Origin of the sequence: Microbulbifer donghaiensis, assembly GCF_900129095.1 — a bacterium.
Taxonomy (GTDB): domain Bacteria; phylum Pseudomonadota; class Gammaproteobacteria; order Pseudomonadales; family Cellvibrionaceae; genus Microbulbifer; species Microbulbifer donghaiensis.
Map to the genome: position 1 here is coordinate 1 of NZ_FQVA01000002.1, position 57671 is coordinate 57671.

The following is a 57671-nucleotide window of genomic DNA, read 5'->3' on the forward strand; positions in this document are numbered from 1 at the left end:
CACTACCTGGACCAATGGCCGCACGGCAACGGACTGGATGAAAAAACGCGTAGACAGTATCGAGGGCAAGTCGATCTACGCACATCGAATGTCGGTGGTGGAGCCGGTGTTCGGCAATATCGGGACAAATAAGCGACTGAGTCGCTTCTCTTTGCGTGGAAAAAGCAAAGTGCAGGGACAATGGCGGATGTTCTGTTTAGTACATAACATAGAAAAGTTAATGAGGTATGGGGCGATTAACTAATCCACGGGGTTATCCACACTCGCCTGCGAAAAAGGCGGCACTCTTCGCGGAATGAGTGATTATGTAAAACGAATGTGGTTAAATCTCGCTCAGCGCAATAATCGAAAAAGAGCCGTTGCCGATCCGTGTTGAGGATCTATTTTTCTACAGGCTCGTTAGGTGACCGAGTGAAACTTGCAATTAAAATAGCAACACCGTTACTTTATTTTATAGTTTTGTTGATCTCGATGGGGCTGTCGGTTTTTCTGATAGGCCCTGCAGCTCACTTTTGGGGTGGTTATAGTCTATTTGGAAACGGAGATGTCACTCTGGCCGTAAATGGCTTGATTGTAGGCTTCGTATTGATAGCGCTTACTGCAAAAATGGTGAAAGCTCAATGGATAGATCTAGTTGCACCGATTTGGGGCCACCTATGGCGCTGTGGCGCGCTGTATGGTGTAGGTCTTGTAACTCTTGTTGGAATCTATAAATTCGCTTTTCCTGTTTATAAAAACCCAGGAATAGGCGGGGCCTGGATGGTCGCTGCCTGCTTTTCATCTATAGCGGGTATAATCGCAGATAAAGTAATTATTCGCGGGGTTGCGGTTCAGAGCAGCGAACCCACCTAACAAAGCGCAGCAAAGGGACGGCTTACTTTATGCACGTCTTGCGCTGGTCGCTGCGCTCCCATTTTCGCGCAAAACGCGCACAAGGTAAGCTGCCCCTGCTGGCGGCGTGAGGTTTTATCGGATGGCGACGCTTTTAATTGAGTCATGGTCTGAAGATGGTAAATGGGCAGGCGAAAGTGGCTGGCGGTTAAGTACCTTTTGCGATCGATTGCGCATGTGTACTGCTCTTCATGGAACGGAACTAAAGCGAACAGCGCGCAGCTTAATGAAAAAGCAACTTAAAGAACTGGAAGGCGTTAATGCAGAAAATGCAAATGCGCTTATCCACACCCTCGAGTCTTTGGGGGCAAATGTTGTGCTAAAGTAGCGCAACCCTAACCAGGCCAGACTGTACGCTCCGGCTGGCAACATTAGGTTGGAATTTTAAGTGGGAACGAGGCGAGATAAATTATCTTGGCGAGTTTCCCCATATATTCCACAAGTGTTCTTTTTGTCATGCAGTGGGTTTGAAACCAGGTGTTCTTCATACCAAGCATGGGGATTATGGGATAAGGAATCGCTTTGGTAATGAGTGCGAACTTCATCTCAATAGAGAGGGGCTGTGTGAAAAATGTACCAACCAACTGAACCATCAAATCTAATAAGAAAAAGCAGCATAGCTCCTGCGGGACTGGACCTCGCTACGCTCGACCGCTGCTGTTGGCCTTATGTGCCAACGAGTTCGGCAAGTGAGAGAATGAAATGAATGCCTTTGAAGTAGTGATATTGCCCATAATGCTTATTGGGTTTGCGGCGGCCTTCTTTATTCAGTTCCGACTCCATAAGCATGTGTCACGTGAAAAGATACTCCAGATCCAGGATGTTAGAGCGCTCTGGAAGAACTCAATTCCACCGAAAGAGGTACTCAACGACGAGGGGCTCCGTTTGTATCGCTATTTTCAAATCGGAATTGGTGTATTTGTCGTCGGATGTTTCCTCATGGTTGCCGGTGGCTTTGCTGGCGGTCTGTCCACGCTATTTAAGTGATCAGTCGTGGCGCACAACAAGTCAAAACAGCAAGGGCGCCTCGCGCCGCGATGTGCAAACGCGCGCTGAATTGGGCGCTGTAAGGCCGATTTACCCACGAATAGTAGGCACCCAGCATAGCTAGGTTTCGGCCTAACACGGAGGTATATCATGGTTAAAAACAAGATTCGGTGTGTTCTTTATTTCAGTAATCCACTATATTGCGAAACTCAACATAAAAATTACAATGGGGGCAGCAATGACGAATAATTGGAAGAAAATAGTTTTTGGCTTACTTTGCCTGTGTTTCGTATCCGCCTGTGCGGAATTCAAGAGTTCTGGCAGGGCGATCGGTCACGCAGCTAAAGACATCACTAAGTCTGTCGGGCACGGTGTTCGCGACACCGCCAAGGCAGTAGGTAGGGATACAAAGAAGCTGATGGCTGATGACAATGGAAAGGACGGTCAAGGCAATAAATAGCCTTCGTCTATTCCATGTTCACTGCACTCGCCAGAAGGCGAAGTGCAGTGGTGTCCTCCAGTATTACCAATCTTCACCTTAGCCCCGAACTCACATAGAGTTCTTCATATCCTTTCCACGCATGTACCCATTATGAGCTTGGGCATGGCCATAATCTGATGACGCCTTCCCAGTCAATCTTCGATTGGACGGTGGATGTTTGACCCCGGTGGGACTCCCGGTTCTGTGCACATTTTGCTCGAGCTCGGTCGTTTTACTTCGCAGTACCTGTGAGGCGAGTACTCGATCCGAGCAACCGATCATGCGCCCCACAGTGTCATCCTTCGACGCCGATTCTCTCTCCCGCGTATTCCGTCGAGGTGGCCCTGACCACTGGCTGCACCATTAGTGAATTGCCGTGGTATTCAATATGCGGGTGCAGATAGGGCTCGAACTGCGCCGTATCTTCACCACCCGTCAGCCAGCGCTCGACGAAATCCGTATCCGCCGGGGCAATCATCGGCAGGGATTTCTCGTGGTACTTTTTTGTCGCCGGATGGGCATCGAGCGTGATAATGGAACAGCTGAGCAGTTCACCCCAGGTCTTATACAACCCGCAGAAAAAAAACGGCTCGCCGTAACTGAACTCCACCGGGTTCTTGCCACTCTGGCTCTCCACCCAGGCCGTCGCCGGAATCAGGCAGCGGGACTTGCGGTATTCGGGGCGGCTGCCGAGTTTTTTCCAATTGCTGTTGATCGACCAGTATTTGCGGTGCGGCTTCCAGCCGTCGCCATCCCGCTCCATATAGAGATGCCAGGTCGCGTTCTCGATTTCAGGCTCGCCGTGCCGGGCGGTAACGATGGAAACCTGCTGTGTCGGGCGCCGGCGGCGCCCGAAAATCATTCGCTGTGGGTGGTGCACACCGTAGATGTCGAGAAATCGCTCTATTCCCGCGTGATCATCTACATCAAAGACGCTGCACATCAGGGTTGCACTGCGACTGGCTGCGCACTACGCAGAGTCAGTGCGGAAATAGCCAGCGCCGCCAGCGCACAGGTCGCGATGGCAGCCACCAGTGGCAGGGGCGTCCCGTCGAAAACGAGGCTGACAATCACAATGGCCACGGCACCGAGCAACATCTGCAGGGCGCCGCCGAGGGCAGCGGCAGTCCCGGCGATGGGGCCGTGTTCCTCGAGGGACAGCACCATAGAGGTAGGGATCACCAGCCCAAGAAAGACGTTGCACAGCAGCAGCATCGCCACCAGCACGGCAAACTCCGCGAAGCCCGCGGCAATTACGGCCAGCATCAGGGAGGCACTGACAGCAAAACCAGTCACCGCCCATCTCACCACCGCCACGGCACCGAATCGCTCGCCAAGATTCGCGGCAAACTGGCTGGAAGCGAAAAAGCCGAGCGCGTTCAACGCAAACGCCAGGCTGAACTGCGTCGGCGTCAGGCCGTAGTACCCCGTGTACAAAAAGGATGCCGTGGACAGGAAAACAAAAAAACTCGACATGCCGAAGCCACCGATAATCGTTAACCCCATAAAGCCGGGATCGCGCAGCAGTGTGCCGAAAGCACTGGTCATGGCACTGAAGCGGAAAGGCACTCGATTTGCGGGCTGGAGAGTTTCCGGAAGCCCGGTGGCCGCCAGGATCAGGCTGACGACCGTGGCCAGTGCCACCGCAATAAATACTGAAGGCCAGCCGAGAGGTCCGATCAGCGCACTGCCGGCCAGAGGTGCGAGCATCGGCGAGATGGAAATCACCAGCATCACCGTGGTCATCAGGCGGGTCGCCTGGGTACCGGTGTAGCGGTCACGAATCACGGCGCGGGGAATGGACATCACCGAAGCGGCACCGATCCCCTGCACGAAACGCAGTGCAATCAACCATTCGATAGTGGGTGCGAGGGCACAGCCGACTGACGCCACCGCAAAAAGCACAAGCCCGAAATACAGCGGCGGTTTGCGCCCGAACATATCGGAGGCCGGACCGTAGAACAGCTGGCAGATGCCGAACGCCACGAAAAAGGACATCAACGTGTACTGGGTAGCCTCTACCGGCGCCCCCAGGCTGTCGGCGATGGCCGGTAGCGCCGGCAGGTACATATCGATCGCGAAGGGGCCGACACAGCTCAGTAACCCGAGAATCAGCGCCATCCTGACCAGATCCGATTGCATAATTCGCTTCCAATAATTCTGCTGAGAACCGCCCGCCCAATGCTATCCCATGGACAGCCGCTCAGGGGTGACCTCCCGATTCTAGCAGGATAAACAGTGGGTTCTAGGGAGAATCCTGGTCACATATCCGCAATAAACCTGTTCTTTAGGGCAGTTTTGCAAAAATTGAACCACTCCCGGAAACCTCGTCCGCTCCCACATTAAGATTCGGCACCTCGATCAAACTCACTAATCGATCAAGAGATGATTACTGCGGAGCCGCTTTCGCGGACCGCATTATTGTTGGTGCCACTGAGTTACAGGGCCCTCGACAACGCCCCTTGAAAAAGCACCTGACCAAATGGTCAGTCATTAACATCCAGTTTTACAGATACGGAAGTCCGACCTAGTTGTCGTTGCTCGATCACGGAACGCAGTAGCAACCGCTGGATTTGTCGCCCGCCCTAAGCGGCGACAATGTTGCAGATACAGGTGATCGTCATGCTTGGCAGACATGTTGCCGGCCCGAGTACGCTGCTCGATGTCCGCAGTTTCGACTCGTGCGCCGTATGGGGGGAATGCAGATGAACCTCCCCAAACGTTTAAATATCTCGGCGGCACTGGGGCGCTCGATTGAATTGCTCACAGACCTGTCGCACTACCGGGCCTCGAGGGCGTTACTGGGCGGGCCGCAACCCGGCGGGCCGGCAGTTGCCAGCGATACCGAAATTGCCGAAACCGATTCCCGCGCCTCTCACCTTCAGGCCATGGTGGCTAAGCCGAGAGAGGTACCGCGCCCAGCCGCCCCAGCGCAAAGAAAGCGTCTGCGCCGGCGCGAATCTCCCACACTAAAGCGACCCGTCGACAGGCTGGCCCCTGTCACCACTGCCCCCTGCTGGGTGATTACGCTGGATCCGGATGGAGAAAGGGCCAGCTCGCTACTGGCGGCCTTGAAAGAGCAGCGACTGCCAGTACGCACTATCGCCGGCGTCGACGGCCGCAGCGGCATGCCCGCACTGGAAGCAGGCGAACGGATAGCCAGCAGCTGCACCCGCTGGCGCCACCTTTGTGAACTGAAAAGCTCCGAGGTGAGCTGCTATCTCGCCCACCTGCGCGCCATCCGCAGGGCCTATGAGTCCGGGCTGGAGCGGGTCTGCATACTCGAGGACGATGTGCACCTGGAGCCGGACTTCGGCAGGGTACTGGCAGAACTCGAGCAGCTGCCGGCCGAAGTGGAGATGGTCCGCCTGATGGGACTCAAGGTGCGCAAGCGCAGGGCCATACAACCTCTGACAGACGGAAGCCACCAGCTGGTGCGCCCTGAACGCGGCTGGTGCGGTGCCCAGGGTTACCTGATTAATCGTGCCGGCATGAAGAAAATATTGGCTTACGGCAGTCGCATCTTCGAGCCCATCGACAAACTGTTCGATCACTTCTGGGAATTTGACCTGCGGCTGTACGGAGTCGAACCGCACCTGCTGTGGGAGAGCGAACACGAGTCGAGTATCAAGAAATCCAATGTCCACAGAGACAGGGTAGCGCCCTGGCTTTATTGGCTACACCCGCTGGGCAAACTGTGGCGCAGCTTGAAGCGTCATCGTTATTTGCGGCAGCACGCGAGAGAATTTTATCCGGCTCAGAAACCCAATAGCCGCCCCGGGCGCACTACCAGAATGAAACTTTAACCTGCAATTGGGGGCTCTCCGCCCCCTATTCCCAGTATCTCTGCATCTTCAGGAACATGAAGGATGCCGTCCAGGTAATCATCATCAGTCCGGTGAGTGCTTCGAGGCCTGCGGTGAAGCGCAGGTGTCCCATCGGCTCGATGTCGCCAAACCCAAGCGACGTATAGGTCGTGAAGGAAAAGTAGGCGCAGTCGAGCAGGCTGCCGTCGAAGTTGCCCTGCAGCGTTTCGAAGTGCATCGAGTGCACCATAAAGTAATAACCGATGGCAAACAGCCAGATCTCGACAACGTGCGCGAGCAAGCCGCCGAATACACCGATCAGTACCGCCAGGTTGCGCCTTACCGACAGCTTCTGCCCCAGCCGAAACAGACCGTTCAGCGCCTCGTGGTGGATCACCACCGTCATGGCGACCAGCAGACTGTTGAGCAGCCACGCAACGAGCATCTCAGCGCCGCCCCCGGAAAAACTCCCGTACCAGACTGCTGGCCTCTTCCGCCATCACCCCTCCTTCCAGCGCGATTTTGTGATTGAAAAAATCCGCTTCGCCGAGTTTCAGCCGGCTCTCCACCACACCGGCACGGGGTTCCGCGGCACCGTACACCAGCCTCCCGACACGCGCGTGCACCATAGCGCCGAAGCACATGGTGCAGGGCTCTATCGTCACATAGAGAGTGGTCTGCGGCAGGCGGTAGTTCTGCAGCTGTTCCGCGGCGTGGCGCAGCGCGACTATCTCGGCGTGTGCACTGGGATCGCAGTTGCCGATCGGGCGATTACTGCCTTCGCCGATAATTTTTCCTTCACGCACCAGCACGGCGCCCACCGGCACCTCGCCGCGCTCGCCGGCAATTTCCGCCAGCTCCAGCGCGCGACGCATGAATTCGTAATCTCTCGGGGTTGCCATAAAGTCCGTTCTGTTATTTTTTGCAGATCAACCTGCGTACTACAAAGTCAGCTTCCAGCTTTAGGCTCTCCCGCTGCTCCAGTTCACGGCGCACATCACTGCTGCCCTTCCAGGCAAAGGGTGTCATGGCGAGGAAATCTGCTATGGCTTCGCGCCCCTGCAATTTAAAGGGGAAGCAACAGCGCAATTCCGCTTCCGGCCGAAAGCCCTCCACCGGTTTGGGCGGTTCGTGTCGGCGCGGTTCCGCATAGAGTGCAGACTTTAGCGGCCAAAGGTGCTCGGGCCCCGGCGCTACATCGAGCAGCGAACCGCCCGGATTCATCACGCGCAGCATCTCCGCATCCGCTGCCGGAGCAAAGACGCGCAGCAGGTGGTCGACGCTGTCCTGCGCCAGCGGCAGCTCGACGCTACTCGCCACCACAAACTGGATATCCGCATCAGACTTCGCCGCCATACGAACGCCGGCCTTGGAAATATCAACGCCCGCCAGTGCCAGTGCCGGCCAACCGGCAGACTGCAACTGGCGCAGGTAGTAGCCTTCACCGCAGCCGATATCCAGCAACTGGTGGCCCGACACGTAGGGCAGCAACGCCACTATCGCCTCCACCAGCGGCCGGTAATAGCCCGCCTCGAGGAATCGGCGGCGCGCCTGCAACATCTCGAGCGAGTCTCCCGGTTCCTTGCTGCGCTTCTTATTGACGGGCAACAGGTTGACGTAGCCTTCGCGGGCACAATCAAAGCTGTGGCGATTGGCACAGCGCCAGGCGTTATCGCTCAGTTCCAGGGACAAATGACATACGGGACATTGCCAGATCATTCTGCTTCCAGGGATTCCGTTTGCTGGGGTTGTGGGGCCGGCTCTTTGCGCAATATCAAATCCGCGGCTTTTTCTGCAATGGCGATGACCGGAGCATTGGTATTGCCACTGATCAGGGTGGGCATTATGGAGGCGTCCACCACACGCAGTCCATTGACGCCGCGAACTTTTAATTCCCCATCGACCACGGCGTCCTCATCGGAGCCCATTTTGCAGGTACCCACCGGGTGATAAATGGTCTCTGCGTGGCGACGAATAAATCGCTTGATGGAAATCTGACTCATCAGTGCTTTGTGCGGTGACCACCAGCGCTTGTGATAACGCTGCAAATCCGATTTCATCAGAATTTCGCGCGCCATCGCAAAGGCTTCCATCATTACGGCCATATCCTCCACTTCGCTCAGGTAATTGGGCTGGATCAGCGGAAGAGAACGGGGATCGTCGTTGGCCAGAGTAATTTCGCCGCGACTCCTGGGCCGTAGCGCACAGGCATGCAGCGAGTAGCCGAAGCCTCGCGGCTTTTTCATGCCGTGCTCGAACAGCGGTGCAGACGTCAGGTGAAACTGGATATCCGGATTGCCGCCCGCTCGGCTGGAACAGGCAAATCCACCGGCCTCGGCCACATTATTGGTCAAGGGCCCGCGGTTGAGGAAGAGAAACTCCGGCAAGTGCAGCGCCATCTGCAGCTTGGGCTTAAATGACTCGGAAAATGTCACCGGCTGTGAGGCTTCCACGACCTGGGTAATATCGAGATGGTCCTGCAGGTTTTTTCCCACGCCGGGCAAGTGTGCCTGGAGTGTTATGCCGAATTTATTCAGTTCTGCTTGCGGGCCGATACCGGATAGCAGCAACAACTGTGGCGATTGGATAGCGCCGGCACAGAGCAGCACCTCCTTATTGGCCAAGATCCGCTTTCCATTGAGCAGTTGCACGCCGGTGACCCGATCGCCCTTGAACAGCAGGCGCCCGACTTGGGAGCGGGTGAATACACTCAAATTCGGGCGGTTTTTCACCGGATGCAGATAGGCTGTCGCAGCGGAACAGCGGCGGCCGCGCTTCTGAGTCACCTGGTAGAATCCAACGCCATTCTGCTGACTGCCATTGAAATCGTTGTTGAGGCGGTGGCCCGCTGACTGCGCCGCACGGACAAAGGCGCGTCCGGCCTCGGTCTTCCAGTTCAGATCAGACACCTTCAGCGGCCCGTAGCCACTGTGGTGTGCATCACTGCCGCGCTCGTTGCCCTCCGCCAGCAGGAAGTACGGCAACATATTCCGCCAGCCCCACCCGGGGTTGCCCGCCGTTTCCCAGGCATCGTAATCGGCGCCGTTGCCGCGGATATAAATCATCGCGTTGATAGCGCTGCTGCCCCCCAGCGTCCGCCCGCGCGGCCAGAACAGGCGCCGCCCTTCCAGGTGCTGTTGCGGCTCGGTGTAGTGGTGCAGGTTGTAGCGCTTACCCGGTACCAGGTAGCCGATGCCCGCAGGCATACTGATCAGCAGACTGCGATCCGCGGGGCCGGCCTCGAGCAGGCAGACCCGGTGCTGTTCATCGGCACTCAAGCGGTTGGCCAGCACACATCCGGCGGAACCTCCACCGACAATCACATAGTCGAACACCATCTGGCGAGGCATAGGCTCTCAGCCCTTTTTGTTGTTGGAATTGTCCCGACGGTACACTCGACAACTACAAAATCACAAGACGTCAAGAAATGTACCGATGAGCGATTCCGAATTCAGCGATAAAAAAATCCTGCAAAGCTGGCACAGCAATGCCGCACCCTGGATCCGTGCGATCGATGGCGCCACTATCGCGAGCCGCAAAATGGTTACAGATGGTGCAATTGTAGCTGCCGTGCTGGACCACCAACCCGGCTCGGTGCTCGACGTGGGCTGCGGCGAGGGCTGGCTGTCGCGAGCGCTGGCGGCAAGCGGAGCCGAAGTCTTGGGCATCGACGGAGTGCCCGAACTCATTGAAGCGGCCCGGCGGCGCGCCGGGCCGGGAGAGCGATACCGGCAGCTATCCTACGACGCACTGGCTGCGGGAGAGCTGCGTCAGCAATTCGACCTGTTGGCGTGCAATTTCTCGCTGATTGGCCAGGTATCCGTGGCTAAGCTGTTCGCCGCGGCGCCGGCCCTGCTGAGGCCCGGTGGACACCTGGTCGTGCAAACGCTGCACCCGCTCACCGCCTGCGGCGACAGGGAATATCGCGACGGCTGGCGCCCCGGCAGCTGGGACGGTTTCAGTGAGGATTTCAGCGACCCGGCGCCCTGGTACTTCCGCACGCTGGAGAGCTGGCTGGAGCTGTATCGCGCTAACGGACTGGAAGTGGTCCGCCTGCGGGAACCCCTGCACCCGCAAACCGGCAGACCCGCCTCGCTGATCCTGAGCGGGCGGGCTACCTGACCGCCACATCCGGGGCCAGGTCCGCGCGGCTACTCAGCGCTGCGCCGTACTCGGCCGGGGCCCTTCGAGTTCGACGGCGCGGCCGGCACGCCGCCCATCGGCACTGCGGGCGCGCAGCGCTTGTGCCGCCGCAGCCGGCACCGGGTCGGTGACGGCTTGCCAGCGTTCGCCGTCAAAGTATTCGAGATCCAGGCCCGGATAGGGTAACGCCGTCAACAACTGGCCATTCTCTACCTGTGCGCCGGGTACCGGCACCCGGTATCCCACGCCGCCGAGATCCAGCTTCAACAATTCCTTGTGGCCGAGTGCCGCAGCAAACTCACGCCAGTCTGCGTCCACGGCGCGCTTGTCGACGGCATTGGTCTCCGCGGAAAACTCTTGTCCCTCGATCAAAGGCAGCTCCCAGTCCGCCCGGTGCCAGGCGCGTTCCGCCAGGGCCAGCAGGCGCGGGAAAATCATGTATTCCACCAGGGCATCAGTGCGCACGACTTCGCTCCACAGCTGCCCCTGAATGCCCCGCACCCGTTCGGCGAACGCGGCGCCGGGGGCTGTCGCCGACCAGCCGTAGCCATCGCGGTCGGTGGAGACTTCCGCCAACTGTGCCGTATTCAGCGGAGCATAGCTGAACACCTTCCTGGTATCGGTATGACGCGACGCCCAGTAGTAGCCACTCTCCTTGGGATCCACCTCATAAGGCATATCGAAATAGAGGAAGTCCGAGTGGGACTGAACCACGTCGAATCCTGCTTCCGCCAGATGAGCGCTGTGAGCAGTACCGCCCCACGGCAGCTGCTCCCAGGAGTTCACATAGTTGTCTTCGCTGGCGAGTTCCTTTTCGGCATTGTCGATATGCTTAACCCCGTCGTGCCACGCAGCCATGGTTGCAATGCCCGCCTCAGCCACCAGGCCGCTGACCCGCTTCGCATAAAAGGCACCCAGTTCTTCGATGGACGCTACCGCACCGCTGGCCACCAGCTTCTGGCATTGGGGGGAGTTGCTCCACGGTTGCTGGCGCGCCTCTGCGGCGACATCTCCTTTGTCCGGATCGCTGCCCGGCGCATTTTCGAAGCCGTTGTCAGCGAGGATATTTTTCGCCTCATCACCGCCAAAGTGCCAGCTGCCAAGCGGCTGGCCGGCGGCCTGATGCATTGCCTGAACTTCGCGAATCAGCTTGCCGACAAAGTGGTAGGTGGAATCGATACAGGGGTTGATATAGCTATCATCGTAAAACTGCACCGACAGGAAGCGGGTGTCGTCCTGCGGGTCCAGCAGTCGATACTCGCCGGCCTTCTCCGGCGATTCAGCCTGCAGCCGGCGGTAGCGCGCCTCCATCGCCACGATCGCCGCGCGGGCATGAGCGGGCATGTCGAACTCGGGGACGACTTCTATATGGCGCGCGGCGGCATAGCGGACGATCTCGATATAGTCATCGACGCTGAAATAACCGCTGCCGTTGTTGTCGCTGTGCGGCCCGGAACCGAGCTGCGGCAACAGACAGCGCGTTTCGCTGAGATCGAAACAGCGCTGGCTGCCCACTGCGGTCAGTTCCGGCAGCCCGGGAATCTCTAGGCGCCAGCCCTCGTCGTCAGACAGGTGAAAGTGGAAGCGGTTGAGCTTGTAGGCGGCCATCTGGTCCAGCAGTTTCAGCACCACTTCCTTGCTGTGGAAGTTGCGCCCCACATCCAGAAACATACCGCGGTGCGGAAAGCGCGGCGCGTCCTCTACATCGACCCGCGCCAGGGTGCGGCTTTTGACATCCACCAGTGCCAACAGCGACTGCAGACCGTAGAAAGCACCCGCCTGATCGTAGCCGAGCACCTGAGCACCGCGCTCGCCGACCTTGAGTTGGTAGGCGCCGGTCGTCTTGGCGGCAAATGCACTGCCATCGATATGCACCCGTACCGGGTAGGCGCCGGGACCGGTCGGTGCCAGCTGCAGTTGTTCGAGGCGCTGACGGAAAGCGTGCAGGCTGGGGCTGGCAAGTGACCCTGCGTCCACGGCAATGCCGGTCGCGAGTGCAACCGGCTCACCGGATCGCTCCGTTTTCAGCGGTTGCGGGATTATGCGCTCGCGCCAGCTGTCGTGCGCCTGCGACAGATCGTCGCTGAATTCGGCGTAGCGGCTTCCGGCCGAGGCCAGCACATTGGCGTCGTTCGCGGCTCGCTTCCAGTTTGCCGGGTTGTTCTTGTTGATCGGCAGGACCAGGCCCTCAATGCCGTCACTATCGGTGGACTCGATCACATGGGCGCCACCGGCGCCGTCGACGGTGAACAGCCGCGGCATAAAGTCGGATTCAAACTGCATCCAGAACTCCGCCAGGAAATCCAGTTCGAGGGCTTCCCCGGCGCCGATACCGGCAAACTTGCCGGTCGGTACCAGGCGATGCAGATCCCCTTTGACATGCTCCAGCGCAAAGTCGTCGCGGTTCAACAGGCTCAGCGTGCGGCGCACACTGTGAAAATAGAGACTCCAGTCCCGCTCGTCGGCGCCGACCGCCGGCCCCTCGTTGACCAGCGTGATGCGATATGTGGAGCAGATTGCGCCGCTACCGCCCGCGCGCTTGCAGTCAGCCCGCAGGTCCGCGTCTACCCCCTGAAAGTTGGTCAATACTTCCTGGCTCACGGCGAAATTCCGCGCAATACGTTCCGCGGCACTGTACTCGCCGGGATCCGACGCGCTGCAGGAGGCCAAAAGGCCGGCGAGAGCCAGGGCAAGGAAATGTGGGGCGCGGGTCATGATTTATCTCTTATTCTTTATCGAAACCGCCACCATAGCGAAAAAGACAACGCTGTCAACCAGTACTCGATAAGCGTCGAGCCCAATCGGCACGCCAACTCAACCCCCTATGAATGTCACCGCCCCAGTGGCCCAGCAACGCGACGACGCCAAACAGCCCGCGACATCCATAGGGTCGATCGAATACGCGACCTAGATCAAGTTTTCATTAAACAGGAGGCTGTATCGTGAAAAGCGACAATAAGAAACTTTGGCGTACTGCTTCGCACTGCTTCAGTAATTTGAACAACAATGAGAAAACCCAGTATTGGTGCGGCCTGCAGCTGGATGACCGACTTTCTGGGGAGGTCCACAAACCGAGGTTGCATTAGACGCCGAAGTTGTGAGATACAAACAGTTCATTAAGGGTGAACCATAATAAATTCAGCGACTGACATGCAGTCGTGTGGCTAAGAAGTAAACACCCGGGGTAGACAACATGGAACTCTGCAGTTCTCGATTCCTTCCCAGTAAACACCTGTCCGTCGTGTTTAGCCTCCTTTTGTTTCCCGCTTCCAGTTCCTGCCTCGCCGATGACCTGTTCATCCCCGACTCCAGCAGCGCCCTGAACCTGCAAGCCGACCAGACTTTTTTCATCGACAGCGCCTTTGGCATGGACAACGAGGCGCTCTACCAGTCGGCGGAAAACCTCCGCAACAACTCCATGGGCATAGTGCAGCGACGCCTGAATCACCAGTGGTTGCAAATGCACACCAACCCGGAAAAATTCCAGCCGATAACCGGCGGTAAAGCCCTCAATGAAATCTTGCAGATGGGCTGGCAGACCTATCGCGAAAAGAACAAACGCAAACTCGACAGCGGCCTTATGCGCTACACCAGCGGTCACGGCAAGATCGGCAAGGCCTTCGACTACGATGTGCGCCTGTCCGATGACAAGTTCAAATTCTCGTTCGAGTACGAGTTCTAGAGCCCAACTCCTGCATCGATTGCCGTTTTGTTAGAATCTCCGCCAATTAATCCCTGGCGGAGATTGCCGTGAGCAACCCAAACACCCCCACCTCCTTTGCACAACTGCCCCGCGCAAGCGTCGGCCGGCGCCTGGCCGCACTCCTGTACGATGCACTGATCATTATGGGCCTGTTGATGGTGTACGGCTTCGTGGCGATGCTGATCGCTTCCGCTGTGGTAGGTCTGAACTGCCAGCCAGAGGACCTGGACTACAACCCCTGCGTGAGCGGCCCGCTGTTCCAGTTGGGGGCGCTGGCGGTTATCGTTGCGTATTTCCTATGGTCCTGGCGCGCCGCCGGCCAGACGATCGGCATGCGCGCCTGGCGCCTGCTGCTGGCAAGCCCCGACGGTGTGCAACTGAGCTGGCAGCAGTGTGCTCTGCGGGCCGCGACTGCATCCCTGTCGGTCGCCTGCCTTGGCCTGGGTTATTTCTGGGGATGGACCCGCGCAGACCGGGCCAGCTGGCACGACATCGCGTCCGGATCGGAAGTGCGGTTACTGCCGAAGAAGAAAAAGTAGGGAAGAGAAGAATTTCGCCCGATACGCGGCCGGATCAGCACCCAGCCGCCCGCCCCGCCACGATACTCAGCGGGCCCGCTGGAGCAGCAGCCATCCCACGGCGAAACAAAACAGTATCGGCACCAGTACGGCGATAAACGGCGGAAAGCCGAATACCAGCGAGGATGGCCCGAGCATATCCTGCATGGTCTGAAACACTATGCCCACGATCACACCGGTAAATACCCGCAGACCGGTCGTCACTTCCCGCAACGGGCCGAAAATAAATGAGATGGCCACCATGACGAGACTGGCGATGGTCAGTGGCTGCAACAGCTTTTTCCAGAACTGCAGCCAGTAGCGGCTGGAATCCTCGCCCTTGCGATCGAGGAATGTGCCGTAGGACCACAAGTTTCGCGGCGACAGATCCGACGGCAAGGGTACGACCAGGGCAAAAAGCTCTGGCGAGACATCTGTCGGCCATTCGCTCTCCGAAGTGACTTCGCTTATGGATCGCTCGGTCGTGAACATGGTGGCGCGGCTGTTCTCCAGCATCCACTCGTCGCCGTCAAAGCGGCCGCGCTCGGAGAACTCCACCCGCTGCAGCTCGCGATCTTCACCAAAGCGGTAGCGGGTAACGCCATACAGCACACCATCCGGCAATGCCGCATTGAAATGCACAAACTCGCCACTGTCCTTGAGCCACAGGCCCTGCTCCAGGCCGCTGGCTTCGAGCTCCCCAAGCTCCCTGGCCTTGAGGCTTTCCGCGACCTGGTTGGTCTTGGGAATAACAAATTCAGCCAGCGCCAGCCCCACCAGGATCAGCAGGAGAACTGGCTTCATCACCGCCCAGGCGATGCGGCCGATGGAAACTCCGGCGGCTCGCATGACCGTCAGCTCGCTGGTGCCGGCGAGTGTGCCCAGACCCACCATGCAGCCCACCAGCGCGGAGAAACCGAGCTGGTCGTATATACCATCCGGAATCTTCCAGGCCACGTACTGCAGCACGTCGGCAAACTGGTAGTCGCCCTTCATCTCGCCCAGCTCATCGACCATGGCAAAGATCACATCCAGCCCGACAATCACCAGCAGCACGGCGCCGACGGCCAGCGCGATAGTGCGGCCGATATACAAATCCAGCTTACGCATCTGATGTTCCTCCCGCTGGCTCTGCGGGCGGGCGCTTCGGGCGCCGGCGCCAGTTGCCGCCACCGAGGAGCACCAGCCCCAGGATCAGGAACGGGGGATGCACCAGCCATATTGCAGCCGGATTGCCAATCTTGCCGTCCTCGATGGCTCCGCGCACCCCCTGCAGCATGACCAGATAAGTGATGTACAACAGCACGGCGGGCATCATTTTGGCGTAGCGTCCCTGGCGCGGATTGGTGCGCGACAGCGGCACCGCCAGTACGGCCACCACCATCACCAGCACCGGCAGGCTGAAGCGCCAGTGCAGGAAGGCGCGCTCCTGAGGAGAATCGCTGCGCAACAGATCGAGCGTAGACATGGCTTCCATTCGATCGCCCCAGTTACTGCGCTTTTGCTGAACCTCCAGCTGCACCTCGTAACTGGTGAACTTCATCAAGCGGTAATCCCGCTGCCCCGGTACTCCCTCATAGCGATAGCCGTCGCGCAGCACCAGGTAGCGCAGCCCGGTATCCGGATCGATCTGCTGCACCCCTTCCCGCGCCAGGATCACAATCTGCTGGTCGGCCTCGGTTTCCGCGCCGGCACCACCCAGCTCGGCGAGAAACACGTCGTGCATGGTGGACTTGTCTTTGCTGAGGGAATCCGCGTAATACACCGCCCTGTTGCCTTCAGTGGCGACAAATTTCTTCGGCACCAGGTGATCGAATTCGCTACGCGACTTATCCGCCGTCAGCAGGCCAGAGGAACGCTCCATACCTGTCGGCGAAAAGTAGAGGCTCATCGACGCTACCACCAGCGCCACCATAAAAGCCGGCGCCAATGTGTACGTCAACAGGCGGCGCTCGCTGAAACCACAGGCGTGCAGCACCGTCATTTCACTTTCGATATACAGGCGGCCGTAGGCGAGCAAGATGCCGACAAACAGGCCGAGCGGCAGCACCAGCTCGAGGAAACTGGGGAGTCGATAGCCGATCAGGGAAAACAGGATATTGGCCGAGAGATCGCCGGCAGCCGCCTCCGCCAGGTATTTCACGAAACGGCCACTCATCACCATCAACATCAAAACAGCGCTGACTGCCAGCGTGGCGAAAAGCAGCTCGCGGCAGAGGTAGCGGAAAATAATCACAGGACGAACAGATTCCTTGGCGACAGCGGTGTGATGAATTGTGGATCAAAAATTGAGCAAGTTCCCACCGAATACAGCAATCCAGCAGATGGCAGGTTAAACTTGTGCGGCGCATTATCGCCAAAATAATTTGCAATGTCTCGACCCAGAGACATTGGTTCAGATTTTTCAGGTATTAAGGAAAAGGAATTATGCAGATCTCTGCCAAGGTCTCCGATATCAGCACGCAGCGCAGCGCCTGCGCCATCATTTCAGCAGATGCCAAGAACCGCCTCAGCAGCAGTGGTTCCGCCCTGGACCAGGCAGCCGGTGGATTTATCGGAAAAGTGCTGAAGCGCGGCGACCTGGGCAGCAAGCTGGGCAGCACCCTGCTGCTGAACCTAGTGGACGGTCCGGCGGAGCGTGTATTGCTGGTCCGCAGCGGCGACGGTGTGCTCAGCCAGGCGGACTTCCGCAAGCTGGCTAAAGCCAGTGCCAACGCCGTCAAGGGCTACAAAGATGCCACCAGCTACCTGACTGAACTGGAGGTCGCCGACGCCGATAGCGCCTGGCAGGCCCAGCAACTGGCGCTCGCCGCCGGTCTCGCCGCCTATAAATTCACCCGCTGCCTGAGCGACGCCAAGGGCAATCCACTGGTCAAGTTCACCGTACATGCCCCGGAACGCAAACAACTCAAAGCGGTACAACAGGGCGCAGAATTGGGCGCGGCCCAGGCAAGCGGCAGCAATGTGGCGCGGGAGCTGGGCAACCTGCCCGGCAACATCTGCACCCCGGCCTATCTCGCCACGGAAGCGCGCGCACTGGCTAAAAAACACGCAAAACTGACCACCACCGTGCTCGATGAGAAAAAGATGGAGTCTCTCGGCATGGGCGCCTTCCTGAGTGTCGCCAAGGGCAGCGAGCAGGCGCCGGCGCTGATCGCCATGCAGTACAAGGGCGGCAAGGCCACAGAAAAACCGGTAGTACTCGTCGGCAAAGGCATCACCTTCGATAGCGGTGGCATCAGCATCAAGCCCGGCATGCAGATGGATGAAATGAAGTTCGATATGTGCGGCGCCGCGAGTGTCTTCGGCGTGATGAATGCGCTGTTGGAGCTGCAGCCGGCAATCAACGTGGTGGGACTGGTTGCCGCAGCGGAAAACATGCCCAGCGGCCGCGCCAGTAAGCCCGGCGATATCGTCACCTCTATGTCCGGACAGACCATCGAAATCCTCAATACCGATGCCGAAGGTCGCCTGGTCCTGTGCGACACCCTCACCTACGCCGCCAAGTTCAAGCCTGAAGTGGTCATCGATGTCGCCACCCTCACCGGCGCCTGTGTGATCGCCCTGGGCAATCACGCCACCGGTCTCTATGCGAACAAGGAAGAGCTGGCCAAGGACTTGCTCGCCGCCGGCGAACGCACCGGTGACCGCGCCTGGCAGATGCCACTTTGGGACGAATACCAGTCATCACTGGACTCCAATTTCGCCGACATTCAGAATATCGGCGGTCGTGAAGCCGGCTCCGTCACCGCGGCCTGCTTCCTGGCCCGTTTCGCCGAGGACTACACCTGGGCGCACCTGGATATCGCCGGCAGTGCCTGGAACTCGGGTGCCGCCAAGGGGGCGACCGGCCGCCCGGTGCCGCTGCTGGTGGAATACCTGCTCGGCCAATAGGCACGCACGGCGAGAACCGCGAGCGGTCGGGCCGGTGGCCCGATCGCCTCGAATAGCGGAGTTGCCGGCGAGAGAGCCCGCCGCCAGCTTCGCATCGCCGGACCGCCAGGTCTGTGAATCAGCAACAAACCACCTGTATAAAAAATGACCCGCATTGATTTCTATGTACTCGCCTCCGCACAGCCCCAGGAGGCCGACCTGTTTGCCTGCCGCCTGGCCGAGAAGGCCTACCGCAGCGGCCTGCGGGTGCTGCTGGCGGTGGACGACCGGGAGCGGGCAGAACAGCTGGATCAGCTGCTGTGGACTTTCCGCGAGGACAGCTTCCTGCCCCACGCGCCACAGGGTGCCGAGCAGAATGCCGCGGTGGAAATCAACTGTGGCGAAGACCCAGGCATACATCACGGCCTGCTGATCAACCTGTGCAGTGAAGTACCCGGCTGGTTCAGCCGTTTTGAGCGGCTGGCGGAAATCGTGGTACAGCAGCCGGATTCGCTGGCGCGGTCCCGATCGCGCTTCAGCCACTTCCGCGATCGCGGATATCCGCTACAATCGCATAAAATCAATTAACTCTTGGTAAGCAGCCACTTACACAGCCATGTCCGGTCGAAAAAACAAACACAAGCAGCGCGGACACGAACGGGGTCAGTCCAGTGACCTGCTCGACGAGTTGAATTCCCTGCGCGATCTGCTCGGCAGCGACGACATCGGCGATATTCCCCTGCTCGACCAGGTGGCGGCCCCCGGCAAGCCGCCGGCGCCAGCGACACAGGCGCCCACCCCGCGACCACAGACTTCCCTCGAGGATATCGATCTGCCGATCCTTTTTTCGCCAGTCGACGAGGAGCTGCCCGAGGATTACCGCAGCGAGCTGAACGAATCCGATCTCAAACTGCTGCGCCCGCTGCAGGACCTGCCCGTGACCGACGGCGAGAGAGAAAACCCGGCCGCCAAACCGCAGCCGCAGGCCGCAGGGGAAGCCCCCAGGAAAGGGACGCGACAGGAGCAACAGCAGGAACTGTTCGCGGAGCCAGCCGCGACTCCGGCCACCGAAAACCCCTTCCTACCCGCACATATCCGCGCACGCCTGACCGGCGGCCGCGTGCCCAAATCTGAACCGACACCTATGGAGCCAGTGGCGGCCGAGGTATCGCTGCTTCCCGAAGAAATCACCGCTGCCGAACCCGCAACCGTCCGGACGGAGGCTAGCGCCCCCGCCTCGCCACCACCCACTCCGGAGAAATCGACGCTGCCAGACGCAGAATTGCCCGAACCCGAGCCGCCAGCCGTCGCATCGCGCACTGCTGACGCTTCGGAACGCCAGCAGCTGGTCGATCGCCTGGTAGCCAAGCAGCTGCCGGAACTGGAACGCCAGTTGCGCGCCCGCATCGAGCTGATGCTCGACGAATTGGAGGCGAGAGACTAGGGCCTGTTAAGGCGCAACCCGAAGGGACGCGGCCATCGAATTTAGTGTCAACGGGCCCTAACCCGCCTTTTGCCGCCCCGACCCCGGCGGTATAATTCCCGCCTTTTTGGCGCGGCCAGACTGTTTGCCAGACTATTCTGAGCCCACATTGCGCGCCTGCAGTCAGTTAACACAAGGTTTCCCACCCGCATGGACAAGACATACCAGCCCAACGCCATAGAACAGCAGTGGTACAAGACCTGGGAGGAGAGCGGTTACTTCAAGCCTTCCGGCGATACCGAAGCCAAGCCCTACTGCATCATGATCCCGCCGCCGAACGTCACCGGCAGCCTGCACATGGGCCACGGTTTCCAGGAGTCCATCATGGACGCGCTGATCCGCTACCACCGCATGCAGGGCGACAACACCCTGTGGCAGGTCGGCACCGATCACGCCGGTATTGCCACCCAGATGGTGGTTGAGCGGCTGCTGGCAGCCGAAGGCAAGTCGCGCCACGAACTGGGCCGCGACAAGTTCATCGACAAGGTGTGGGAGTGGAAGGAGGAGTCCGGCGGCACCATCACCCGCCAGCTGCGCCGTCTCGGCGCCAGCCCGGACTGGTCCCGCGAGCGCTTCACGATGGACGACGGCTTCTACAAGGCGGTGCAGGAAGTCTTTATCCGCCTGTACGAGGACGGCCTTATCTACCGCGGCAAGCGCCTGGTGAACTGGGACCCGAAACTGCACACCGCGATTTCCGACCTGGAAGTGCTGAACGAGGAAGAGCAGGGCCACCTGTGGCACTTCCGCTACCCGCTGACAGACGGCAGCGGCCACCTGGTGGTCGCCACCACGCGCCCCGAGACGATGCTCGGCGATACCGCCGTGGCCGTGCACCCGGAAGACGAGCGCTACAAGCACTTAATCGGCAAGACCATCAAGCTGCCGCTGGCCGAGCGTGAGATCCCGATTATCGGCGACGACTATGTCGACCGCGAGTTCGGCACCGGCTGCGTGAAGATCACGCCGGCACACGATTTCAACGACTATGACATGGGTCAGCGCCACAACCTCGAGATCATCAATATTCTCGACGCAGACGCCAACCTGAACGACGAGGTGCCGGCAAAATACCGCGGTATGGAGCGCTTCGCCGCCCGCTCGCAGATCGTCGACGACCTGGACGAACTCGGCCTGCTGGAAAAAATCGAACCGCACACATTGAAGGTGCCCCGCGGCGACCGCTCCGGTGTGGTCATCGAACCCTGGCTCACCGACCAGTGGTATGTGAAGACCCAACCGCTGGCGGAAGAGGCCATCAAGGCGGTGGAAGACGGCAGTGTCAATTTCGTGCCGAAGAATTACGAGAACATGTACTTCTCCTGGATGCGCGACATTCAGGACTGGTGTATTTCCCGCCAGTTGTGGTGGGGCCACCGCATCCCCGCCTGGTACGACAGCGAGGGCAATGTCTACGTCGGCCGCAGCGAACAGGCGGTGCGCGAGAAACACGGCCTCGGCGCCGATGTCGCCCTGCGCCAGGACGACGACGTACTCGACACCTGGTTCTCATCCGGCCTGTGGACCTTCGGCACCCTGGGTTGGCCGGCCGACACCGAAGAGCTGAAAGCCTTCCACCCGACCTCCGTGCTGGTCACCGGCTTCGACATCATCTTCTTCTGGGTCGCGCGCATGATGATGCTGACCCTTTACTTCAAGAAGGAAGTGCCTTTCCACACCGTCTATGTGCACGGTCTGGTGCGCGACAGCCACGGCCAGAAGATGTCCAAGTCCAAGGGCAATGTTCTGGACCCGATCGACCTGATCGACGGTATCGACCTGGAGAGCCTGGTACAGAAACGCACCACTGGCATGATGCTGCCGCACCTGCAGGAGAAGATCGAGAAGCAGACCCGCAAGGAATTCCCGGAAGGCATTGCCGCTTACGGTACCGACGCGCTGCGCTACACCTATTACTCGCTGGCCTCCACCGGCCGCGACATCAAGTTCGATGTCGGTCGCATCGAGGGCTTCCGCAACTTCTGCAACAAAATCTGGAACGCATCGCGCTATGTGCTGCAGAACTGCGAGGGCCACGATTGCGGCCAGGACGGCAGCGGCGACTTCGAACTGACCCTCGCCGACCGCTGGATCATTTCCCAGCTGCAGCGCACCGAGAAAACCGTGCGCGAGGCGATGGACACCTACCGTTTCGACCTGGCCTCGCAGGCGCTCTACGACTTTATCTGGGCCGAATACTGCAGCTGGTACCTGGAGCTGTCCAAGCCGGTACTGTGGGATGAGTCCGCCTCCAACGCGGTGAAGAAAGGTACGCGCCGCACCCTGATCCGCGTACTGGAAACGGTACTGCGGCTGGCACATCCGCTGATGCCGTTCATCACGGAGGAAATCTGGCAGCGGGTGAAGGGCCTGGCCGGTGCAGCGGGCGACACCATCATGCTGCAACCCTATCCGGAGCCGAACGAGGACAAGATCGACACCGAAGCCGAAGCCGCTATTGCCTGGCTGAAGCAGGTGATCGAGGGCGTGCGCAATATTCGCGGAGAAATGAATATTTCCCCGGCGAAAAAAATTCCGCTGATTCTCCGCGGCGGCTCGGCTCGCGACAGAGAGCTGATGGAACAGGCCCGCAGCCTGCTGGTCAAACTCGCCAGCCTCGAGTCCATCACCTGGCTGGAAACCGGTGAGAACGCGCCCGCTTCCGCCACAGCGCTGGTCGGCGACATGGAGCTGCTGGTGCCCATGGCCGGCCTGATCGACGTGCAGGCCGAGACCGCGCGCCTGCAAAAGGAAATCGACAAGTTGACAAAGGAACTCGGCCGCGTGGCAGGCAAGCTGCAAAATCCCAAGTTCGTCGACAAGGCACCCGCGGAAGTGGTCGCCAAGGAAAAGGACAGGCTGGCAGAAATGCAAAACGCGCAGGCGCGCCTGCAACAGCAGCTGGAAGAAATCAGCGCGCTGTAGTGGCGTAAATAATTACCTACGCGTCAGTAAAAAAGGGGCCTAGCGCCCCTTTTTTGTTGTTGAAAATCCCGGGTGTCGCCAAATATTACAGAAGTACCTCTCATAAAAACCCCCACACTAAGAAGTAATCGTTCCTTAGCCCAACTGGCGCTATCCCCGCCAAAGATTTATAAATCAGGCAACACTTCGCTTCGTGCCGCGCGGCAAGTTATTTTCGCGCCAGCATCGAACAAAAATAACAAGCTGATTCGTCTCAGTCACTCCCAACGAAATGGGGAAAGTTCTGTAATACAAACAGAATTCTGAGGTTTCTTTTTTCGCCGTTGTATCAGTGATGAACCCGGGCAAACGCCCACCTGCAGATCGGGGAGAGAGAAGTTGAACTACCCAACCCAGTTCGACCCGGCCAGCCATCTACACCAGCTGTGGCCGCTGGTTGTCTACGGCCTTGCCGTGTTGGCATTGATCGGCTTAATGCTGGGACTTTCCTATTTTCTCGGCCAGCGGCGCCGGGATGCCGCCACCGACGAGCCCTACGAATCCGGCATTGTATCCCAGGGCGGCGCACGCCTGCGCCTATCCGTTGCCTACTACCTGGTAGCCATCCTGTTTATCGTCTTCGACCTGGAAGCGATTTACCTGTTCAGCTGGGCAATTGCATTTCGCGAGGCCGGATTGCTCGGCTTTATCGAGGCGACCATTTTCATACTGATACTACTGGTCGGACTGATTTATCTGTGGCGTCTCGGCGCACTGGACTGGGGTGGCAAGCAGAAGAGCCGGATGGAAGCCGGGGACGATCGATAAAGAATAAATAAGGAATCTCTATGCGCTGGCAGTTAACTAAAGCGAATGACCTGATTGCAGCGAGTGACATACGCACGGACGAAGAAATTTTTTCCGAGGAAGTTAAAAAGAACATTCTCCTCACCAAGCTCGAAGACCTGGTGGCCTGGGGTCGAGCCAATTCCTTGTGGCCATTCAACTTCGGACTTTCCTGCTGTTATGTCGAAATGGCGACGGCCTTTACCAGCCGCCACGACATCTCCCGCTTCGGCTCTGAAGTGATCCGTGCCACACCGCGCCAAGCAGACCTTATCGTTATCTCCGGTACCGTGTTCATAAAAATGGCCCCGGTGCTGCAAAGACTCTACGAGCAGATGATGGAGCCGCGCTGGGTGATCTCCATGGGCTCCTGCTCCAATTCTGGCGGCATGTACGACATCTACAGCGTGGTCCAGGGAGTCGACCGCTTCCTGCCAGTCGATGTCTATGTGCCCGGCTGCCCTCCCCGCCCGGAAGCGCTGATGCAGGGCCTGACACTGCTACAGAAATCGGTAGCAGCCGATCGCCGGGCGCTGAGCTGGGTAGTAGATGAGCAGGGTGCTCGACAGGTACCGAAACCCAGCCAGCGTGATATCCACCGGGAAGAGCGCATGCGGGCAGAAAAACTGCGCGCACCGGACTCCGTATAGCGGGCCAGTCTTCGCAAGTCATCGACTCGGTAAACCCTAGACCCGGGACAAAGACCAGGGTGTAAAAGCCAAATCGGGAAATCCTATGAGTGGCGTGATCGCATCCAGCGTTTACAAAGAAACGCCTTACCGTGCAGAAGCCGAGGCTTTCATTGCCGATCTGCGGCAGGAGTATGTGCGGGACGACTACTGGCTACAGCCGGACTGCCTCGACATGCCCACGCTGTGGGTCGATGGACAATCCATCCTGCCGCTGCTGCGTTTCCTGAAGAGCAGCATCTCTCGCCCGTTTGCGATGCTCTATGACCTCAGCGCCATCGACGAGCGCCTGCGGATCAACCGCGGCAAAGGCCCGTCTCAGCAACCCGCCAGCGATTTCACCCTCGTCTATCAGTTGCTGTCGCTGGAGCGGGATCTGTTTATCCGCATCAAGGTCGCGCTGCCGGAATCCCGATTGTCCGCCCCCTCGGCGACCAGTGTCTGGGCCAATGCCAACTGGTATGAGCGGGAAGTCTGGGACCTGTTCGGTGTCGAGTTCGTCGGCCACCCCAATCTCCGCCGCATCATGATGCCCACAACCTGGCAGGGACATCCGCTGTGCAAAAATCACCATGCGCGCGCCACCGAAGTAGACCCATTTACGCTGAGCCCGGAGAAACAGCAGGCGGAACAGCAGGCCCTGTTGTTCAAGCCCGAGGAATGGGGCATGGCCCGCGCCAGCGACAGTGCCGAATTCATGTTCCTGAATCTGGGACCGAATCACCCGAGCGTCCACGGTGTATTCCGCATAGCCTTGCAGTTGGACGGCGAACAGATCGTCGACGCCGTGCCCGATATCGGCTATCACCACCGCGGTGCGGAAAAAATGGCCGAGCGCCAGGCCTGGCATAGCTACATCCCTTACACCGACCGCATCGACTATCTGGGCGGTGTCATGAACAACCTGCCCTACGTGCTGGCGCTGGAGCAGCTCGCTGGCATCCAGGTGCCGCCACGCGCGCAAACCATTCGCGTGATGATGTGTGAATTCTTCCGCATCGCCAGCCACTTGGTTTTTTACGGCACTTTCGCCCAGGACGTCGGCCAGATGTCGCCGGTCTTCTACATGTTCGTGGACCGCGAAAAACTGTTTGGCATCGTCGAGGCGATTACCGGTGGCCGCATGCACCCGGCCTGGTTCCGTATCGGCGGCGTGGCCCAGGACCTGCCCCAGGGCTGGGACACAATGGTGCGCGAATTTCTCGACTATATGCCCGCGCGCCTGCGCGAGTACGACGGCATGGTGATCAAGAACAAACTGCTGCAGAAGCGCACCCGCGGTATCGGCGTCTACGACACCAATGAGGCCCTGGAGTGGGGCGTCAGCGGTCCCGGCCTGCGCGCCACCGGTCTCGAGTGGGACCTGCGCAAGCGGCGGCCATACAGCGGTTACGATCAGTTTGAATTCGACATTCCCACCTACGACGGCGGCGACTGTTTCGATCGCTGTCGCGTACGCGTCGACGAGATTCACCAGAGCCTGCGCATAATCCGCCAGTGTCTCGACAATATGCCCGCTGGGCCCTACAAGTCGGATCACCCGCTCACGACGCCGCCGCGCAAGGCGCAGACCATGCAGGACATCGAGACACTGATCCAGCACTTCGTCAACAACAGCTGGGGGCCTGTCATGCCGGCCGGCGAAGTCTGCGTGCCGATCGAGGCGACCAAAGGACTGAACAGCTACCAGATTATCAGCGATGGGGGCACCACCTCTTACCGCACCCGAATTCGCACGCCGTCGTTCCCGCACCTGCAAATGATCCCGCTGATGTCGTGCGGTCTGCTGGTGGCAGACCTGATCGCAATCATCGCCAGCATCGACTTCGTGATGGCAGATGTGGACCGTTGACGTGAAGGCTTGAGGAAGCGCACATGTCCAGTATTTTCGAACCGGAAGTTATAGACGTAATGGAGCACAGCAAATCGGGCCAGGGCAACATTACGGCCAGCCTGAGCGCGGCGGAACAAGAGGAAATTGACCGCGAGTTTTCTCATTACGAAGACAAGGGATCGGTGGGTCTTGAAGCCCTGCGTATCGTGCAGAAACACCGTGGCTGGATCTCCGATGAGAGCCTGCGTGCCGTTTCCGCTTACCTGGACATTCCCGTAGCTCAGCTGGAAAGTGTCGCCACCTACTTTCAACTGATCTTCCGTCAGCCGGTTGGCAAGGAAGTCATCTTTCTGTGCAAGAGTGCCAGCTGCTGGATTATGGGCTGCAACCGGCTGCAGGAAAAAATCCAGGACAAGCTTCAGATAAAACCCGGAGAGACGACCAGCGACGGACTATTCACCTTGCTGGAAACCCCATGCCTTGGAGACTGCGACAAGGCCCCGGTGATGATGATTGGCGAGGAGATGCACCGCAACCTTACCGAGTCTGACATCGACGAAATTATCGATAACAAGAAAAAAGGCCATGCTGACCAATCCGCTGACTAAAAATATCGGCCCTCAGAACCACGCCACCGATATTGTTCGCTACCAGGACAACGGCGGCTATCGCGGCTGGCGCAAGGCGCTGGACATGGCACCGGAGGATATTGTCAAACTCGTCCAGGACGGTGGCCTGCGGGGACGCGGCGGAGCCGGTTTCAATACCGGGCTGAAATGGAGCTTTGTACCCCGCGGCAAGAATAGTCCGCCTGTGAAGTACCTGGTATGCAACGCGGACGAGATGGAGCCAGGCACCTTTAAAGACCGCTTGCTGATGGAGCGCGATCCGCACCTGTTGATTGAGGGCATGGCAATCTCCGCCTACGCCATAGAGGCACGCACCGCCTACATCTTTATTCGCGGCGAATATCATGTGGCCGCAGCGCGGCTCGAACAGGCGATTGCGGAGGCCAGGGAACAGGGGCTGTTGGGTTCGAATATCCTGGGCAGCGACTACAGCCTGGATATCTACCTGCACCGCAGCGCCGGCAACTATATCTGCGGCGAGGAGACGGCATTGCTCAACGCGCTCGAGGGACGACGCGCAGTTCCCAGGGCCAAGCCGCCCTTCCCGCAGGTCAGCGGCCTCTGGGGCAAGCCTACCGTCGTCAACAACGTGGAGACCTTTTGCAATATCCCGCACCTGATCGAGATGGGTCCGGACTGGTACCGCAGCCTCGGTCGCGGCGACGATGCCGGCAGCAAGCTGTTCGGGGTCAGCGGCAAGGTGAGGAATCCCGGCACCTGGGAACTGCCGATGGGCACGCCGGTCCGCGAAATCATCGAGCACCATGCCGGCGGCATGCAGGATGGCCTGCAACTGAAGGGCTTCCTGCCCGGCGGCGGCTCAACGGATTTCCTCGGCCCTGAGCACCTCGACCTGCCGATGGACTACGACGTTATCGGCAGGGCTGGCAGCCGTTTGGGTACCGGCACAATCATCGTGCTCGACGACCACACCTGTCCGGTGGGGCTGGTACTCAATCTTTCCCAATTCTTCGCCCGCGAATCCTGCGGCTGGTGCACCCCCTGCCGGGACGGCCTGCCCTGGATAGTGAAGATTTTGCAACGCATAGAAAACGGCGAGGGCCTGCCGGAAGACCTGGACCTGCTGCGCGAGCAGGCCCAGCGCATGGGGCCCGGCAACACCTTCTGTGCCCTGGCACCCGGTGCTGCCGAACCACTACAGAGCGCCCTCAAATTGTTTGAACAGGATTTTATCGACCACATACGCAAGGGCTGCTGTCCTTATCAGTAACGGCTGCCTGTGCAGCATCAAATGTGCGGAATCAGAAAATAACGGACTGCCAATGCCAACCATCACCGTAGACGGCGAACAGTACCAGGTAGACGAAGACCAGAACCTGCTCAGTGCCTGCCTGGCCCAGGGCATCAACCTGCCCTACTTCTGCTGGCACCCGGCCATGGGCTCCGTGGGTGCCTGCCGCCAGTGCGCCGTCATCGAATACAAGGATGCCGCAGATCAGCGTGGCCGGCTGGTGATGAGCTGCATGACGCCAGTCAGAGACGGCGGCATCTACAGCGTCAACGCGGAAGATGCGCGGGAATTCCGCGGTGGCATCATCGAAGATCTGATGACCAATCATCCCCACGACTGCCCGGTATGCGAGGAAGGCGGCGAGTGCCACCTGCAGGATATGACCGAGATGAGCGGGCACACCAGCCGTCGCTACCGCGGTACCAAGCGCACCCACCGCAACCAGTACCTGGGCCCGTTTATCAATCACGAAATGAATCGCTGTATTGCCTGCTATCGCTGTACGCGCTTCTACCGCGACTACGCCGGCGGCGATGACCTGCAGCCGCTGGGCCGCAACAACCAGGTCTATTTTGGGCGCCAGCAGGACGGCATGCTGGAAAACGGCTTCAGCGGCAACCTGGTGGAAGTCTGTCCGACCGGGGTATTTACCGATAAGACCTTCAGCGAACATTTTGTGCGCAAATGGGATTTGCAGACGGCGCCGTCCATCTGTGAGCACTGCGCCGTGGGCTGCAATACCGCGCCGGGTGCGCGCGAGGCTGGCAACGGGCAGGACGTCATACTGCGCCGGGTGGTCAACCTCTACAATCGCGCTATCAACGGCTACTTCCTCTGCGACCGCGGGCGCTTCGGCTATGACTACGTCAACAGCGATGCGCGCATCAAGAAAGTACTGTCCGCGCGCAGCGAAGAGATCATCGGCTCCACCGCCACCAGCGGTGACAAAGTGCATGTGGAAATCCCGCCCAAACAGGCAGTACGACAGCTGGCCGAACGCATCGACGCGGTACAGAGAGGCCAGCGCCGGCTCATCGGCATTGGATCCCCACGCACCTCGCTGGAAAACAATTTCGCCCTGCAAAAGCTAGTCACTCGCGAAAATTTCTACGCCGGCGTCGACCGGCGCGAGCTGGAACTAGTGCAACTGCTAGACAACATCCAGCGCGATGACCGTATCCACAGGCCCGACACCCCCGATATCGAAGCGGCCGACGCGGTATTGATACTCGGTGAGGACATTGACAATACGGCGCCGAGGATCGCTCTGGCCGTCCGCCAAGCAGCGCGCAACCGTCAGAAGGCCCACGCGCAACAACTGAAAATCCCGCTGTGGCAGGATGCATCGGTGCGCCAATTGCGTGGCGATTACAGCCCGATCATCTTTGCCGGGACCGAGTTGTCCGGGCTCGCGGACATCGCCGGCGCCACGCTGTTCGATGCCCCGGAAAAGGTCGCGCGCTTTGCCGAGGCCATCGCGCAGCTGATCGGCGGTGCCGACACGGCCAGCCTTGCGTTGCCGACGGAAGAGCGTGAACTCGCCGTGCGTGTCACTGACATTCTGGCGGCCGCCGAAAAACCGCTGGTTATTTCTGGCTGCAGCAGCCGCTCCACCGAGATACTCCATGCTGCCGGCAAACTGGCCACGTCACTGGCAGACAGGTCCGCGGCCCCCTGCCAGCTTTACCTGGTCTTCCCGGAAGTAAACAGTCTCGGAATTGCCCAGTTGTTCGAACGGGACCAGGGCCACCTGGAAGAACTGGCGAACCGCCTGCAATCTAGCCGCGACAATACCCCCACAACGTTACTGATACTCGAAAACGACCTCTGCCGGCGCGGCAACAGGGAGACCGTCGAAACGATTTTGTCCCGTGCCGATGAAGTGATCCTGCTGGATAGCTTGCTGAACGAGACCGCGCGGCACGCCGACCTGATTTACCCGGCCGCGGCCACGCCGGAGTCCCAGGGTACATTTGTCAACAACAATGGCCTGGCCCAGCGTTTTTACGCCGTCTACGAGGGCGTCGGCTATATCCAGGAGAGCTGGCGCTGGCTCGTCGATGCCGTCCGCTTTAGCACGCATAAATCTGCGGCACTTTCGACCGTCGCTGGCTGGCAGCACAGTACGGACCTGAGCGAAGCGCTCGCCCGGGAGTTTTCACCGCTGGCCGGACTGGCGGAACTGGGGCCCGACGAGGGCTACCGAATCGACGGCCTCAAGGTGGCACGGCAGAGCCACCGCTACAGTGGGCGCACGGCCATCCGCGCGAAAAATCGGGTAGCGGAACTTCCGCCGCACCAGGATCCAGATGCGCCGATGAGCTTCAGTATGGAAGGCATCCACAATCCCGGGCTGAGCTCTCTGCAGGCCAATATCTGGTCACCGGGCTGGAATTCCAATCAGTCCATCCTGAAATTTCAGCAGGGTATCGGCGGCGCCCGCAAAGGGGCGAACGGCGGTATCCCGCTGCGGCGGCAGTCGCAGCCGCTTCCCGAGTGGCATTTCCACGAGACCGCCGAATCCCAGACCGTCGACAGCCAGCTGCAGATGTTGCCGCTTTATCGACTGTTCGGCTCGGATGAACTGAGTGCGCGTGCCGCGGCAATCTCCAGTGTTATCGAGCCGCCGTTCGCCGCGATCAACACGCTGGACGCCGCCGATCTCAACATCCAGGAGGGCGATCGCCTGGAGCTGGAAAGCGAATCGCAGCGCTACCAGGTCGAAGCGCGGCTTTCCGCCACACAACCCGCCGGCACCATCGGTGTCCCCAGCGGAATTCCACCGCTCGAAAGCCTGGCAGCGACTTTTCCCGGCAGGGCCAGCCTCAAGAGAATTGAGCCTGATCTCGCCACAGAAAGTGGAGATAGCCAATGACTTCCCCTGTTTGGATTATCCTGCTGAATATTGTCGGTGTGCTGATGGGGGCAGTGCTCCTCGCCGCGCTACTTACCTGGGGGGAGCGCCGCCTGCTGGGTTTCTGGCAGGATCGACCGGGGCCGAACCGCGTAGGTCCCTTCGGGCTGCTGCAGGTGGTCGCTGACATGATCAAGCTGTTCTTCAAGGAGGATTTTGTCCCGCGCTTCGCCGACATCCCGGTGTTCGTCATCGCCCCCACGGTAGTGATGGCGACCATGCTGCTCGCCTTCGCCGTCGTGCCGGTTACGCCGGCTATCGGTGTGATCGACCTGAATATCGGCCTGCTGTTCATACTCGCCATGTCTTCCATGGCGGTGTACAGCGTGATCCTCGGTGGCTACGCGTCCAACAATAAATACGCCCTGCTGGGTGGACTGCGCGCGGCGGCACAAACGGTTTCCTATGAAGTGTTCATGGGCCTCAGCCTGATGGGCGTTGTGATGCTGTCCGGCAGTTTCAATCTGCGCGAAATAGTACTGGCCCAGCAAGATGTCTGGTTTATCGTGCCGCAGTTCGTCGGCTTCCTGGTGTTTTTTATCGCCGGTATCGCCGAGAGTCATCGCCTGCCATTCGACCTGCCGGAAGCGGAGCATGAACTGACCGCCGGCTTTCACACCGAGTATTCCGGTATGAAGTTCGGCATGTTCTTTGTCGGCGAGTATTTGTCCGTCATTCTGATATCCGCACTGATCACCACACTCTTTCTCGGCGGATGGCAGGGCCCCTGGTTGCCACCCATTGTCTGGTTTTCGCTGAAGACCGGATTTCTGGTGATGCTGTTTATCCTGCTTCGCGCCGCACTGCCCCGCCCCCGCTATGACCAGTTGATGCAGTTCGGCTGGAAAGTGATGTTGCCGTTGACGCTACTCAACCTACTGATAACCGCCGGGGTATTGTTGTGGATAGGCTGAGCAACGAAGAGTCCCTGATGAAAAGCATAGGAGAGAGCCAATGATCGCGAGTCAACTGCGCAGCATGTGGCTGGTTTTCAGGCATCTGTTCACTCGCAATGCCACCGTACAATACCCGGAACAAAAGCCATACCTGGCACCGCGCTACCGCGGGCGTATCGTGCTGACACGGGATCCAAACGGCGAAGAGCGCTGCGTTGCCTGTAACCTTTGCGCCGTCGCCTGCCCGCCGGACTGTATTTCCCTGCAGAAAACCGAAGACGAGGATGGACGCTGGCGCCCGGAATTTTTTCGCATCAATTTTTCCCGCTGCATTATGTGTGGCCTCTGCGAGGAGGCCTGCCCCACCTATGCCATTCAGCTGACACCGGATTTTGAAATGTGCGAGTACGACCGGCAGAACATGGTCTACGAAAAGGAGGACCTGCTGATCAGCGGTCCGGGCAAATATCATGAATACAGTTTTTACAACGTGGCCGGCAAGGCAATTTCGGGCAAGGATAAAGGTGAGGCGCAGAATGAGGCCGAGCCGATCAACGTGAAAAGCCTGAATTTATGATTAACCATAAAAGAAAGCTCCCCTCTCCCGCTTGCGGGGGAGGGGCCGGGGGAGGGGGCAGACTGCAAGTGGCACGAGCGCGGCAGTTGCGCAGCAACTCTACCGAGGCCGAGCAGCGCCTCTGGTACTTCCTGCGCGCACACAGATTTATGGGCCTCAAATTTAAGCGCCAGAAGCCCATTGGACGATACATAGTCGACTTTGTTTGCCTGCAGCCAAAATTAATCATCGAACTTGACGGCAGCCAGCATGCAACCCAGGAAAACTATGACCAGCAACGGGATCTATGGCTGCAAAGCCGAGGGTTTCAGATTCTTCGATTCTGGAACAATCAAGTTCTAACTGAGATTCAAGCTGTATTGGACCTCATCAGGCACGAGGTACTGGCCCTCTCCCCCGCCCCCTCTCCCGCTAGCGGGAGAGGGGAGCCCTCTCTGCAGGCCGAGGAATAAATTGATGAGCGCAACGGTTTTCTATCTCACCGCGGCTGTCGCGACAGTTTCAACGTCCATGGTCATATTCAGCCGCAATGCGGTACACGCGCTGCTCTATCTGATCGTGTCCCTCCTCGCAGTGGCGGTGGTCTTTTACCAGTACGGCGCTCCATTCGCGGCAGCACTGGAGGTAATCGTCTACGCCGGCGCCATCATGGTACTGATGATTTTCGTCATCATGATGCTGAACCAGGGAGACGCGGCAGTTGCCCAGGAAAAGGCCTGGCTGCAACCGCGCGGCTGGGTCGGCCCCGCCCTACTGTCGGCGGTACTTCTGGCACAGCTGATCATGCTGCTTTCAACCGGGCCGGCCGAAACAGCCGCAGCGGCCCACTATGTGGGGCCCAAGGAAGTCAGCATCGCCCTGTTCAGCCACTACATTCTGGCGGTGGAACTGGCATCGATGCTGTTGCTGGCCGGACTCGTCGGCGCTTTCCATCTGGCCAGGCAAAAGAACGTTGATCGCGCGGAGGTGCACCATGCCGATTGAGTCGATGCCCGATTTGCATTCGGGGCTGGCACTGGCCGCGATCCTGTTCTGCCTTGGCCTGGCAGGGCTGCTGGTGCGCCGCAACATCATTTTCATGCTGATGTGTCTGGAGATATGCACCAATGCCGCCGCCCTGGCGTTCGTCGTCGCCGGTGCACACTGGGGAAGTGCCGATGGCCAGGTAATGTTCGTATTCGTCATCACCCTGGCAGCTGCCGAAGTGGCCGTCGCGCTGGCGCTGGTGCTGCAATTCTACCGGCGCCGCCACACGGTGGATATCGACCAATTAAACGGACTGAGAGGTTGATATGCAGCAACTTTTAGCCTGGATTCCGCTACTGCCACTGCTCGGTTTTCTGATCCTCGTTGCCGCACCGCTGTTTAGCCGCAGGGAGCTTCCGGAAAGTATTTCCGCCGCGATCGGCGTCAGCAGCGTTGGTCTGGCTGCACTGCTGACTGCTGTCGTTGCCCTGACGATATTCCGCCAGGATCCTTCGGCAGTATTACAGGTTTCCCTGTGGCAGTGGCTCAACGTCGGCACACTGCAGCTGGGTTTCGACTTCCATGTCGACTGGCTGACACTGGTGATGCTGGCTGTCGTCACCGGGGTGGGCTTTCTGATTCACCTCTATTCCGCCGGCTATATGCGCAAGGACCCGGGTTACCGCCGCTACTTCGCCTACCTGAATTTGTTTGTCTGCGCCATGTTGCTGCTGGTTCTGGCGGACAACCTGGTGTTGCTCTATCTGGGTTGGGAAGGCGTGGGGCTGTGCAGCTATTTGCTGATCGGCTTCTGGTACAAGGATCCGATCAATGGCGCTGCGGCGCGCAAGGCATTTATCGTCACGCGCATCGGTGATACCGCCATGGCGATCGGCCTCTTCCTGCTCTTCAACGAGTTTGCGACGCTGAATATTCGCGAATTACTGATTGCCACCGGTAGCGCATCCCCGAATGATTCGACAATCACACTGGCCGCACTGCTGTTGCTCGGCGGCGCCGTCGGTAAATCTGCCCAGCTGCCGCTTCAGACCTGGCTGCCGGATGCGATGGCCGGTCCGACCCCGGTCAGCGCTCTGATCCATGCCGCTACCATGGTGACAGCGGGCGTTTATCTGATTGCGCGCATGCATCCGCTATTTGCGCTTTCGGAAACCGCGATGAGCGCAGTGGCCGTGGTAGGCGCCCTGACCCTCCTGCTGGCCGGTTGCAGCGCCCTGGTGCAGTCCGATATCAAGCGAGTACTCGCCTACTCTACCATCAGCCAGATTGGCTACATGTTTCTGGCACTGGGCGTCGGCGCCTGGTCCGGAGCCATCTTCCACCTGATGACACACGCCTTTTTCAAGGCGCTGCTGTTCCTTTCCGCCGGCTCCGTAATCCTGAGCCTGCACCACGAACAGAATATTTTCGCTATGGGCGGCCTGCGCCGCAAAATCCCCGTCACATTTCTCTGTTTCACCGTTGGCTGTGCCTGTCTCGCGGCCCTGCCATTCACGTCGGGCTTTTACAGCAAGGATCAGATACTGCTGAGTGCCTGGGAGTACTACCACGGTTTCAACGGCATCTGGCTGGCGGGCATGCTGGGCGCATTGGTGACGGGAATCTACAGCTTTCGCCTGCTGTTTCTGGTGTTCTTTGGCGACGAGGGCAGCGCGTCGGCGCATTGCGAGGACGCCAATAACGGCACCATGACCCTGCCGCTGCTCGTTCTGGCGGTGCTGGCGCTGATTGGCGGCCTGCTGGCACCGCCACTACAGGCGGTATTCGGCGAGATCCAACCCCTGCATCCGGCTTTCTGGGTGGAAGCCTTGGCAATCGCCACGCCGCTGGCAGGTCTCGCCATCGCCTGGAGGCTCTACCTTCACCGGCGCCGTCCGCTTGCGGAGCCCTCAGCACTCGAGCGCTTCTGGTTCAGCGGCTGGGGTTTCGACTGGCTGTACGAGCGGTTGCTGGTCAGGCCATTCTTATTCCTCGCACGGATTAACCGCAACGACATTGTCGATGCCCTCTACAGGGGCACCGCCGCCGCCAGCCGGCTGTTGAACCTGCTGCTAACCAGTTCTCAGAACGGACAGGTGCGCTGGTATATGACGACCCTGGTGGCCGGTTCCATTCTCTTTCTCGCGCTACTGGTGGCTCTATGACACTCCTGGCGATTATCGCGATACTGTTTGTCGGCGGTGTTCTGGCCTGGCTGTCGGAACGGCTTTTCAATCACGGCAGCCGCTGGATCACCCTGCTCTGCCTGATGCTGGCCACGGCATTGCTCGGGCGTTACTGGGGGGATTTTACGTCAGCTACGCACGGGAGTAGCGGAGGACTCTGGTGGGACAGCCTGCAGTTGACCTGGATACCGCGCTTCGGTATCAGTTTCTTTCTCGCCGTGGATGGTCTCGGCTTCCTGATGATGGCACTGACGCTGCTGATGGGCCTGTTCGGCCTGATAGTGACCTGGAACGAAATCAAGTTCCGCCGCGGTTTCTTCTACTTCAACTATCTCTGGATCCTGGCCGGCGTGATTGGCGTGTTTTCGGCGATGGATCTCTTCCTGTTCTTTTTCTTCTGGGAAGTGATGCTGATTCCCATGCTGTTCCTGATCGCCGTCTGGGGCTATGAACAGCGCACCTATGCGGCAATCAAGTTTTTTATCTTTACCCAGGCCAGCAGCCTGCTGATGCTGATGGCGATAGTGGCGCTGGTCTACCTGCACTACAGCAACAGCGGCCAGCTCACCTTCAATTACCGTGAATTGCTGGCGGCACAGATCGCCCCGACCACTGCCTACTGGCTGATGCTCGGTTTCTTTATCGCTTTCGCGGTAAAACTGCCGGCCGTGCCGCTACATACCTGGCTGCCGGATGCGCATACACAAGCGCCCACCGCCGGCAGTATCCTGCTCGCGGCGATACTGCTGAAAACCGGTGCCTACGGATTGCTGCGCTTTACTCTGCCGCTGTTTCCCGAGGCGTCCGTGGCTTTTGCTCCGGTCGCCATGTCTATCGGCGCTGTCAGCGTCATCTATGGCGCAGTGCTCGCCTTCGCGCAGCAGGATATGAAACGCCTTGTGGCCTATTCCAGTGTCAGCCATATGGGCTTCGTACTGCTTGGGCTATATGCCCTCAACACTATCGCGATACAGGGCGCCGTCATGCAAATGATCGCCCATGGTTTCAGTACCGCCGCACTGTTCGCACTGGTCGGAGCCCTGCAACACCGCCTGCACACCCGCGATATGGCCAAGCTCGGCGGGCTCTGGACGAGCCTTCCCAAACTCTCGGCCATCGCCCTGTTCTTTGCGGTCGCCTCCCTCGGCCTCCCCGGACTCGGGAACTTCATCGCCGAGTTCCTGGTACTGATCGGTAGTTTCGGCAGCAGCCAGTGGATCACTGTGGTTGCCGCCATCGGCCTGGTGGGCGCTGCGCTCTATGCACTACTGATGATGCAGCGGGCTTTCTTCGGCAAGCCGCGCAACGGGAACGCCGACACTGCCGACAACGACAGTGTGATGGACTTGAATCCGCGGGAGACCATCGCCCTGCTGTCCCTGGCGATCGCGCTGGTAATTCTCGGACTGCGTCCGCAGCCAGTGTTTGATGTCGCCGCACCCTCGGTAGCCGCAGTGATCGGCCAGATTGACACGGCCAAACAGGCACACGGCACCGAAAAAACGACACCAACCGTATACACCAGCGCCCGCGGCGGCTGGCCGGACAGCAACCCTACCGGAGGTGAATCGCCATGAGTACACAGGAAGTCCATGCCATTCTGCCGCTGCTGGTATTGAGCGGCGGAATTGTGCTGCTGTTACTGCAGGTGTCTTTCTGGCGCGGACACCTGGCGGCAAGTACAACTGCGCTGATCACCCTGGTGGCGGCCATTCTCGCCTGTTTTCAGGTGGCCGGGCGGTTGACATCCGGAGTGGATTCCGTCGCCGTGACCGGACTGCTCCTTATCGATCACACCGCGCTGTTCTTCTGTCTCCTCCTGCTGCTGGCGGCGGTCGCTGTTGCGATACTCGGTTATAACTACCTTAAGCACCGCTGCCACCAGAATCAGCAGTTCAGCAGCTATCCGGAGGAGTTTTACATTCTGCTGTTGCTGGTCATGCTCGGCGCAACGACACTTGTCTGCGCCAATCATTTCGCCAGCTTTTTCCTCGCACTGGAATTAATGAGCCTGGCACTCTATCCGCTGCTGGGATTCGCGGTTACCGGCGATCTCTCGCCGCAGCGGGACCAGATGTATTCGCTGGAGTCCAGCGTCAAATACCTGCTGCTATCCGCGCTCTCTACCGCGCTGGGGCTGTTCGGGATTGCGCTGATCTACGGCGCCAGTGGTGCACTGGACTTCAGCGGTATCGCCACGGCCATGGCCGAACTTCCGCCGGGTCCATCCCTGCTGCTGACCGGGCTTACCCTGTTGTTGATCGCCGTGGCCTTCAAGCTCTCACTGGTCCCCTTCCATATCTGGACACCCGACGTCTATCAGGGCGCCCCGACACCGGTAACGGCCCTGATCGCAACCGTCGGCAAGGGCGCGGTGGTGGCTCTGCTGCTGCGTTTCTTTACCCAGACCGACCTTTTTGCGGTGCCGGCCCTGAGCACCCTGCTTGCAATCACCGCGGCGGCCAGCATGCTGGTCGGCAATTTACTGGCGCTGTTGCAGAACAATATCAAGCGCCTGCTAGCCTACTCCTCCATTGCGCATATCGGCTACCTGATCGTCGCCTTCATGATTGGCAACAGCGCCTTTGGCAGTGAAGCGGTCATCTACTACCTGGTGGCCTACGTGATCACCACCTTGGGCGCCTTTGCGGTAGTCGGCCTGATCGCCGACTCGGCGATGGCCCAGGCGCCCGGTGGAGCGCGGCCTATTAACGATTCCGCCTGTGACCCCTTTCAACAAGCGTATTATCGCGGTTTACTGTGGCGCTCCCCCTGGCTGGCGTGCTGTCTCGCGGCCATGTTGCTGTCACTGGCGGGCATCCCGTTGACCATCGGCTTTATCGGCAAGTTCTATATTTTTGCGGCTGGAGTTCAGGGGCAAATGTGGTTACTGCTCGCCGCCGTAGTCATCGGCAGTGCGCTGGGGCTCTTCTATTACCTGAGGCTGCTGTTGACAATGGTGCAGCGGGACCCAGAGCCCACCCCGGCTGCGGGCAGTGGCGTGCAGATCGCGACCTCCGGCCAGCTTCTACTGGTTTCCCTCACCGCGGCGCTGTTGCTATTTGGAGTGTTTCCGCAAATCTTGATCAATTGGATAAATGCACTATAACCATACGTATGCAATGATGATTGACGAGACACGTATTACGTTTTGCCGCCGTCACATAAAGACACAAAAATACCGAGAGGCAAATCTATGAAAACCTTCAAGCAGGCATTCGAAGTTCTCAAGGACGCGGAAAAATTCCACCTGGATATGGCGCTCCTGTACAAAGATTTACTGGAAAAGTCCGAAGACAAGCGAACACAGTTGCTGCTCAAGCATATGCTTGAGCACGAGCAGCGCATGGCCAGAAACCTGTCCAACTACAGCGAAGTGGCCCAGCACAAGGTCATGCAGACCTGGCTGCAGTATACCCATGAGGAGTCCGCCAAGGACTTTATCAGGAGGCTTGAGCTGAGCGAACCGCCCACGATCAAGGAAATCAACAATATGGGGCGCGAAGTGGACCGGTATTTTTCCGACCTGTACCAAGCCGTTTACGGCGCCATTGAGTCCGCAGAAGTGAAAGAGGTTTTCGAGGACCTGAAGCAGATTCAGGACAAGGAGCGAATCACGCTATCGATGGCGACCAACTCGCTTTGGGACATGTAGAAAGCTACCCGCTAGGAGCCGCTGCTGTCCCACAGTTTGGGATGAATAAAAAAAGCCTGAACCGAACCGGTTACAATGTTTTCGCCAAAAAGACAATGTAATCAGGGAGGTTTCAGGCTTTTCACATTATAAGCCTGCGTAAAAAAAGCGAGCCTCAAATGAGACTCGCTTTGTGACTACTGTACTGCGGGACGCTAGTGCCCCGCAGAGCGCTTTTTCAGAATGCCAAAACAGGACGCTGTCTTAGAATTCGTAGCCGGCTTTCAGATAATAGAAACCACCGCCAATGCCATAGGGCGATGTCTCATAGTAAACCCCGCCCAAAACATTGTCAGAGTCTCCTACGATTGAACCATCAATCTCGCCACCCATTTCATCAAACACATTAGCGGCACCGGCAGTCAGCACGATGCTGTCTGATGCGGCGTAGGTCAGTTCAAAATCTACCGTGAACTCAGAACCCAACTCCTCGCCGAACCAGTCGGCGTGTACGCCCACATATTCGCCGTAGAAGTTAGTGCGAACAAAGGCGCTCACCTTGTCCCAATTCTGGGATACGGTGAAGGAGGCCCGATGTTCTGGCAGCCCGCGCTCCAGGCGCAACGCTTTACAGACCTCACCCTGGTTGTTTACGAAACTACCACCACAGGTGTTGTCTCCGCCGATAACTTCGGTTTGGGTCCAGTTATAGGCCAGGCTGAAGTCAGTGCCACCACCGAACAATTCCGCACCGTAGGTTGCCACCACGTCGAGTCCGGTAGTTTCGGTATCGAAGTCGTTGGCAAAGTAGTTGACCTGACCGATCAATTCCGGGTTGGGGACGCCTGCAGCCGCCATGGCAGAGCGCTGGGCTGCGGTAGGCGTGGCGTTATCGGTCAGGGCGATTCGGTCGGTTACTTCGATGAAATAGGCATCGGCAGTCACTTCCAGATCACCAAAAGACATTACCAGACCAGTGGCAAAGTTAACGGACTCTTCCGGCTGCAGCTCGGCCTCACCCAGTTTGGGCGCCGGCAGTGTCTGTGCCTGAGTCAGCTGACCGCCAACGATCGAGGTCTGGGTATTAACAACGGACGCCTGGCCCATGGTCGGAGCCCGGAAACCGGTGCTGTGTGAAGCGCGCCAGGCGAGGTTGTCGGTAATCTGCCAGTTAGCCACCAACTTGTAATTGGCGGTATCGCCGAAGCTGTCGAAATTTTCGTAGCGCAATGCGCCGCCCAACATAAAGTTATCCGTCAACTGGTTTTCCAGGTCTGCATAGATGGCGTAGTTGCTGCGCTCAGCGGTACCCGCAGAATCAATAGAGAAACCGGCAAAACCATGTGAACCAATGTTGAAGCCCTGATCGGCCAGCGGACCTACCTGCCAGGACATTCCCTCGCCGGCGATGATCTGGAACGACTCATCACGCCATTCCGCACCCATGGCAACACTCAGGTTATCGAATTGCTTTTGCAAATCGAAGTTAAGAGTCTTCTCCAGCTGAATGTAGGAACCGGTGTCGAAGTTGCGCTTACTATCGGGTCCGAAAGATGGGTTGATGGTGTTGTTCAGACCAAACACTGCCTCGTTGCGGCCCACAGAAGCGCTCAGGTCAAAGTTCCACCCCTGCATGAAGCCATCGGAGAACTCTCCGCGACGACCAGCTGTAAAGGAGGTGTCGATAATATCGCCAACGAAACGCGGGGTATATCCGCCGGGAATTATCGTATTGAAGACAAAGCAGTTGTCGTCTGCCGTCAGGCCGGAAGCCACCATGTCAGAGCCGTCATCCAACGGCGCGGTGCGGTAGGCATCGCAGCTGGCGGCATTGCCATCCAGTGCACCAACTAAGCGGTTGCCATCATCGTCGGTATAAACTCCTGAACGACCGTTCGGGTTGCGGTAGTAGAATCCACCGTCGACCTTGCGGTTGGAGTAGTTACCAAAGGCATAGATCTCGGTGCCATCCTTCAGGTCCATGCCGAAGTTGGCAAACAGAGTCATGTCATCGTCAACAATCGGGGCACCCCAAATCTGTGCCGGCTCAGCTACTGCGGTGTTACCGGCGTCGATAAGCGCCTGGGCATCGGCACGCTGCACGGAACGAGAGGTGTCATCGGCATTTTTCATCTGGAAGCTCAGATTCAGGAAACCCGAGTCTGTCATTGCCATGCCGTAATTGCCCGCGATGGTGGTGGTCTGGCCGTCACCTTCGAAATACTCGCCAGTTTTCAGCTCGAGCGAACCACCTTCGGCATCGTCTTTCAGAACAAAGTTCATCACGCCGGCAATGGCATCTGAACCATACTGCGCCGCCGCGCCATCGCGCAGCACTTCCACCTGCTTCAGAGCGATGCTGGGAATAACGGAGATATCGGGACCCTGGGCACCATCGTTTAGGCCACCGCCCTGGAAGGCAATCACAGAGGCGCGATGACGGCGCTTGCCGTTGAGCAGGATCAGGGTTGAGTCAGAAGACAGGCCACGCATATTAACGGGGCGAATCATAGATGCAGCGTCACTGATGGGTTGGTCGTGCACATTGAAGGAAGGTACGGAGCTCTTCAGCATGTCCAACATGTCACTGCTGCCGGATTTCGCCAGGTCATTTGCATTAATGACGTCCACCGGAACCGGGGAATCGCCCACGGAACGCGGCTTGGTTCTCGAGCCTATAGTGACCACCTCTTCGAGCACTAAATTTTCCCCAGCGGACTGCGCCTGAACCGGCGCGGCCAGGGCGCCGGCCAGAGCGATCAGCGAGACCGACGAAACTCCGAACTGTGTAGTTTTTTTCATTGAAAATACCCTTGTAATTTTTCGTTGTTATGCGCACGTGTTGCGCGTGCGTGCTGGAAGGTTCCCACAGCAAAAATGCAAAAACCGTGACACATTCGCGCAAGCTCGAATGCAAAATGCATCTTTATCAGGAATCGTGCAACTTGATGACAGAACTAAGCAAAATTAACTATTTTTTAGCTCTTTTTTGTATTTACGGCATTAAAGATATTTCGCTCACAAACTGACAAAAGAGCGCGCGAAATTTAATCACTTCGCACTATTTTGGTTCGCACAGCAGGTGCACTCGATTCACTTCGAAGGCGAAATATGCGATAGCAACTCTGTGTTTCACCTGCCCCCGCAAACAAGGAACCGGGGCTGCAATCTGGGTCACCATCAGTAACACCTGCGCCAAAATAGTGCGTCGTTGCTACCCAGCTGCTGATTTTCGCGCGCAATTTGGCGGCGGAATCGCTGCCTGTTACACATTTATGGCTGCTGGTCGCTGTCAGCGCACCCTTCTTGCGGAAAATTCTGACGCCAATTCTCGCCATCCATTTCACAAATATTACGAATTCGCATTGCCCCCCCCCCAGGGCTTGATGCTAGTTTTGACAGCGGTGTCATTTTTTAACAGCGCTCTCGCCAGGTAACGATGTCGGCGGGCATCGGCTCGGGACAAGCCCTCAAGGCCAAGTGAAATACTGGCAGGGCCACTCCACTCCGCAGCAGCAGGTGATCGACTGCGGGAGCAAATTGTCGCTGTTTCGGGATTGGTGGTTCGCGGTCGGGAATTTGAGATCACCGCCCCTGGCGCCGAGACAAAAATTAATAATAACGGTGACAATCATGAATCTCAGACTCGCAGTAGCGCTGCTGTCCGGCCTGTTCGTCGGACAGAGTTATGCCTACGATTGCAGTAACCTGCCCACCTATGTCGACGGCTCCAGTTACAACACTGGAGACCGGGTAATAAACAACAGCACTGCCTACAACTGCACTGTGGGCGGTTGGTGTACTGTCGGCGGTCCCTATGAACCCGGTGTCGGCTGGGCTTGGCGAAACGCCTGGTCAGAGCTTGGCGCCTGTAGCACCACTGGCAATCAACCGCCCCAGGGCGCCATTACCAGCCCAGCCGAAGGCGCTTCTTTCCAGGAAAATGACAGCGTTATCATCGATGTCGATGCAAGCGACAGTGATGGCCAGGTAACCACCGTCGAATTCTTTATTGATGGCAATACCATCGCCACCGACACCAGCGCTCCCTGGTCCGCCGTCTGGACCGCTACCCCCGGAAATCACCAGCTGAGCGCCCGCGTAGAGGACGGCGGCGGCCTGGACATCACCACCGCACCGATCAACATTTCCGTCACCTCTGATCAACCGCAACCGCCCCAGGTGAATCTGGATACCCCCGCAGACGGCGCCACTTACAACACCGGCGACAGTGTTCAGCTCTCCGCCTCTGCCAGCGATATCGATGGCAGTGTCAGCAGCGTGGAATTCTTCGTCGATGGTGCCAGTATCGGCATCGATGGCAGTGCGCCCTTCGCACTCAGCTGGACGGCGACGCCTGGCAATCACTCTGTCAGTGCCACCGCTACCGATAACGATCAGTTGACCGCGGACTCTGCGCAGGTATCGATCAGCGTCGTAGATCTCGACACCCCGCCCAGTGTTGCTCTCGACAGTCCGGCCGGCGGCAGCGTCTACGACGAGAATGACACAGTCACCCTGAGCGCTACCGCAGCCGATAGCGAGGGAGCGGTTAGCCGCGTGGAGTTCTATGTGGGCGGGCAGAAAGTCGGCGAGGACAGCAGCATACCTTTCAGTTACAGCTGGACCGCCACTACGGGAAACCACGCCGTATTCGCGCGCGCATTCGACAGCGCCGACCAGTTCACCGACTCTTCCCCGGTATCGATAACCGTTAACGGCGAACCGGTAAGCGGTGCTCATCCCTGTCGCCCGGACGGTCTTTATACCTCGCCGGGTACCAGCCCAAATTACTGCGACATTTACGATACCCAGGGCCGCGAAAAAATGGGCGCGGACCACCCGCGGCGCATCATCGGCTACTTCACCAGCTGGCGTAACGGTGCCAACGGCCAGCCCAGCTACCTGGTGAAAGATATCCCCTGGGACAAGATCACCCATATCAATTACGCCTTCGCCCACGTTGGCAGCGACTACTCCGTATCGGTCGGCAATACTGCCGATCCGGACAACCCCGCTACCGGCATGGAGTGGCCGGGTATTGCCGGCGCCGAGACGGATCCCGGTTACGCCTACAAGGGCCATTTCAACCAGCTGTCCAAATTCAAGGAACAGTATCCGGCAGTGAAGACGCTGGTCTCCGTCGGCGGCTGGGCCGAGACCGGTGGTCACTTCAATGAGTACGGCGACCGGGTGGCAGACGGCGGTTTTTACACCATGACCACCAATGCCGATGGCAGTGTCAACTATCAGGGCATCGAAACCTTTGCCAACTCGGCGGTGGACTTTATCCGCACCTACGGTTTCGACGGTGTCGATATCGATTACGAATATCCCACGTCAATGAACGACGCGGGCAACCCACTCGACTTTGGCGTGGCCAATCCACTGCGCGCCTACCTGATGGACTCCTACGTGGAGCTGATGCGCGTATTGCGCGAGAAGCTGGATGCAGCCGGTGAGCAGGACAATACCCATTACATACTCACGATCGCGTCGCCCTCCTCCGGTTACCTGCTACGCGGCCAGGAAACCATGCAGATCTCCCGGTACCTGGACTACGTCAACATCATGACGTACGACCTGCACGGCGCCTGGAACGAGTACGTCGGCCACAACTCTGCACTGTACGACAATGGCAATGACCCGGAGCTGGCGGCAGCGAATGTATACGGCACGTCGCAGTACGGCGGCATCGGTTACCTGAATATCGACTGGGCGGTGAAATACTTCCGCGGTTCCATGTCACCCGGCCGTATCAATATTGGTATCCCTTACTACACCCGCGGCTGGCAGGGCGTGACCGGCGGCACGGGTGAATATGGTGAATGGGGCCTCGGTGGTAGTGCCCCGCTGCCGGCACAGTCCGAATGTCCGGAGGGTACCGGCGGTGCCTCCGACTGCGGTAACGGTGCCCTGGGTATCGACAATATGTGGCACGACCTCGATACCAGTGGCAATGAGATGGGGGCCGGTTCCAATCCCATGTGGCATGCCAAGAATCTGGAAAACGGCATTCTCGGCAGCTACCTGGAAGACTACGGACTGGACCCGCTCAACGATCCGCAGGATCAGCTGGTGGGTACTTACGTGCGCCACTACGACAATGTGTCCGAAGCGCCCTGGCTGTGGAATGACAGCAAGGACGTATTCATCTCCACCGAAGACGAAGAGTCCATGGACGCCAAGGTGCAATACGTCATCGACCAGGGCGTGGGCGGCATCATGTTCTGGGAGCTCGCCGGCGACTACGACTGGGATGCCGCACAGGGCGAATACTTTATGGGCTCTACCCTCACCAGCCTCGCCTACGACAAATTCAAAACCGCCGCACCCTATCGCGAGTTGCGCAGTGAGCGGCCGCTACCGGCGGAAGCGGTGGATATCCAGCTGGTTGTCGACGGATTCAAACTGGGGGATCAGAACTATCCGCTGAATCCCAAACTGACCATTACCAACAATACCGGAACAACGCTGCCCGGCGGCACCGTGTTTGAGTTCGATATGCCGACCTCGACTTCCGACACCATCACCGACCAGAGCGGCGCCGGCCTTACAGTCATCGAGAGTGGTGCCAATGCCGGTGGTGGCAATGTCGGCGGCGCCGAGCATGAGTTTCACCGCGTGCGCTTCTCATTGCCGAGCTGGCAGAACCTGGCCGATGGCGCCAGCTGGGATCTCACGCTGAATTACTATCTGCCGGTATCCGGACCGCAGACCTATACCGCGACGATCAATGGCACCACCTACGCGCTGGCGTTCGAGCACCCGGAGCTACCGCTGGCAGATCTTTCCAGCGGCGGTGACGGCGGCGACGGTGGCAGCGGCGGCACCGGCTGCTCCGCGGCCGGAGTCGATCCCAGCGGTCTGGTTACCTATCCGACGTGGCCCGCCGGCGACCACGCCAATGGCGGCGACCGGATTATTCACGATAACGACGTGTACGAAGCCAACTGGTGGACCAATTCGGTCCCGGGCAGCGCGGACGGCAGCTGGGATTTCCTCTGCAGCGTGGACTGAATCGTGATTGAAGAAAGTTAAGCAAGTAGGAGCGGCCGCGCAAACTGCGCTACCCCCAAGCACTTCGCGGCTGCCGGCCGCTCCTACACCGGGGAAATTCCCCCTAGCTGAAAGAAGTTGTTCTCACAGGAAGTTCTCTCTCGTTGTTGATCTATAGGTAATGCTCCTATATTTGCCCCGGCTTACCGGGGCTTTTTTTGTTGCAATAGGATTAGGAAGTTTAATTATGTACAAAAAGCTCATTGCCCTCGCCAGCGCCCCACTGCTGTGTCTGCCTCTCGCCAGCTGCGGCGGCAAAAACGGAGCCGCGCCTTCCCAGCACGCTTCGCCGGAGACACCGCTCTCGGAGACGAGCTCGGCAGAAGAAAACGCGAGAATACTGTTCGACGATTTCTCCTACGCAAATCTGGATGAATTGCTCGCAAACGACTGGCGCGTGCGCACGGAAACGGGCCACCCCGGTGTCAGCGGCGCGCGCTGGTCGGCCGACGGCATCACTTTCCTGGCGGATAGCGATCGGGAAGGCAACACTCTGCTGCGCCTGACCTCGTCCACCGATGGCAGTGGCGAAAATACCAATCACACGCAGCTCTGCCACCAGCGCAAATACCTGGAGGGCACCTACGCCGCCCGCGTCTTTTTCCGCGACGAGCCAATCCAGGGTCCGGACGGCGACCAGATTATTGAAACCTTCTATACCATCAGCCCGCTGAAGGCGCCGCTGGACCCGGATTACAGCGAGATGGATTTCGAATATCTGGCCAATGGCGGCTGGGGCGAAAAGCACAACGCACTCTTCGCCACCAGCTGGGAAACCTTCAAGCTGGATCCGTTCGAGATGGTCAATGAGCACTCGGTCAAACCCGGCAGTTTTGCCGGCTGGCACACCCTGGTGCTACAGGCGGCCAATAACAAGATTCGCTACTTTATTGACGGCGTGGAGTTCGCAAAGCACAGTGAGCAGGTGTTCCCGGAAGAACCCATGTCCATCAATTTCAACCTCTGGTTTACCCAGGAGGGCCTGACCGACTCGGACGAGCTGCGTATTTACCAGCAGGATGTGGACTGGGTATTTCACCGCGCCGGCGAGATACTCGATACCGATGAAGTGACCAGAACGGTCAACGATATGCGTGCGCAAAAACTGGCCTTTGCCAACACGGTACCGGACTGGAACCCGAAGCTCGACTCACCTTGCGGCCTGTAGCCTACCTTTTCATCGCGGCGGCCCGTGGTCGCCGCGACAACAAATAAAAACAGCAGTAACAGAAGTATTTATGACCAGTAAAAAACAGCGCCTGGCCTCGGTAGACGCACTGCGCGGCTTTGACATGTTCTGGATTATCGGCGGCGAGGCACTGTTCCTGCCGCTACTGACACTCACCGGTTGGTCGATATTCGCCTCGGGCCACGCGCAGATGCAGCACAGCGAATGGCACGGCTTCCGCTTCTACGACCTGATTTTCCCGCTGTTTATTTTTCTCTCCGGTGTCACCCTTGGCATCGCCAAGAGATCACTGCGCGGCCTGCCTGCGGCAGAACGGCGCGCTGCATACCGCAAAGCGTGCAAGCGCCTGCTGATCCTGATCGGCCTGGGCATTGTCTACAACCACGGCTGGGGCGCAGGGATTCCCGTCGACCCGATTGAAATCCGCTACGCGAGCGTGCTGGCCCGCATCGGCTTTGCCTGGTTTTTTGCCGCGATGATCGTCTGGCACTGCAGCCACAGGACTCAGTACGTGATTGCCACCGGCATTCTGCTCGGATACTGGCTGCTGCAGATCGGTTTCGGCGCCCTGACCCCGGGTGATTCTGTCAACAGCTGGGTGGATCAGTGTTGCCTGCCCGGCATCACCTACCAAAACCGGCCCTACGATCCGGAGGGGCTGCTCTCCACAATCCCGGCGATCGCCAACGCACTCGCCGGGGTATTTGCCGGACGCTGGCTGCGCAACTGCCGCGGGCAACACAGGAAAATCCTGTCGGGCCTCACGCTGGCCGGACTGGCCTGCCTGCTGGGCGGATTCCTGTGGCACTGGATCTATCCGGTCAACAAGGAGCTCTGGACCAGCTCCTTTGTCCTGATCACCTGCGCCTGCAGCCTGCTGTTGCTGGCCCTGTTCTACCTGCTGGTGGACATGTGGAATTGGCGACTATTCGCTACTTTCTTTGCCGTGATCGGCTGCAACGCGATCCTGGTGTATCTGGGAACCAGCCTGGTGAACTGGAGCTACAGCAGCAAGAGCCTGTTCGGCGGCCTCGCCGCCGGCCTGTCTGAAGCCGGTGGCGCACTGGTGATTGCCGGCGGCGTGATTCTGCTGCAGTGGCTGGTCTTGCGCTGGCTGTACAAGCGGGGGATTTTTATCAGTCCTTAGCCGCCGCGCGGGGACTATTCAATAGGCTGCGGCTGTCACCTCTCAACCTGCTCGAAGGTGGGCAGCCAGCCGCCGGGCGGCTCCAGATCCAGTCGGTTCTCCTGGCGCGATGCCCGGCCACTGATCAGGTAGCGCTGGCCGCGCCAGGACCAGACACGGAGGTCCGCCCAAAGCGGATTGCCGCTCGCATCCAAAAGCTGCCCCTTGCCCACCCGCCGCTGGGCGACATAGCACTCTCCTTTCGATAGCAGCCGGCGTAACCGGTGCCGGCCGACGTCGCGGCTGTCCAATACTCCGAGCCCGGCGTGGCTCCGCGCGGGTTTAAATACCAACTCGAGCTTGCGCGCCGCCAGAGCGTCGAGATTGTCTTCCGACAATTCCCAGGTCGGCGGTACATGCCGCGAGAGCAGCTCTCGTTCGTCCGACGTGATACCTAGCTCCGTATCCCGGTCCGGGCGGGACAACCAGTCCAGCAGACGCTTGTCACTGCGGGTGGCGTAACTGAAGGGGTTCGGCGCAATGTACACACGGCCGTTTCCATAAGCCTCCCTGAGCGCAGTGAACTTATCCGCCTGCCAGAAAAAGTCGGTCGAGCGGTTTACGACAAAGGAGACCGGTTCACCCCCAACGAGCAAGTTGCCAGCATCCCAGGTCAGATCCTCTGGAGCGGCAGTATGGGCACGCCAGCCCTGCGCGCGGCAGAGTGCAGCCAGCTGCATGAGTTCCTCGCGGAAGCGCCCCTTTTGCAGAGAGTCCCGCTCGTCGAGAATCAGCACGCCGTCGGGATTATCGGAGTGCAGGCAGGTCCGCGCTTCCCGCTCGATCATTTCCAGAACCCGCCTGTGCAAGTCGTCGAGCCGCGGAGGTGGTCGGATAGCGCCATCGTCGGCGAGAAAATGGTCGTAATAGCTGCGGTTGATCTGCGCTGCGAACAACAGTCCGGAGCCGTTGTCATTGAACTCTATCAACTGCCAGTCACCGGGTCTGTCCGGGGGCAGGTGAAAGTCCCAGGCACTGAAAAAACAGACTTCGCGGCGCGGCGAGTGGGCGATCGCGGGCACTCCCTCGGTCGCCTGCTGAGTCCATGGCCGGCGTCGGGATACGCGCTCGAACAGATTGATAAAATCATCGATTTCGGCGAGCAGCGTTTGGGGGATGCTTTGATGTACCTGGGCGACAGTAAAATAGTCTGGCAGTGGAGGTTCGGCATTATGTAGTTGCCGGAGGAAATTTGCCGCCGTCTCGGACATATCGTCACCGGTGCGAATATTCTCTACCCGTGCGGGGACACAGATGCCACTGCACGGCAACTCCGGGCCGCTGACAAAACAAGTCCCTCACGGAAGAGTCCCCCCCGGCTCGGCAGTCAATCGCTATCTGTTAAAAGTGACAGAATCAATTGCCGCCAATGCGGCCTTGGTATCCGCGGCTGGTGAATCCTCAAAACCCTGCGTGTGCAAAGAGATCACTACCGAACCGACGATAACGCAATACATGACTCCGGACATGTTAAATCCAGCGCTGGAACCATGCCATTCGACGCGGGCCCCCGGAATTCCATCGAGAACAACACCAGCCGCATCGGTTGATTCGAATGTATCTCTCTGCTGTTGAACGCTAGCCAAAAACTGAGAAAGGTAATGTCCGGCAGCCTCGCCGCGCCTTTCATCCGGCAATCCATCGAGCTGGGAACCGAAATCGTATGTGGTGACCTGCAGCAGTGTTGTCCGCCCCGCGCCCGGAATCTTTTTCATATAAGCCTGAATTTTTGCCCCGCTTTGATGCGATGCAACGAAGGGGCCCTCAAAGCCGGCCGGGATGTTGATTTTGACAGGAGACTCTTGCGCAGTAGCCGCAGCGGCAATCCACACGCTGAACAAATACAATAAAAGCAGGACTTTCTTCATGATCACTCTCTCGCAACCTTATGCACAAATTAATGGACAGTCGAAGCCTAGCCTAGTCCATTCGGCAGGTAACTTTCACGCGTGGCATTCACCGGATTCGACAATTCATCCGGTTTCGGACGATCAAAGAGAGTATGTTGTAACGGTGTGCTGATTGGGTGATTTTTGGCGACTGTCAATCGGTCATCTGTTGTAAATACCGACATCGACCTCCAGGCAGGATGCGATCAGGTTTCTCTTGCTGAAGTTGTAACGGCTGAGCACGCTCATCATGCTCTCCTTGCCGAGCAGACGCTGGGTAATCGCATCCAGTGCCAATCCCTGCTGTTCGAGCTGCTGCGCCTGCCCCGCCAGATTCAGCAGATAGTCGTACTTTTCCTGCAATCGCTGCTTGCCCTGCTTTACCACGCCGCGGTGGGGGCACAGAATCATGTCGAAATCCTGATCGAGTACGGTGCGAATACTCTCAATCAGAGTGGGTATAGTTTCGTCACTGCGCAGAAACTTCAGGTAGTTGGCGATATACAGGTCGGCACTGAACAACCAACCCCGATCGGGCAGTAAATAGCAGGTCATGTCCTTGGCATGCCCCGGCGTGAAGATCGGCGTGACCGGCCCCTGCCCGATAAAAATCTTATCGGGGAGAACAGCCGCATCCGCCTTGCCGGCAGAGCCCCAGATCAGTTTCTGCATCGGCGGAATACGGAAACCCCGTTTCAGTATCTCGACGGTCGCGGCCGGTGCGAGCGGCCGTACGCCGGTCAGCCTGTGGATGGCGCCGGCATTGCCGCTGTGATCCTCGTGGTGGTGGGTCAGCAGCAACTGACTGAACGGCGCGCCTTGCACAAATGGCTTGACGTACTTCCACTGGTTGCTCGGGCCAGTATCGATGATGGTGTCCTGCAACCGATAGACCACAAAAGACGTGTTGATACCTAGATTGAAACGGCCGACCCGCAGGGCGTCGAGATCTTTGTAGCGGAAGGAATCGAGAACGGACACGGGCAACCCCCAACAGTGCTTGAAGGCTATTTGTACGCAATTACCTGCTGGGCGTAAATTGCAATTCCCGTGAATCTGTGTGACTTATCGAGCCTCAGGCTCCGCGCTGTCGCGTGGAGCCATTTCCGGGTCATTCCGTCATCTGCAGCCTGAGCTGCAATCCCACCTTGGATGTGGTTCCGGATGTCACCCAGGCGACCCTGCCATCACTGCCGACGATAACAATCGTAGGGGTTACCCGCACACCCCAGGATGCACTGAGCGCACCAGTGGGATCATTGATGGTGGGGAACTGCAATTCCTGGTCTTTAAGGTACTGGCCAAGCTCTTCATCGCTGCCGGACTGCATGGCGACGGCAATGACCTGATGTTCGCGCGCCAGATCGGCCACCGCCGGCGATACCACACGGCAATAAGGGCACCAGGTAGCCCAGAAATAAATCAGCACCGGTCCCTGCGGCGCCATCTGCTGCAGGTCCAGCACGCCGCCGTCCAGCGACCTGCCCGCCAGCGGCGGCGCCTGATCGCTGGGGATATCCCGCTGCTGATAGTAGCCGATCGCGCCGATCACCAGTGCTGCGAGCAGGCAGAAGACGACCAGTTTGCGCAGCACGGAAAGCCACCCTATCGACACAATAATTTCTCTATGAGTTGCACTCAGTATTTCACACTACAGCCATAGGCCCGCGACGAGGCGACGGCAACCGCCTGGCCGCTCAGCGATGCGTCCAGCGCAGCAGAGACGTAATTATTAGATTGGGGAATCACCGCGGGGTTGGCGGAATCGTTGTCATCGATGGCACCGGCATAGACCACCTTACCCTCGGGATTAATGACAAACATATGCGGCGTGGTCTTGGCACCGTAGGCGCGCCCCATACTGCCATCACTATCCAACAGGAATGGCGCGCTGGTATTCAGACTGTGACTGGCGGCCACTGCCATTGCCTGCGCCGGCTCCAGGTAGCCCTGCTTGCCTTTGGCTGACGAAATCACGGTGAGCCAATTGACGTCCTGTCCGGTGTATTTTTTCTGCAACGCCTGCATATTGCCGCTGCCGTAGTGCTTTCTGACGTAGGGACAATCCTTGTTAAACCACTCGATCACCAGCCACTGCCCCTTGTAATCCTCTAGCGAATGACTTTTGCCCTCGGCGTCCACTTCGGAGAAGGCCGGCGCTGGCTCACCGGGGATGGCCGCCGCCAGTGCCAGAGCCGGTGCCGCCAAAAAGGGCAGCAGGATTTTTCTGATCAGTCGATGTATAGGGAGACGCTTTCCATTCATGGTTTTTCATCCTCGTTGTATTGAAATTTCGCTGACTCGGTAAACAACGCCGCAATCATGCGTTCCTGCAAAATCTGAGGCAGTAATTCTGGCTCTCGGGCGCCGGGTGCATACCAGGCATAGACCGGCACCGAATTGCGGCCCAGTGCGGACAGCGCCGCGGTAATTTCCGCGTCCTGCGTGGTCCAGTCCGCACGAATCAGCAGTACGTCGTTGGCGCGGAACAAATCCATCACGCTTGCGGATTCCAGCACCAGTTTTTTGTTGACCTGGCAGGTAATGCACCAAGCGGCAGTGTAGTCGATAAACACCGGCCGGTTTTGCGCCAGCGCCTGCTCGATGGCCAACTTATCGTAGCTGTGCCAACCCCTATCGGCCGACTGCGGCGCAACGGGCGGTGGTGTGCGCAGAGCGCCAAACACGGCGGCTGTCGCTACTGCCACCAGCATATACGCGGCAACCCGGGCTCCGCGGCCAAAACTTTTTCCCAGCCACAGGGCAAATACGACGGCAAGCAACAGCAGCGCCCCGATCAGCCAACCGCTTTCGCCGAGAATGCGCCCCAGTACCCACAGCAGCCAGATCACGGTGGCATACAGTGGAAAAGCGAGCAGCTGGCGCAGTTTCTCCATCCACGGCCCCGGCGCTGGCAGCCTGTTCAGCACCGCGGGGCTGGCGCAGAGCAACAGGAACGGCGCCGCGAGACCGGCGCCCAGGGCCAGAAAGATCGCCATTGCCTGCGCCGCCGGCAGCGTCACTGCGGCGCCCAGTGCGGCCCCCATAAACGGGCCGGTACAGGGTGCGGCGACAAATACCGCCAGTACACCGGTGGCAAAGGAGCCGCCGTGACTGCGTCCGGCCATATTCATCAGCCGGTGACCGAATTCGAACACGCCGCTGAACGACAACCCCATCAGCCAGAACAGCAGAATCAACAGCAATACGACCGGCGCTGACTGCAGCTGAAACCCCCAACCCACCGCCGCACCGCCAGCGCGCAACAGCAACAGCATCGCGCCCAGCCCGGCAAAAGTCGCCAACACCCCGGCGCTGTAACGCAGCCCCTCGCCGACACGACTGGATGTAGTAGCGCCCGGGCCCATCAGGCCGAATAATTTGATCGACAGCACCGGGAAAACACAGGGCATCAGGTTCAGGATCATGCCGCCGGCAAAGGCGGCGAGCAGCAACAGCCACAGTGCCCGCCACTGCTGAGCCGCCGCACCGACTGGAATGGCGTCCAGCAGCCAGGCGCGCTGGCCATCGCTGATAACGAAGTCCGCTGCGGTGGGAAGGGGAGCTCCGGGGACGCGGGTAAAGGTGTAGTCAACGCGGCCCTGCGCGGACTCGACGCGCGGCTCGGCGGCCGCGAGCAGTTCGCCGTCGACCGGAAATACCTGCGGGACCACCGCGCCACCTTCTCCGGTCGGTTCTATGGCGAGCCGCAGTTGGCCGGCACCGGCTTCGACCATTTCGACCGCCCGCCAGGGACTCTGCTCCTGCGGACCCGGCACTCGCGCCTGAAAGCGATCGCGCAGCGCGCGATCGGTGCCGTTCCAGTTCGCCTGCTGTGCCACCGGTCGCGACAGCTGCATGGTGCCGAAGCCGGGAATACAGTCGACTTTGCACACCAGCCATTCCAGGTTTACGTCGAGCGCTACCCTCTCGGCACCGGCCTTCGGGGTTAATGCGAACAGATAGGTCACATCGCCCTCGTAGCCGAGATTGGTCAGGTGCTCGATCGGCAGGCGCACCGGAAACGGCCACTGGATGTCACCAACTTCGGCATCAACGGCGCGGATATCGAAACGCGGCGCGGCACCGGAATCACCGGCATTGCGCCAGTACACGTGCCAACCCGGATCCACCTCGAAATAGAAACCGATGGTTTCCGCGTTCCCCTGCGCGAATGTGTCCGGTGCCAGCCAGCGCACGCGCACGTGATCACCGCTGGCGGTGCTCTGCGCCCCCGCGGGGTGGGCGAGGATTACGAAAGCCGCAAAAAGGATGGCTTTAACACCACAGCGAAATATGGACAAGGGCACCTCATGGAAGTCGGCCGATGAATTTTCGCAAGCTGGGTGGCCCGCACTGAAATTGTTACGCGCCTCCAATTCAAGCGGATTGGCCGCTCCGCTGCAAATCCCACTCGGCAGGAGCTCCCTGACACAGGTTACCCCGAATTACAGCGCTAAGATCCAAGAGCAAAAGCGGCAGAGTGTCGGGCGTTCCTCGCTAACGCCGAGCGAGTGCCAAATACTCGTATACGGCCGGGGCGGTAGGCCAGCGCAGATTGAACCCTCCCAATAGCATACCGGACATGCATCCTGCGCACGGCCGCTGATATCTGTACATTTATCCAGTAAAATGGCGCAAATCCTCAGCCCCAGACAGCCACTTGCCACACGGATTTCTCCTCAGCCGCCACAGCTTCGATCAGGGCGACAGCACCTGCATCCACTACTGGCTGACCACGCCCCAGGGGCCGGCCAAGCTGGTCATTGAGGGAGAGCGGCCCGTCTTTATGGTGAAGGTGGCAGACCGGGCCCAGGTAACAGAGGCCCTGGCCGGCGTGCCCCACCAGTGGCAGCAGCTGGGCTTTCAGACTTTTGGCCGCGAGGAAGCGGCCATGCTGTATTTCCCCACCATCGACGCCCACCGCCGGGGCCAGACCCTGCTGCAAAATCGCGACATCGAAGTACTGGAAGGGGACTTTCGCCTCCACGACCGCTACCTGATGGAGCGCTTTGCCCGCGGTGGCCTCTACTTCGAGGGGCGGGCCCAGGCCAGAGACGGCTATACGGAATATCGCCAGGTGCGCCTCAGGGGCGCCGAGGTGCAGCCGGATTTCAAGGTGGTGTCCCTGGATATCGAGTGCTCCGGCCAGGGCGAACTCTATTCCATTGGCCTCTATGGCCACGGGGTGGAAGAAGTGCTTATGGTCGGCAAACCGCAGAGCGCCGACACCGCCATTATCTGGGTGGATGACGAACGCGCCCTGCTCAAGGCACTGGAGGCCAGGTTCAGGCGCCTGGATCCGGACATCATCATCGGCTGGTCCGTGGTGGACTTTGATTTTCGGTTGCTGCTGAAAAGGGCCGAGCGCCACGGCCTGCACCTGAAGCTTGGCCGCGGTGGCGCAGATGCCCGCTGGCGAGACGGCCGCGAAGGCAGCCAGGGCTTTGTGACGCTGCCGGGGCGAGTGGTGCTGGACGGCATCGACGGACTGAAGAGCGCCACCTACAACTTCGAGAGCTTCAGCCTGGAGTTCGTCGCCCAGGCCCTGCTGAGCCGGGGCAAGGATACCGAAGACGTGGACAACCGCCTGAGCGTGATTGAACACGACTTTCACCACAACAAGCCCAAGCTGGCCGCCTACAACCTGGAGGACTGCCGCCTGGTCTGGGATATCTTCCAGCACACCAGGCTGCTGGATTACCTGCGCCTGCGCGCCCAGCTCACCGGCCTCGAGCTGGATCGCAGCGGCGGCTCGGTGGCGGCCTTTACCAACCTCTATCTGCCCAAGCTACACCGCAGCCGCTATGTGGCCCCCAACCTGCCCGCCGACGGCGGCCTGGCCAGCCCCGGCGGCTATGTGATGGACTCCCGGCCGGGCCTCTACGACAACGTGCTGGTGCTGGATTTCAAGAGCCTGTATCCGAGCATAATCCGCACGTTCAAGATCGATCCTATGGGGTTGATTGAGGGGCTCGTCGAAGGCCTGGCGGACGACGACGCCATCCCCGGTTTTCGCGGCGCGCGCTTTTCCCGTGACCGACACTTCCTGCCGGACATCATCGCCAATTTATGGGCCCAGCGGGATATCGCCAAGCGGGAGCAGGACGCCGCCCGTTCCCAGGCCATCAAGATCATCATGAACTCCTTCTACGGGGTGCTGGGCTCAGGGGGCTGCCGCTTCTACGACACGCGCCTGGCCAGCTCTATCACCCTGCGCGGTCACGAGATCATGCAGCAGACCGCTCGCTGGATTGAGGAGCTGGGCCACCAGGTGATCTACGGCGATACCGATTCCACCTTTGTGTGGCTGAGCGGCCGTCCCAGCCCCGAAGAAGCGGATGCTATCGGTGTTGCCCTGGCCAGCGAGATCAACAGGCGCTGGCGGCACAAGCTCAAGGAAGAGCTGGAATTGGACTGCCTGCTGGAGCTGGAATTCGAAACCCACTACCGGCGCTTCTTGATGCCCACTATTCGCGGCTCAGAGGCGGGCTCCAAGAAACGCTATGCGGGCCTGGTCGTAAAAGGAGATGAGGAAAAGCTGGTATTCAAGGGCCTGGAAACGGTGCGCAGCGACTGGACCGCCCTCGCCAAGCAATTCCAGACCCAGCTCTACGCCATGGTGTTTCGCGGGCAAGATCCGTCCGACTATATCCGCGAGACGGTGGCCAAGACCCGGGCCGGGGAACTGGACGAGCAGCTGGTCTACCGCAAGCGGCTCAGGCGCAAACTGGAGCAATACGTAAAAAGCGTGCCGCCGCATGTGCGCGCGGCGCGACTGGCCGATGATATTCGCCGCCAGCAGGGCCTGGCACCCCGCTACCAGAACAAGGGCTGGATTCGCTATGTGATTACCCTCAATGGTCCCGAGCCCGTGGACCACCGCCAGTCGCCCATGGACTACCAGCACTATATCGACCGACAGCTCAAACCGGTGGCCGATGCCATCTTGCCCTTTGTCGAGTTGGATTTCGACAGTCTGGTGGATGGCCAGCTGGGCCTGTTCGGAGTCGTTATTCCAGCCCCACCACTTCGAGCGCACCCGCAGAAAGGTAACGCCAGCGCAGATTAAATCCGCACAGTTCCATGCCGTAGAT

The 57671-nt window shown here is 59.0% G+C and carries 49 protein-coding genes (1 of these 49 running past the window's edge); 32 read left to right on the forward strand and 17 right to left on the reverse strand.

Annotation, left to right across the window (positions count from 1 at the left end; genetic code table 11):
- The 5 genes from BUC36_RS10370 to BUC36_RS10385 form a co-directional block, all read left to right on the forward strand.
- The coding region (locus BUC36_RS10370; RefSeq protein ID WP_200797255.1) for a transposase at nt 1-244 on the forward strand (244 nt) is incomplete at its 5' end.
- Between the two features lie 167 nt (nt 245-411).
- Entirely contained in the window at nt 412-852 is a 441-nt protein-coding gene (locus BUC36_RS18795; RefSeq protein WP_143186951.1) for a hypothetical protein, read from the forward strand.
- Nucleotides 853-973: 121 nt separating this feature from the next.
- Entirely contained in the window at nt 974-1219 is a 246-nt protein-coding gene (locus tag BUC36_RS18800) for a hypothetical protein (RefSeq protein ID WP_143186952.1), read from the forward strand.
- A 374-nt stretch (nt 1220-1593) separates the two neighbouring features.
- The gene (locus BUC36_RS10380) at nt 1594-1878 is read left to right on the forward strand and encodes a hypothetical protein (protein WP_073274854.1); all 285 of its coding nucleotides are present in this window, start codon (nt 1594-1596) and stop codon (nt 1876-1878) included.
- Between the two features lie 172 nt (nt 1879-2050).
- The gene (locus tag BUC36_RS10385; protein WP_200797256.1) at nt 2051-2338 is read left to right on the forward strand and encodes a hypothetical protein; all 288 of its coding nucleotides are present in this window, start codon (nt 2051-2053) and stop codon (nt 2336-2338) included.
- A gap of 316 nt (nt 2339-2654) precedes the next feature.
- Here the strand turns inward: BUC36_RS10385 and BUC36_RS10390 are convergent, their stop codons facing one another.
- Both BUC36_RS10390 and BUC36_RS10395 read right to left on the reverse strand, forming a co-directional pair.
- The gene (locus BUC36_RS10390; RefSeq protein WP_073274856.1) at nt 2655-3302 is read right to left on the reverse strand and encodes an SOS response-associated peptidase family protein; all 648 of its coding nucleotides are present in this window, start codon (nt 3300-3302) and stop codon (nt 2655-2657) included.
- Entirely contained in the window at nt 3302-4501 is a 1200-nt protein-coding gene (locus tag BUC36_RS10395) for a multidrug effflux MFS transporter (RefSeq protein ID WP_073274860.1), read from the reverse strand. Before BUC36_RS10395 ends, BUC36_RS10390 begins: the two co-directional genes overlap by 1 nt.
- A 563-nt stretch (nt 4502-5064) precedes the next feature.
- Here BUC36_RS10395 and BUC36_RS10400 point away from each other — a divergent pair.
- On the forward strand, nt 5065-6165 hold the full coding sequence (locus BUC36_RS10400) for a glycosyltransferase family 25 protein (protein ID WP_159436008.1): 1101 nt from the start codon (nt 5065-5067) through the stop codon (nt 6163-6165).
- Nucleotides 6166-6190: 25 nt separating this feature from the next.
- On the opposite strand, the gene BUC36_RS10405 is transcribed toward BUC36_RS10400, so the two are convergent.
- From BUC36_RS10405 to BUC36_RS10420, 4 genes are read right to left on the reverse strand one after another with little or no spacing between them, the layout of a single operon-like run.
- Nucleotides 6191-6610 carry a potassium channel family protein gene (locus BUC36_RS10405; protein ID WP_073274864.1) on the reverse strand — a complete coding sequence of 140 codons (420 nt, stop codon included), beginning with the start codon at nt 6608-6610 and terminating at the stop codon, nt 6191-6193.
- A gap of 1 nt (nt 6611) precedes the next feature.
- Entirely contained in the window at nt 6612-7067 is a 456-nt protein-coding gene (gene tadA, locus BUC36_RS10410) for a tRNA adenosine(34) deaminase TadA (protein WP_073274865.1), read from the reverse strand.
- Between the two features lie 13 nt (nt 7068-7080).
- Nucleotides 7081-7884: a putative RNA methyltransferase gene (locus tag BUC36_RS10415; protein ID WP_073274868.1), complete on the reverse strand. Its 804-nt coding sequence runs from the start codon at nt 7882-7884 to the stop codon at nt 7081-7083.
- On the reverse strand, nt 7881-9515 hold the full coding sequence (locus BUC36_RS10420; RefSeq protein ID WP_073274870.1) for a GMC family oxidoreductase: 1635 nt from the start codon (nt 9513-9515) through the stop codon (nt 7881-7883). The genes BUC36_RS10415 and BUC36_RS10420 overlap by 4 nt, the downstream gene beginning before the upstream one ends.
- 85 nt (nt 9516-9600) lie before the next feature.
- Between BUC36_RS10420 and BUC36_RS10425 the strand changes: the two genes are divergently transcribed.
- Complete coding sequence (locus BUC36_RS10425; RefSeq protein ID WP_073274872.1) at nt 9601-10287, forward strand: class I SAM-dependent methyltransferase; 687 nt, start codon at nt 9601-9603, stop codon at nt 10285-10287.
- A 33-nt stretch (nt 10288-10320) separates the two neighbouring features.
- Here BUC36_RS10425 and BUC36_RS10430 read toward each other — a convergent pair whose 3' ends face one another.
- Complete coding sequence (locus tag BUC36_RS10430; RefSeq protein WP_073274874.1) at nt 10321-13023, reverse strand: family 20 glycosylhydrolase; 2703 nt, start codon at nt 13021-13023, stop codon at nt 10321-10323.
- 526 nt (nt 13024-13549) lie between these two features.
- On the opposite strand from BUC36_RS10430, the gene BUC36_RS10435 reads away from it, so the two are divergent.
- Complete coding sequence (locus tag BUC36_RS10435; protein ID WP_143186953.1) at nt 13550-13990, forward strand: hypothetical protein; 441 nt, start codon at nt 13550-13552, stop codon at nt 13988-13990.
- 68 nt (nt 13991-14058) lie between these two features.
- Entirely contained in the window at nt 14059-14550 is a 492-nt protein-coding gene (locus BUC36_RS10440) for an RDD family protein (protein ID WP_073274878.1), read from the forward strand.
- A gap of 66 nt (nt 14551-14616) precedes the next feature.
- Here BUC36_RS10440 and lptG read toward each other — a convergent pair whose 3' ends face one another.
- Both lptG and lptF read right to left on the reverse strand, forming a co-directional pair.
- Nucleotides 14617-15678 (reverse strand): LPS export ABC transporter permease LptG, encoded by a 1062-nt coding sequence (lptG, locus tag BUC36_RS10445; RefSeq protein ID WP_073274880.1) that lies wholly within the window; start codon nt 15676-15678, stop codon nt 14617-14619.
- Nucleotides 15671-16804: an LPS export ABC transporter permease LptF gene (gene lptF, locus BUC36_RS10450; protein WP_073274882.1), complete on the reverse strand. Its 1134-nt coding sequence runs from the start codon at nt 16802-16804 to the stop codon at nt 15671-15673. The genes lptG and lptF overlap by 8 nt, the downstream gene beginning before the upstream one ends.
- Before the next feature lie 191 nt (nt 16805-16995).
- Here lptF and BUC36_RS10455 point away from each other — a divergent pair, with 191 nt between their 5' ends.
- From BUC36_RS10455 to BUC36_RS10545, 19 genes are all read left to right on the forward strand, one after another.
- Complete coding sequence (locus tag BUC36_RS10455) at nt 16996-18462, forward strand: leucyl aminopeptidase (RefSeq protein ID WP_073274884.1); 1467 nt, start codon at nt 16996-16998, stop codon at nt 18460-18462.
- A gap of 144 nt (nt 18463-18606) precedes the next feature.
- The gene (locus tag BUC36_RS10460; RefSeq protein WP_073274886.1) at nt 18607-19029 is read left to right on the forward strand and encodes a DNA polymerase III subunit chi; all 423 of its coding nucleotides are present in this window, start codon (nt 18607-18609) and stop codon (nt 19027-19029) included.
- 28 nt (nt 19030-19057) lie between these two features.
- Nucleotides 19058-19885, forward strand: a complete 828-nt coding sequence (locus tag BUC36_RS10465; RefSeq protein WP_073274888.1) for a hypothetical protein — start codon at nt 19058-19060, stop codon at nt 19883-19885.
- A 189-nt stretch (nt 19886-20074) separates the two neighbouring features.
- Complete coding sequence (locus BUC36_RS10470) at nt 20075-22849, forward strand: valine--tRNA ligase (protein ID WP_073274890.1); 2775 nt, start codon at nt 20075-20077, stop codon at nt 22847-22849.
- A gap of 378 nt (nt 22850-23227) precedes the next feature.
- Nucleotides 23228-23656 (forward strand): NADH-quinone oxidoreductase subunit A, encoded by a 429-nt coding sequence (gene ndhC / locus BUC36_RS10475; RefSeq protein WP_073274895.1) that lies wholly within the window; start codon nt 23228-23230, stop codon nt 23654-23656.
- Between the two features lie 20 nt (nt 23657-23676).
- The gene (locus BUC36_RS10480; RefSeq protein ID WP_073274897.1) at nt 23677-24324 is read left to right on the forward strand and encodes an NADH-quinone oxidoreductase subunit B; all 648 of its coding nucleotides are present in this window, start codon (nt 23677-23679) and stop codon (nt 24322-24324) included.
- Between the two features lie 85 nt (nt 24325-24409).
- The gene (nuoC, locus tag BUC36_RS10485; protein WP_073274899.1) at nt 24410-26215 is read left to right on the forward strand and encodes an NADH-quinone oxidoreductase subunit C/D; all 1806 of its coding nucleotides are present in this window, start codon (nt 24410-24412) and stop codon (nt 26213-26215) included.
- A 23-nt stretch (nt 26216-26238) separates the two neighbouring features.
- Nucleotides 26239-26805 (forward strand): NADH-quinone oxidoreductase subunit NuoE, encoded by a 567-nt coding sequence (nuoE, locus tag BUC36_RS10490; protein WP_084535901.1) that lies wholly within the window; start codon nt 26239-26241, stop codon nt 26803-26805.
- Entirely contained in the window at nt 26783-28057 is a 1275-nt protein-coding gene (nuoF, locus tag BUC36_RS10495; RefSeq protein WP_073274901.1) for an NADH-quinone oxidoreductase subunit NuoF, read from the forward strand. Before nuoE ends, nuoF begins: the two co-directional genes overlap by 23 nt.
- 52 nt (nt 28058-28109) lie before the next feature.
- Nucleotides 28110-30953: an NADH-quinone oxidoreductase subunit NuoG gene (gene nuoG / locus BUC36_RS10500; protein WP_073274903.1), complete on the forward strand. Its 2844-nt coding sequence runs from the start codon at nt 28110-28112 to the stop codon at nt 30951-30953.
- Nucleotides 30950-31906: an NADH-quinone oxidoreductase subunit NuoH gene (gene nuoH, locus BUC36_RS10505; RefSeq protein ID WP_073274905.1), complete on the forward strand. Its 957-nt coding sequence runs from the start codon at nt 30950-30952 to the stop codon at nt 31904-31906. Before nuoG ends, nuoH begins: the two co-directional genes overlap by 4 nt.
- A gap of 40 nt (nt 31907-31946) precedes the next feature.
- The gene (nuoI, locus tag BUC36_RS10510) at nt 31947-32465 is read left to right on the forward strand and encodes an NADH-quinone oxidoreductase subunit NuoI (RefSeq protein WP_200797257.1); all 519 of its coding nucleotides are present in this window, start codon (nt 31947-31949) and stop codon (nt 32463-32465) included.
- Nucleotides 32462-32917 carry an endonuclease domain-containing protein gene (locus BUC36_RS10515; protein WP_084535903.1) on the forward strand — a complete coding sequence of 152 codons (456 nt, stop codon included), beginning with the start codon at nt 32462-32464 and terminating at the stop codon, nt 32915-32917. The genes nuoI and BUC36_RS10515 overlap by 4 nt, the downstream gene beginning before the upstream one ends.
- A gap of 4 nt (nt 32918-32921) precedes the next feature.
- Nucleotides 32922-33449, forward strand: a complete 528-nt coding sequence (nuoJ, locus tag BUC36_RS10520) for an NADH-quinone oxidoreductase subunit J (protein ID WP_073274909.1) — start codon at nt 32922-32924, stop codon at nt 33447-33449.
- Complete coding sequence (gene nuoK, locus BUC36_RS10525; protein WP_143186954.1) at nt 33439-33756, forward strand: NADH-quinone oxidoreductase subunit NuoK; 318 nt, start codon at nt 33439-33441, stop codon at nt 33754-33756. Before nuoJ ends, nuoK begins: the two co-directional genes overlap by 11 nt.
- Nucleotide 33757: 1 nt before the next feature.
- Nucleotides 33758-35596, forward strand: coding sequence for an NADH-quinone oxidoreductase subunit L (gene nuoL, locus BUC36_RS10530; RefSeq protein WP_073274911.1), 1839 nt, complete (start codon nt 33758-33760; stop codon nt 35594-35596).
- On the forward strand, nt 35593-37194 hold the full coding sequence (gene nuoM, locus BUC36_RS10535; protein WP_084535905.1) for an NADH-quinone oxidoreductase subunit M: 1602 nt from the start codon (nt 35593-35595) through the stop codon (nt 37192-37194). The genes nuoL and nuoM overlap by 4 nt, the downstream gene beginning before the upstream one ends.
- Entirely contained in the window at nt 37191-38726 is a 1536-nt protein-coding gene (locus BUC36_RS10540) for an NADH-quinone oxidoreductase subunit N (RefSeq protein ID WP_073274913.1), read from the forward strand. The genes nuoM and BUC36_RS10540 overlap by 4 nt, the downstream gene beginning before the upstream one ends.
- An 87-nt stretch (nt 38727-38813) precedes the next feature.
- A complete protein-coding gene (locus tag BUC36_RS10545) occupies nt 38814-39272 on the forward strand; it encodes a hypothetical protein (RefSeq protein WP_073274915.1) in 459 nt (152 codons plus the stop codon).
- A 243-nt stretch (nt 39273-39515) separates the two neighbouring features.
- On the opposite strand, the gene BUC36_RS10550 is transcribed toward BUC36_RS10545, so the two are convergent.
- The gene (locus BUC36_RS10550) at nt 39516-42053 is read right to left on the reverse strand and encodes a TonB-dependent receptor plug domain-containing protein (protein ID WP_073274917.1); all 2538 of its coding nucleotides are present in this window, start codon (nt 42051-42053) and stop codon (nt 39516-39518) included.
- Nucleotides 42054-42884: 831 nt separating this feature from the next.
- Here BUC36_RS10550 and BUC36_RS10555 point away from each other — a divergent pair.
- The 3 genes from BUC36_RS10555 to nagX all read left to right on the forward strand — a co-directional run bounded on the left by BUC36_RS10555 (nt 42885) and on the right by nagX (nt 48646).
- Entirely contained in the window at nt 42885-46271 is a 3387-nt protein-coding gene (locus tag BUC36_RS10555) for a chitinase C-terminal domain-containing protein (RefSeq protein ID WP_073274919.1), read from the forward strand.
- A gap of 226 nt (nt 46272-46497) precedes the next feature.
- Nucleotides 46498-47478: a glycoside hydrolase family 16 protein gene (locus BUC36_RS10560; RefSeq protein ID WP_073274923.1), complete on the forward strand. Its 981-nt coding sequence runs from the start codon at nt 46498-46500 to the stop codon at nt 47476-47478.
- A gap of 70 nt (nt 47479-47548) precedes the next feature.
- Nucleotides 47549-48646, forward strand: a complete 1098-nt coding sequence (gene nagX, locus BUC36_RS10565; RefSeq protein WP_073274928.1) for a transmembrane glucosamine N-acetyltransferase NagX — start codon at nt 47549-47551, stop codon at nt 48644-48646.
- Nucleotides 48647-48681: 35 nt separating this feature from the next.
- On the opposite strand, the gene BUC36_RS10570 is transcribed toward nagX, so the two are convergent.
- The 6 genes from BUC36_RS10570 to BUC36_RS10595 form a co-directional block, all read right to left on the reverse strand.
- The gene (locus BUC36_RS10570) at nt 48682-49896 is read right to left on the reverse strand and encodes a hypothetical protein (protein WP_073274932.1); all 1215 of its coding nucleotides are present in this window, start codon (nt 49894-49896) and stop codon (nt 48682-48684) included.
- A 123-nt stretch (nt 49897-50019) separates the two neighbouring features.
- Nucleotides 50020-50553, reverse strand: coding sequence for a hypothetical protein (locus BUC36_RS10575; protein WP_073274937.1), 534 nt, complete (start codon nt 50551-50553; stop codon nt 50020-50022).
- A 183-nt stretch (nt 50554-50736) separates the two neighbouring features.
- On the reverse strand, nt 50737-51555 hold the full coding sequence (locus BUC36_RS10580) for an MBL fold metallo-hydrolase (protein WP_073274939.1): 819 nt from the start codon (nt 51553-51555) through the stop codon (nt 50737-50739).
- 130 nt (nt 51556-51685) lie between these two features.
- Nucleotides 51686-52189: a protein disulfide oxidoreductase gene (locus BUC36_RS10585; RefSeq protein ID WP_073274941.1), complete on the reverse strand. Its 504-nt coding sequence runs from the start codon at nt 52187-52189 to the stop codon at nt 51686-51688.
- Between the two features lie 23 nt (nt 52190-52212).
- Complete coding sequence (locus BUC36_RS10590) at nt 52213-52839, reverse strand: thioredoxin family protein (protein WP_073274943.1); 627 nt, start codon at nt 52837-52839, stop codon at nt 52213-52215.
- A complete protein-coding gene (locus BUC36_RS10595) occupies nt 52836-54878 on the reverse strand; it encodes a protein-disulfide reductase DsbD family protein (protein WP_234994963.1) in 2043 nt (680 codons plus the stop codon). The genes BUC36_RS10590 and BUC36_RS10595 overlap by 4 nt, the downstream gene beginning before the upstream one ends.
- Before the next feature lie 359 nt (nt 54879-55237).
- On the opposite strand from BUC36_RS10595, the gene BUC36_RS10600 reads away from it, so the two are divergent.
- A complete protein-coding gene (locus tag BUC36_RS10600; protein WP_084535909.1) occupies nt 55238-57646 on the forward strand; it encodes a DNA polymerase II in 2409 nt (802 codons plus the stop codon).
- On the opposite strand, the gene tsaA is transcribed toward BUC36_RS10600, so the two are convergent.
- Nucleotides 57588-57671, reverse strand: partial view of a tRNA (N6-threonylcarbamoyladenosine(37)-N6)-methyltransferase TrmO gene (gene tsaA / locus BUC36_RS10605; RefSeq protein WP_073274945.1) — the final stretch only. 603 nt of this gene lie beyond the right edge of the window; the window shows 84 of its 687 coding nt (coding positions 604-687); its start codon lies beyond the right edge, outside the window — the gene reads right to left on this strand; it ends in the stop codon at nt 57588-57590. The two genes, BUC36_RS10600 and tsaA, sit on opposite strands and share 59 nt — an antisense overlap.

Excerpts from the sequence above, each read along its gene's own strand:
- nuoF (WP_073274901.1), top strand. The coding sequence starts at position 26,783 with ATGCTGACCAATCCGCTGACTAAAAATATCGGCCCTCAGAACCACGCC.
- tadA (WP_073274865.1), bottom strand. The coding sequence starts at position 7,067 with ATGGCAACCCCGAGAGATTACGAATTCATGCGTCGCGCGCTGGAGCTG.
- nuoM (WP_084535905.1), top strand. The coding sequence starts at position 35,593 with ATGACACTCCTGGCGATTATCGCGATACTGTTTGTCGGCGGTGTTCTG.
- BUC36_RS10550 (WP_073274917.1), bottom strand. The coding sequence starts at position 42,053 with ATGAAAAAAACTACACAGTTCGGAGTTTCGTCGGTCTCGCTGATCGCT.
- lptG (WP_073274880.1), bottom strand. The coding sequence starts at position 15,678 with ATGCGTAAGCTGGATTTGTATATCGGCCGCACTATCGCGCTGGCCGTC.
- BUC36_RS10425 (WP_073274872.1), top strand. The coding sequence starts at position 9,601 with ATGAGCGATTCCGAATTCAGCGATAAAAAAATCCTGCAAAGCTGGCAC.
- BUC36_RS10470 (WP_073274890.1), top strand. The coding sequence starts at position 20,075 with ATGGACAAGACATACCAGCCCAACGCCATAGAACAGCAGTGGTACAAG.
- BUC36_RS10420 (WP_073274870.1), bottom strand. The coding sequence starts at position 9,515 with ATGCCTCGCCAGATGGTGTTCGACTATGTGATTGTCGGTGGAGGTTCC.
- nuoC (WP_073274899.1), top strand. The coding sequence starts at position 24,410 with ATGAGTGGCGTGATCGCATCCAGCGTTTACAAAGAAACGCCTTACCGT.
- BUC36_RS10395 (WP_073274860.1), bottom strand. The coding sequence starts at position 4,501 with ATGCAATCGGATCTGGTCAGGATGGCGCTGATTCTCGGGTTACTGAGC.
- BUC36_RS10540 (WP_073274913.1), top strand. The coding sequence starts at position 37,191 with ATGAGTACACAGGAAGTCCATGCCATTCTGCCGCTGCTGGTATTGAGC.
- nuoE (WP_084535901.1), top strand. The coding sequence starts at position 26,239 with ATGTCCAGTATTTTCGAACCGGAAGTTATAGACGTAATGGAGCACAGC.
- nuoI (WP_200797257.1), top strand. The coding sequence starts at position 31,947 with ATGATCGCGAGTCAACTGCGCAGCATGTGGCTGGTTTTCAGGCATCTG.
- BUC36_RS10460 (WP_073274886.1), top strand. The coding sequence starts at position 18,607 with ATGACCCGCATTGATTTCTATGTACTCGCCTCCGCACAGCCCCAGGAG.
- BUC36_RS10575 (WP_073274937.1), bottom strand. The coding sequence starts at position 50,553 with ATGAAGAAAGTCCTGCTTTTATTGTATTTGTTCAGCGTGTGGATTGCC.
- nagX (WP_073274928.1), top strand. The coding sequence starts at position 47,549 with ATGACCAGTAAAAAACAGCGCCTGGCCTCGGTAGACGCACTGCGCGGC.
- BUC36_RS10590 (WP_073274943.1), bottom strand. The coding sequence starts at position 52,839 with ATGAATGGAAAGCGTCTCCCTATACATCGACTGATCAGAAAAATCCTG.
- BUC36_RS10455 (WP_073274884.1), top strand. The coding sequence starts at position 16,996 with ATGCAGATCTCTGCCAAGGTCTCCGATATCAGCACGCAGCGCAGCGCC.
- nuoL (WP_073274911.1), top strand. The coding sequence starts at position 33,758 with ATGCAGCAACTTTTAGCCTGGATTCCGCTACTGCCACTGCTCGGTTTT.
- BUC36_RS10390 (WP_073274856.1), bottom strand. The coding sequence starts at position 3,302 with ATGTGCAGCGTCTTTGATGTAGATGATCACGCGGGAATAGAGCGATTT.
- BUC36_RS10515 (WP_084535903.1), top strand. The coding sequence starts at position 32,462 with ATGATTAACCATAAAAGAAAGCTCCCCTCTCCCGCTTGCGGGGGAGGG.
- BUC36_RS10560 (WP_073274923.1), top strand. The coding sequence starts at position 46,498 with ATGTACAAAAAGCTCATTGCCCTCGCCAGCGCCCCACTGCTGTGTCTG.
- BUC36_RS10405 (WP_073274864.1), bottom strand. The coding sequence starts at position 6,610 with ATGCTCGTTGCGTGGCTGCTCAACAGTCTGCTGGTCGCCATGACGGTG.
- BUC36_RS10555 (WP_073274919.1), top strand. The coding sequence starts at position 42,885 with ATGAATCTCAGACTCGCAGTAGCGCTGCTGTCCGGCCTGTTCGTCGGA.
- nuoH (WP_073274905.1), top strand. The coding sequence starts at position 30,950 with ATGACTTCCCCTGTTTGGATTATCCTGCTGAATATTGTCGGTGTGCTG.
- BUC36_RS10380 (WP_073274854.1), top strand. The coding sequence starts at position 1,594 with ATGAATGCCTTTGAAGTAGTGATATTGCCCATAATGCTTATTGGGTTT.
- nuoG (WP_073274903.1), top strand. The coding sequence starts at position 28,110 with ATGCCAACCATCACCGTAGACGGCGAACAGTACCAGGTAGACGAAGAC.
- BUC36_RS10545 (WP_073274915.1), top strand. The coding sequence starts at position 38,814 with ATGAAAACCTTCAAGCAGGCATTCGAAGTTCTCAAGGACGCGGAAAAA.
- nuoK (WP_143186954.1), top strand. The coding sequence starts at position 33,439 with ATGCCGATTGAGTCGATGCCCGATTTGCATTCGGGGCTGGCACTGGCC.
- BUC36_RS10430 (WP_073274874.1), bottom strand. The coding sequence starts at position 13,023 with ATGACCCGCGCCCCACATTTCCTTGCCCTGGCTCTCGCCGGCCTTTTG.
- BUC36_RS10400 (WP_159436008.1), top strand. The coding sequence starts at position 5,065 with ATGAACCTCCCCAAACGTTTAAATATCTCGGCGGCACTGGGGCGCTCG.
- BUC36_RS10480 (WP_073274897.1), top strand. The coding sequence starts at position 23,677 with ATGCGCTGGCAGTTAACTAAAGCGAATGACCTGATTGCAGCGAGTGAC.
- nuoJ (WP_073274909.1), top strand. The coding sequence starts at position 32,922 with ATGAGCGCAACGGTTTTCTATCTCACCGCGGCTGTCGCGACAGTTTCA.
- BUC36_RS18800 (WP_143186952.1), top strand. The coding sequence starts at position 974 with ATGGCGACGCTTTTAATTGAGTCATGGTCTGAAGATGGTAAATGGGCA.
- BUC36_RS10415 (WP_073274868.1), bottom strand. The coding sequence starts at position 7,884 with ATGATCTGGCAATGTCCCGTATGTCATTTGTCCCTGGAACTGAGCGAT.
- BUC36_RS10570 (WP_073274932.1), bottom strand. The coding sequence starts at position 49,896 with ATGTCCGAGACGGCGGCAAATTTCCTCCGGCAACTACATAATGCCGAA.
- BUC36_RS10465 (WP_073274888.1), top strand. The coding sequence starts at position 19,058 with ATGTCCGGTCGAAAAAACAAACACAAGCAGCGCGGACACGAACGGGGT.